This window comes from Marinobacter lacisalsi (assembly GCF_042651045.1).
Lineage (GTDB): Bacteria > Pseudomonadota > Gammaproteobacteria > Pseudomonadales > Oleiphilaceae > Marinobacter > Marinobacter lacisalsi.
The window spans coordinates 396,972-452,755 of the sequence record NZ_JBHSDI010000001.1 but is presented as its reverse complement, the minus strand read 5'-3'; the positions used below and the strand labels follow the sequence as shown (position 1 = coordinate 452,755).

The following is a 55,784-nucleotide window of genomic DNA, read 5'->3' as shown; positions in this document are numbered from 1 at the left end:
CTTTCTCGGCAAAGGGTGATCCGGCGTAGTGGTGGAGGATAATCTCGCTCATGGGGGCTCCTGTTCATTGGTATTATTTGGTTGCGTAACGAAACCAGCTTAACCGGATAGTCTTACAACTGCCAGCGCCCGGGGGTGTGCCCGACCCGGGGAAACCCCGGCAGGCTCAGGTCCATTTGCTTTGCGGCGGCTGGTAGTTCTGCAGGGCGTTCAGGAGGGCCTGTGGCTCACTTTGCACGACCAGCATCCGGCGGTGGTGGGGTTTCATGAAGCCAGAGTCCGCCATGGAGTCCAGAAACGACAACAACGAGTCGTAGTAGCCAAAGGCGTTGTAGATAGCACAGGGTTTGTCATGGTAACCAAGCTGGGCCCAGGTCCAGGCCTCGAACAGTTCGTCCATGGTCCCGGGGCCTCCGGGCAGGGCCACAAAGGCGTCAGCCTGGGCGGCCATTAACGCCTTGCGTTCATGCATCCCGGAAACCACCTTCAGGTCGGTCAGCCCCGGGTGGGCCAGCTCGCGGTCCCGTAGCGACTCGGGAATCACCCCGAAAACCTGGCCTCCGCCGGAAAGCACGGCGTCGGCCACCTCGCCCATGAGGCCTACCTTGCCGCCGCCAAACACCAGATCTATGCCCTGACTGGCCATATAACCGCCGAGATCCCGCGCACACTGGGCAAACTTCGGATCATTGCCATAGCTGGAGCCACAGAATACTGCAATTTTCATAGCGCTCTCAGGCCTCCCCCCGTCTGAATTGATAGCACCACGCACGCCCGGAATTATCTTGCAGGTGAGGCGCCATTATCAGTCTCGACGGAACAATCGGCAACGGCACCATAACCAGGCAGGGCGGAGTCACGGCTCGGGAAGCCCCTCTCCCGGCGGCCCGCCAGTTCCCCCAGGGTACGGATAGACTCTTCGATCCTGGGTGTCCAGGGGTTGGCAGCATTCAGCCTCAGGCAATTATCAAACTTGCCGGTGGTGGAGAACATGACGCCCGGGGCAATGTTGATGCCCCGCTCCCGCGCCAGTCGGTAGACGGTGGTACCTGAGCAGCCGTCGGGCAGTTGTACCCAGACCACGAAACCGCCACTGGGCCGGCTGACCGCGGTATCTTCCGGAAAATGCCGGGCCACCGCCGAACGCATCCGGGCGACGGATTCCTGATACACCCGCCGGACACCCCGCAGGTGGCGGTCATACCCGCCCTGTTCCAGGAAATGGGCCACGGCCATCTGGGGCAGGCTCGCGGTCGCCAGGTTGGTGAAGTACTTCTGCTGGCGAACCGCCGTGAAATGCCGGCCCGGGGCAATCCAGCCCAGCCGCAGCCCCGGGGAGATGGTCTTGGAGAAGGAGCTGCAATAGATCACGTTGCCGGTGCGATCAAAGCTTCGGGCGGGTCGCGGGCGCTCACCGGAATGGGCCAGATCGCCGTAGATATCGTCCTCGATCAGGGGTATGCCAGCCTCTTCCAGCAGCTCCACCAGCTTGCGCTTGTGATCGTCGGACAGGCGCATGCCCATGGGGTTGCTGTGATTGGTCACCGCCACGCAGGCCTTGATGGGCCATTGCTCCATGGCCAGCTGCAGCCCTTCGAGGCTGAGGCCTTCCGAAGGGTGGGCGGGAATCTCGATCACCTTCAGGCCCACCACTTCCAGTGCCTGCAGGATGCCCGGAAAGGAAGGCGACTCCACCGCCACGATATCCCCGGGCTCGGTAACCGCACGCAGGGCCAGGATAATGGCTTCCTGGGCACCATTGGTGGCCAGGATCTCGTCCGGCGATACCGCCACGCCCAGGGCCGCCATGCGCTGGGCAATCTGGCGGCGAAAGGCGCTCTTGCCGGGAAAGGCATAGTCCAGGGTTTCCAGACCGTGGCGTGCCGCCCAGATCGACGCCTGCTGGATCTGACGGATGGGCAGGTAGTCCGGGTGGGGCACTGCGGTGGCCAACGGAACCATACGACGCTCCTCATCGGAGCACAGGTCCATGGTCATCTCCCGGGCGCTGACCGGTGACGGGCGGGCATCGTGGGTGGACATGGCCGGTTCCGGCGCATCCACCGGCGGCACCCTCACGAAGTAGCCGCTGCGTTCCCGGGGTTCCAGCAGCCCCCGCCCCTCCAGGGTCTGGTGGGCCTGCAGCACTGTCGCAATGCTGACCCCCAGCTGGCGGCTGAGTACGCGAACCCCGGGCAGCCGTTCGCCATCCCGGTAAACGCCGTCGCGGATCAGGGCTTCCACCCGGTCCGCCAACTGATGATAGAGAGTGTCCATAACGCTATCTTTCCACACCCGTGGATCCAGGACGCAGTACAGTTACTGGCCCGAACAACCAGTACAGTCGGGACAGAGCGTCATCCTGTACCGGTTCAAAAGCATATTAGCTGATTCTGTTATGGCGGGCACCGGAGTAGGAGACTGATAGCTCAACAATCGGGAAAGGAGGTTCCCATGAGATCGTTTCAGACAGGGTCTACCGCAACCCGGGGAGACCTGCTACAGGTACAGTCCGGATCCAATGTTGTGCCCGCGCACCCCGACGTCATGCTGGAGAGGATGGGTTTCCGGGTGGCACAGCTGGCAAGGGACCACTGGATTGTTACCGGTGTTGACCCGCTGCCCGAGTTTCACTTCTATACCCGTCTCGAACTTGGACGGTTCGCCCTTAATCAGGCGAGTCAATATCAGGAATGGCTGAACTGGAGACAGCACCATGACAAGACTGCCCATCTATCAGGTTGATGCTTTCACCAATGAGGTGTTCCGGGGCAACCCTGCCGCTGTTATGCCGCTGGACCAGTGGCTGCCGGACAGCCTCCTGCAGGCACTGGCCCGGGAGAACAACCTGTCGGAAACGGCATTCCTGGTGCCAGAGCCGGAAGATAGCGAAACGGACTACCACATCCGCTGGCTGACCCCGACGGCGGAGGTACCCCTGTGCGGCCACGCGACCCTGGCCAGCGCCTGGGTGCTGTTCAACAAAACAGGCTGGCAGGGAGATCAGGTCCGGTTCCGTTCCCTTAGTGGACCACTGGGCGTAAACCGGGGAAAAGAAGGCTGGCTGGAACTGGACTTTCCAGCCCTTGGTATCCGGCCGTTGGCTGTGCCGGACCTGTTACGAAAAGCCCTGCCAGAAACCCGGAACCTGGTATTCGAAGTGCCTGGCGATACCAACTATCTGGTCGTACTGGACGATGCCGAGTCGGTTCGCCAGGCCTGCCCGGACCTGCGGCTACTCGCTCAGTTGGGCAGCCAGGGTGTGATCATCACCGCCCCGGGGGAGAACTGCGATTTTGTCAGCCGCTACTTCGCCCCGGGGGTGGGCATAGACGAAGACCCGGTCACCGGCTCCATCCATAGCGCCCTGACCCCCTATTGGGCCGAGCGGCTGGGCAAACAGCAATTGCTGGCCCGCCAGCTGTCCGCCCGGGGTGGTGAACTGCGGTGCGAGTTAACCGGCGATCGCGTGCGGATCGCCGGACAGGCAGCGTTCTATATGGAAGGCATGGTGGTTCTGCCCTAGGGCAGAACCACCAGATGGTTAGGCAACTGGTTGCGTTCGTGGGTGGCCGGGACCTGTTCTTTCAGGTGCTTGCCACAGGCTTCGATGCAGTCTAGGAAGCCCTGGCAGGTATTTCCCTCACGGACCTGCCGGGTGAAGTGCTCCACAATGTCTTCCCAGACCTTGTTGTCCACCTTGGCCGAAATGCCCTGGTCCACCAGGATTTCCACGTAGCGCTCCGCCTCTGAAACGAAGATCAGCACACCGGTGCTGTCCTTCGTGTGGTGCAGGTTCTGCTCCAGGAAATGGCGGCGGGCGAGGTTGGCGGCGCGCCAGTAGCGCACATGACGGGGGATCAACACAGTGTTGATCGTCGGGATACGGAACAGGACGCCCAGCACCAGAAAGACGCCCCACTGCACCAGCAGCAGCGTGTGGACGCCAAACCACTCCGTGAAATAGTTGATCAGCCCCGGTAACAGCAGCGCCACAATTCCGGCCCATACCAGAGGAATGTAGGCGTAATTGTCCGCCTGGCGGGCCAGCACGGTGACCAGCTCGGCGTCGGTCTCCTGTTCGACCGCGTTGATTGCGGCGGCTACCTGGTCCTGTTCAGTTTTCGTTAACAGCGTCATAGGGCGCTCTTGCTCTCAAGGGAATGTGTAAGCACTGACTACCAGCCACCGGAAGCACCGCCGCCACCAAAGCCGCCGCCTCCGCCGCCGAAACCACCGCCACCGAAGCCACCACCACGGCCACCGCCCATGCCGGCCCCCAGCAGTGCACCAGCCACAAGGGCACCTCTGCCGCGACCACCACGGCCGCCGCCTCCACCGACGAGGGAAATGAACGAAACGATAATGACAAAGAAAAAGATCACCGCCAGCAGGTTTGGCTTTTCAGCAGGACCCTGCCCGGTCTGACCCTTGGGTACGGCCAGTGGTTCGCCGCCCAGCACCTGGATCATGGCTTCGGCACCGGCGACAATGCCCTGGGAGAACTCACCCTGGCGAAAGGCCGGGGTGATGATCCGGTTGATAATGGTGGACGAGGCGGCGTCGGTTAGCTGGCCTTCAAGGCCATACCCCACTTCTATACGGATAGCACGTTCTTTCTCCGCAACAATCAGCAACGCGCCATTATCCTCGCCCTCCTGGCCAATGCCCCAGTGGCGGCCAAGCTGGTACCCGAAATCTTCAATGGGATAGCCCTGCAGGTCCGGCAAGGTAACGACCACCACCTGATTGGTGGTGGCTTCCTCGTGAGCCGCCAGCATGTTGGTCAGTCTGGACTCGGCATCCCCGGACAGCATCCCGGCCTGATCCACCACACGCCCGGTCAGCTCCGGAAAGTCCGGCGTGGACTGCCCCCAGGCCGGAGCCTGAAGTAACAGTAGCGCGACGAACGCAATGCAGGGGCGCAACAAAACCAACATCAGAACTCAACCTGTGGCGCGTCTTCGGCGTTTTCGGTGGTGGCTTCAAAGTTCTCCCGCAGCTCCATGTCATCATAGAGCAGGCTGTGCCAGATCCGGCCCGGGAAGGTGCGGATCTCGGTGTTGTACTGCTCGACCGCCTGGATAAAGTCACGACGGGCAACGGCAATACGGTTCTCGGTGCCCTCCAGCTGTGACTGCAACGCCAGGAAGTTCTGGTTGGATTTCAGCTCGGGGTAACGTTCGGAGACCGCCATCAACCGGCTCAAGGCACTGGTCAGCTGGCTCTGAGCCTGCTGGAACTGCTGAAGCTTCTGGGGGTCGTTCAGGATGCTATCATCCACCTGGATGGAGGTGGCCTTTGACCGTGCCTCGATCACGGCCGTGAGAGTCTCCTGTTCCTGGGCCGCAAAGCCCTTGACGGTTTCCACCAGGTTCGGCACCAGGTCGGCACGACGCTGGTACTGATTTTCCACCTGGGACCACGCCGCTTTGACCTGTTCATCATAGGTGGGAATGTTATTGATTCCGCAACCGGTCAGCAGTGACACAAGGGCCACCAGCAACGTCAGTTGCCAGAAGCTCCATGATTCGGAACGCTTTTTCAGGGTTAGCATGGTTCAACGCATCCTGTTGATAACGTAGAGAGGGCCGGCCTCAGCCAGCCTGCTCTAGCGTGGAGAGAAGATCACAGTAACACCCCGGCCTCAAACCGTCGGCCAGGATTATCTTTGCCGATAATCCGGATCTGTCCAGCACAGGGGCAGGGCTTCGCCGGAGGGAAAGGCGAGTTCGGTCTTGGCAATGGGCTCCGGGTCCTGCGCTTCTTCACCATAATGCACACTGCCGGTGACGCTCGACTCGTTAGGGTCGAACAGGGTCTTGATATCGCTGATCTCCACCAGATGACCGGTGGACTTTTCCGCCAGCAGCATAGTTGACTCCTTGTGAGAGATGTCGGTAGACGCTGTTACTAAATGTGGTCATCAGGCACCGGTTCTGCAACCCCATCGGGCACAGCACGCTATCCTCGAAGCGGAGCTGGCCGTTTTTGCCGGGTTGACGCCTACCGGGCATTAAGCAGCTGTAACCCGGTGTCCGGTTTAAACGGCTCGTTCCCGCCGCCATCTCAAACAGGTAATCAATTCCATAATCCGGCGGCTCCCCAGGAGGTCCAGACATGAGCACAGCACTGAAGGGCAAGAAAATCGCGTTCCTCGCCACCGACGGTGTCGAGCAGGTAGAACTGACCGCCCCCCGCGAGGCGCTGGAAAAGGCCGGGGCGGACATCGACCTGTTGTCGATCAAGGAAGGCAGCATCGATGGCTACCACCATCTGGACAAGGGCGATCCGTTCAAGGTGGACAAGCTGGTCAGCGATGCCGAGTCCGGCGACTACGACGCCCTGGTACTCCCCGGCGGCGTGGCCAATCCGGATGCCCTCCGTCAGGACCATGCAGCCGTGGCCTTTGTCCGCGACTTTGTGGACGCCGGCAAGCCGGTCGCGGCCATCTGCCACGCCCCGTGGCTGCTGGTAGAGGCCAATGTGGTTCGTGGCCATACCCTGACGTCCTTCCCCAGCGTGAAAACCGACATTGTCAATGCCGGTGGCCACTGGGTGGATGAGCAGGTCTGCCATGACGGGCCGCTGATCACCAGCCGTAATCCGGGTGATCTGGACGCCTTCTCAAACAGGATTATCGAGGTGGTGGGGCGCTAGTATCAACCGGGCCGGCTTCGTCAACCGGCACCCCCGGGTAACGCTTTTTCGCCCGGGCCATGCGAACGATGGTGATCACATTGGTCACGAAAACCATGCCTTCGGCCAGTGTGCCACCGATGGACCCGATCAGCAGGTTGTTCAGCATCCAGGACAGGGCCGCCAGACCAAGCATGATTCGCATGGGAATGCCCCGTAACAGGAACATGGCGATGGTGCCCAGGGTAGCTGCCGTCAGGGGAAATATGTCGACCCAGTCCCGCCAGGTGAGCGCTGCCGCTACCAGGTTGGCCACCAGCACCGCCCACATCACCCACTGGCTGCCTACGTAGTGACGGGCCAGCACAATCCGGGCAATCACCAGCACGGTCAATGCCGCAGCCGTCCAGCTGCTGAAAAACGCAAACTGCAGTGCAAAGGCTACGTTGGCGGAAATCAGCAGTACCAGCAGCCGGTCATCATTCTTGCTGGCGAAGGCCACCAGACAGATGGCCAGCGCGACCAGGCCAAAGAACTGGCCGGCCAGCACGCTAGTGGAGAGGTTGTCCAGTCCGGGCATGGTATTTCCTGCTCATAAGGGAGCCACGCTGGCCCGACTGTGCGGTCTGAACCCGCGGGTCAGCGGTTCTCCCTGAACTCGTGAGGCGACGCTGCCAGCGCCAGCCCGATCGTATCGGGGCCAACGTAGATGCCAGTGGTGATACCGCCCCGACAGCGTAGCAGCGTAACATCACTCTCTTCAGAGGCCGAATCCACAATCAGTCCGACACACATTAAGCACTTCCTCTGGCGTAAATGATTGTGCGCAGACAATGGCCCTGTGAAATAGAAGCTCTGTAACCCATTCACGGAAAAGAGTGTATTTACGGCATTTGACAGGGCGGCGCCTACCACCTCCCCGAAGGTTTCCGGCTTCATTGCACAACTGTCATGGTTTGGCAGGACGATGTCGGGTCGATTGCTGCTACGCTTTTCGCCAACCGGGCAAGGTTTGGGGGTAGTAAACCCGAGTGTTGCCATGACCACCGGAAACCCGTTACACAAGGAGACCGCGCATGCGTTCCCGTGTTATTTCCCTTCTGCTGTTCGGTGCCCTCATCACCGGTTGCGCCAGTGACCCGGGCACCAAACCCGAAGAGGAACGTGAAGCCGCCTATAGTGCCGTTCGATCCGCTGACGATGCCGGGGCAATGGACGTTGAACCCTCCATCATGAACACGGCCCGTGAAAAACTTGAGGCAGCGCGGAAGCTCACCGAGGAGCAGCGTTACACCGAAGCCCGGCACCTGCTGGAAGAAGCCACCCTGGACGCCAGGCTGGCGGAATCCCGTACCCAGACACAGCAGGTGCGCAACGAGCTGGGCGATCTGCAGGCCAGTATTGATTCGCTGCGCAGAAACCTTGAGAACCAGCAGTAACCGCTCCGGATTCTGACCCACAGGGAGACGACATGAACAAGCAATGGTTTACCGCAGGCTCCGTAATCACCCTGACGGCACTGTTGTCCGCCTGCGCCAGCGCACCAAAACAGCACGAAGGGTTGCAGGAAACCCGGGCAGCCTATGATGCCGCCGTCGACAACCCGGACGTTGCCCGCAATGGCCTGTCCCATCTCAGGGACGCCGACCAGGCCCTCGACCGCGCAGAGACGTTGCTTCAGGAAGAAGCCGACACTGACCTGATCGACCACCAGGTGTATCTGGCCAACCGCCACATTGAGATCGCCCGGGAAAATGCCCTCAGGGCCGGGCTGCAAGAGGAAGTGGCCGAAGCCGAGCGTCAGCGCGATGATCTGCGTATCCGCATCGGGGAGCGACGGGCCCAGGTCGCCGAGATGGAAGCCCGCATGCTAAGGGAGCAGATGGACCGGTTGCAGGCGGAGCAGACCGAAAGGGGCATGGTCATGACCCTGGGGGATGTGCTGTTCGATATCGACGAGGCAGAACTCAAGCCCGGTGGTAAACGGACCGTGGACAAGCTGTCCGAGTTCATGGAAGAGTTCGAGAACTATCGCGTGCGTGTGGAAGGCTACACCGACAGCATCGGCGAGGCCGCCTACAACAAGAGACTGTCCCTGAAACGGGCGGAATCCGTCCGGCAGGAATTGCTGGCCGATGGTATCGCCCCGGACCGGATCCTGGTCCAGGGTTTCGGCGAAGAGTACCCCAAGGCCAGCAACAATACCTCGGCGGGACGTCAGGAAAATCGCCGGGTTGAGATCGTTATTTCCGACAGGGACGGCAATATCGGCTCCCGCTGATCCTGTACGTTGGGCCCGGCACAAAAAAACCCCGCAGCCAGTCAAGGCGCGGGGTTTTCTCATCAGGAGTCGTGGACTCAGGCCGCAGCTTCTTCTTCGCTTTCCGGCACTTCGTGACGGATGAGGAAGTCGAAGGCGCTCAGAGCAGCCTTGGACCCGTCGCCCATAGAGATGACGATCTGCTTGTAAGGCACCGTGGTGGCGTCGCCAGCAGCGAAGACACCGGGGATGGACGTTTCACCGCGCTCGTCGACAATGATTTCGCCATGCCGACTCAGGTCAATGTCACCCTGGAGCCACTCGGTATTCGGCACCAGCCCGATCTGTACGAACACACCTTCCAGGGCCACATGGTGCTGCTCACCGCTGTTGCGATCCTTGTAGGTCAGACCATTCACCTTGCCGCCCTCACCGGTAATCTCGGTGGTCTGGGCAGAAGTGAGGATCTCCACGTTCTTCAGGCTGCGAAGCTTCTTCTGCAGCACATCATCGGCTTTCAGTTCATCGGCAAATTCCAGCAGGGTCACATGACCCACAATGCCAGCCAGGTCGATGGCCGCTTCGACACCGGAGTTACCACCACCGATCACCGCCACACGCTTGCCCTTGAACAGGGGGCCGTCACAGTGCGGGCAGTAGGCAACACCCTTGTTGCGATACTCTTCCTCACCCGGCACACCAATATGGCGCCAGCGGGCACCGGTAGACAGCACCAGGCTACGGGCCTTCAGCGACGCGCCGTTTTCCAGCCGGATCTCATGGTAGCCCCCGGTCTCTGAAGCCGGAATCAGCTTCTCGGCACGCTGCAGGTTCATGATGTCCACGTCGTATTCCTTGACGTGCTGCTCCATGGCGGCGACCAGTTTCGGGCCCTCGGTGTAGGGCACGGAAATCAGGTTCTCGATACCCATGGTGTCGGCCACCTGGCCACCGAAACGCTCAGCGGCGATACCGGTGCGGATACCCTTGCGAGCCGCATAGATAGCAGCGGACGAACCGGCCGGGCCACCACCGATAACCAGCACCTCGAAGGCTTCCTTCTGGTTAATCTTTTCGGCTTCCTTCTCACTGGCCTTGGAATCCAGGCGGGACACAATCTCTTCCAGGGTCATGCGGCCCTGGCCCCAGGGTTCGCCGTTCAGCCATACCGCCGGCACCGCCATGATTTCCTTCTGCTCGACCTCGTCCTGGAACAGCGCGCCATCAATGGAGGTATGACGGATCTTCGGGTTGATGATGCTCAGCAGGTTCAGCGCCTGCACCACGTCCGGACAGTTCTGGCAGGACAGGGAGAAAAAGGTTTCAAACTCAAGCTCTTCATCCAGGGACTGAATCTGCTCAATCACTTCCTGGGATGCCTTGGACGGGTGCCCCCCAACCTGCAGCAGGGCCAGCACCAGAGAGGTGAACTCATGGCCCATCGGAATACCGGCAAAGCGTACGCCGACGTCCGAGTTGACGCGATTGATGGCAAATGACGGACGACGGACGCTCTGGTCATCGTCGGTACGCAACGCAATCTTGTCAGACAGCGGCTCGATCTCTTCCAGCAGCTCTTTCAGCTCATGGGACTTCTTGCTGTCGTTGTAGGCGGCCACCAGCTCGATAGGCTCGCGGACGTTTTCCAGGTAAGCCTTGAGCTGGTCCTTGAGATTGGCATCCAACATGTTTTGTTTCCCCTCTGGACAAATGTGTGAACTGACACCGTAACCGGTCAATCAGTCAGTTGATCAGGATATGAGTCAAGATAAGGTCACAAGCCAACAAGCTCAAATTAATTGACCTTAAGCGTTTAATAGGCGCCTGCTATGAACAATGTGAGGCTGACAATCTACGGACCGGCCAGATACAACAAACCCCGGCCTGGCCGGGGTCTGTAGAAAGCGCAGGACCTGCTTTGGCAGGCCCCAATCGATCCGGGCTGGTTCAGATCTTGCCAACCAGGTCCAGGGACGGAGACAGGGTCTCTTCGCCTTCTTTCCACTTAGCGGGGCAGACTTCACCCGGGTGGTTACGAACGTACTGGGCAGCCTTGACCTTGCGCAGCAGGTCGTCAGCGTCACGGCCAATGCCTTCGGCAGTGATTTCCATGGCCTGGATAACGCCATCCGGATCCACCAGGAAGGTGGCGCGGTCTGCCAGGCCCTGGCCTTCACGCATCACACCAAAGTTGTTGGTGATGGTGCCAGTCTGGTCACCCACCATGTAGTACTGGATCTTGCCGATGGTCTCGGAGCTGTCGTGCCAGGCCTTGTGGGTGAAGTGGGTGTCGGTGGACACGGAGAATACTTCAACGCCCAGCTTCTGCAGCTCGTCGTACTTGTCCGCCACATCGCCCAGCTCAGTCGGGCAAACAAAGGTGAAGTCGGCCGGATAGAAGAAGAAGATGGACCACTTGCCCTTTACATCAGCGTCGGAAACTTCAACGAATTCGCCCTGTTTGAAAGCAGTTGCGTTGAACGGTTTAATCTCGGTGTTGACCAGAGTCGTCATTGATTTTCTCTCCTTCAAGTTGATTGAGGTGGCCAAGATAGACCGTCTATCCTGATTCCTCAAATTGATTGCCTTTAACTGACCCATAGGCCCTATCTATAAGGCGCATTCTCCGGGCATCCCGTCACTGGTACCCGGCGTGACATATACGTTTACTGCCTGTGTAACGCGGGGTGAGTGCCGGGGGATTTCAATGCGGCCGGATTAACAGACTGTCAGGTCGCCCCATATCACCATCCCCTGATTCCCAGTCGCCTTCATATTCGCTAACCTGTGTGACTGTTCTGAGTCACCCCCGGGAGCTGTCTGACCATGCACGAATTCCCTATTCACTACGTTGAACCCGTGTTTCGCCCACCCAGCGAGGCCAACTCGCTGATTCTGCCGGTAACCAACGGCTGCTCCTGGAACAAGTGCACCTTCTGCGAGATGTACACCGACCCGCAGAAAAAATTCCGGGCCCGGGATGAAGACGAGGTACTGGAGGAAATCCGCAAGTGTGGCGAACGGCTGATCGTTCAGCGGGTGTTCCTTGCCGATGGTGATGCAATGATCCTGCCTACCAAGCGCCTGCTGCGGATTCTGGAGGCCATCCGCGAACATCTGCCGGATGTTCATAGGGTTACCTCCTATTGTCTGCCCCGTAACCTGAAGCGCAAGTCGGTGGCGGAACTGAAGGAACTGCACGATGCCGGGCTGCACATGCTCTACGTTGGTGCGGAATCCGGCGATGATGAGGTACTGCGTCGGGTCAACAAGGGCGAAACCTACGAGTCTACCAAGGACGCCCTGCTGAAAATCGGCGAAGCCGGCATCAAGCGCTCGGTGATGATCCTCAACGGCCTGGGCGGCAAAAGCCTGAGCGACCAGCACGCCATCAACTCGGCGAAGCTGATGAACGACACCCAGCCGGAATTCCTCTCCACCCTCGTGGTCAGCTTCCCCCAGGGCATGGAACGCTACAGGGAGCAGTTCCCGGACTTCGAGCCCCTGGACCAGCATGAGCTGTTCCTGGAGGCGCAAAAGCTGCTGGAAAACCTGGAGCTCGACCACACCATCTTCCGCAGCGACCACGCCTCCAACTACCTGGTGCTCAAGGGCACCCTGGGACGAGACAAGGAACGCATGCTGGAGCAGGTGCGCACTGCCATCAACACTCCGGAGCGGGCCCGCCTGAGGCCGGAGTGGATGCGGGGGTTGTGACCCCCGCCCGATGGCTACGGCATGCCGCCGAATCCTACGTACAAACTCGTTATGTACTTCATTCCTGACAGGTAACCCGGATAATTTGCGACAGTTATCTGTCCCTCCACATTAGTAGACTCGCGAATATTGATAACATCCGGAACAGACTGGGAGACTGGATTCTCAGCATCAAGAGGCATCGAGGAAAGGGCTTCAAATAATATAGGAGCTATAGGCTCATCATTCGACTCTAAGGCAGAATGCCCATTAAACAAATCGGCCAGCCTTTGGGAAATTTCAGCTGCCTGACCCGGCGCTTCCGACCATGTGACCGTAATACTAACCTCATACATGTAACAGTACTGGTGCTCAATCAGGACAACATCACCATTGTCATACACAATACGCATTGCTTGCTGGTGTCCGCCCCTAGCCGAATAATCAGGCTCAAGCCAGCTAGCGCTGACAACACCCTCATCCGTAACAATACGCCTTCCATCCACAAAACCAGATTCGTAATCGCAGTCCGAGGCCAGACTCGATGCGCAATAAACGAGGGCGATCAGCACCCCAAAGATCCGTCTAATCATTGAATAGCTCCCTCAAGCATAGGCCATATTGCTGGATTTAAGCACCCTATCCCAAAGGTGATCAACATTTCTCACTTCCACCTTTATCTCAACATGCCAGCAGTTGTTAGACTTGGTTCTTTCATCTATCAAACCTGCGATCAATCCCTTCTCTTTGTAGGACTTCAGAGCACTATTAAAAGCGCTCGCATCAAAATTGGGGTTTACGGCCCTATTAGAGTTCACACCAAGATCAAAAACGTTGTAGTTAACATAGCTTTCCGGCGACACACAATGCTTGCTGACATAATCACCAGAAGCATGTAATTCTCTGATCTTATCGACCATCAGAACCACTATCTCCTGATCACTTAAGCCTTTGTTTTTATCATATATATCCAGCACAGCATCACCATGCCCACCATACAACCTATATTGCTTATCAAGATCTACCTTGGCATTACGCAACATAATCGTAGCCTGCTGCTGATAGGTCCTGAAGGTACTCGTAATCACGGCGCGGCTCATGCCGGATTCCAAGGCTGCCGCTGCTACTATCCGTTTGCTGTACTCTGAAACCAGCCTCGCACTGGCCGGGACAGACTCATGATAAACAACCACCTCGTTCAGCTTTTGCGCTGTTGCCCGGAACCGTCTTTGATCGATTTCAGGTGCCTTTATTCTCGCTCCGGGGTGCGCAACCATTAGCTTGATTTGTTCTGATTCAGTAGCAGTTAAATTTGCAGTGAGCGCCCGGAGTGTCCGGCCACCCGGATCCACCCTTCCATCCGGCCTCATCATACCTACGACCGCTGATTGGAAGCTTGATATTGCACGCTCGGTCTTTGGCCCGGATAGCCCATCAACAACCAACTTGGCATCAAACTGAGGCAGGGAAATCGTGTTAATGAGGGCCTGGACCAGCTTGACATCACCAGAACGGTTGATGCCTTTTTTACCGACAGAATTTTCAATTCTCAGTGTCATCCTTGGTTTCTCCTTAACCAATCAAAATACGATCCGTTATTTAGTGACTACACGGTGGATGGGTCGAGAACAGGAAAGTAGGGGGAACAGTCGCCGACTCCGTGGCACCAGAACACTGGCCTGGATAATACCAGCCACCGTTGAGAATCACTACTGTTCACTAGTATCCCGTCTGGGTAAGGCTGCGAACCGCAGCATTCACCCCGGTCGAAAAATCACCAGCCATGGTATAAAGTGTTCCCATAAGCCCGTATTCGTAAACACAGACCGGGTCACGGACGAACTGCCGGGAGATCAGAGCAACATGAAGGTATTCAGACTGTTTTCCAACAATGAGGAATCGGCCTACCAGGCGCGCCTCCGTAAGGCGGTGGAGCAGCATGGGGACCATTTCCGCATTGATGACAACGGCGCCGTCAGTGTTGACCTGAACAGCGAGAGCTTCTGCCGCTCGCTGTACGCCGAGAACGCCAACGACCTTGGCGAACCGATGGAGGAGTCCCCGAAAGCCGCTGCGGAGTAGCGCCGCTGTGGGCTTTCTCTACATCTTCTTCATTTTGGTGTGCGGCTTTATTGTCGCCAACTATCACTTGCCCACCCGTTTCCGCCAGGGCCGCTCCACCGGCTGGGACTACTATTTCCGCATCGGTTTATTGGGCCTATGGTGCGTGGTTTTCGGCTTTCTCGTCACCGTTGTTCTTGATGTCCTGAACCTGCCCACCTACCTGTTCAATCTTATCGGCTACCCCCTGGCACAGGTGAGAGAGTCCTGGCTGAGTTTTGGCCTGGAGGAAATCACCTCCCATCAGATTTCCGTGGCTACCTTCGCGCTGATCGGTTCGGTGCTGTTCGCGATTTACAGCCATATCCGGGCCCGGAACAAGGTGTTCCGGGTATCGAAGCTGGCGTATGAATGCAGTGGACACCACCTGGAGAAGCTGCTGCTGGATGCCACCGTGTTCAACATGTCGGTGTCGGTCACCCTCAAGTCCCGCAAGTGGTATGCCGGCAAGGTGGTGGACTTCACCCCGGAAACCGGCGGCGTGCGCACCTTTGCCCTGTTGCCCATGAAAAGCGGCTATCGCCGCGAAGCCGACCTGCAGCTGGTGGACACCCAAGACTACGAAGCCTACTACCGCTTCATGGGCATGAAGGGTGACCACACCGGTCGCCTGGACCTGGAACACTTCCGGGTGGTGATTCCGGTGGAACACATCAGCCACATCGCCATGTTCGACCAGGAAACCTACGAGATCTTCACTTTCACCCGACCGCCGGCTCCGGAGGTCACCACACTGCCGGAGCCCCACTGCTGACGGCACAGGGAGCTCCGGAAACCATTCAGTGCTCTCAGACTATCTTATCCAGTACTTGCCCCAATGGGTCTTCTCGAACTGAACCGACTGCAGCATTTGCGCGCCCTCCGGTTCGGTGGGCTGATCATCCGCCAGTTTGCGGGTCGAGCGTGACAGCAGGCCGGTGACATAGGCCATGGCGTCGGCGTTGATCTCCAGGGCCCGCGAGTCGGTGTTGGTCAGGTCATCACAACCCTGGTGGTAGCACGGATCAAAGGCAACGCCTGCCTCACCGCCATAAAGCTCAGCCTGGGCTTCGGTCTTCTCCACTTCCGCTCCGGTAAATAAACCGCCGAAGGGAATACCCTCCTCGAAGAACTGGGCGTAATCGGAACGGAAACTGATCTCCGTGCCTTCCGAGGGCAGCCCGCGAAGCTGGAAGTACTGCTCGAACAGGGCCTCCGTGGCCGCGGACCCCGGCGGGCCGGCCAGGTCAAAATCGGAACCGTCACCGTCATAGACGAAGTAGCCAAAGTTGGGGGAGGCGATCATATCGAAATTCAGATAGACAGCGATCCGCTCTTTCTCTTCTTCGCTCAGGTTCTGCACATACCAGGTCGATCCTACCAGGCCGGATTCCTCGGCACCCCACCAAGCGAAGCGCACCTTGTTACGGGGTTTGGCCTTCGCCATCTGCAGGGCCAGTTCCAGTACCGCGGCGCTGCCAGAACCGTTGTCGTTGATACCAGCCCCCTCGAACACCGAATCCAGGTGGGCGCCAACCACCACGACATTGTTATCGCGGCCACGGCGGGTTTCAGCCAATACGTTCTGGGTTTCGGTCTGCTCCCGCACCACATTCGCCACCATACGAATCTCGGCGCCGGCCTGCTCCGCCAGGGCGATGCCCAGGTCGTAGGTAGTGAAAAACACCGGTATGCCACCGTTGTAATCTTCGCCCAGGGTGGCGTTGATCAGACCGGTACGGTCCTCGGTGTCACCCTGATTGAAAATCAGCACCCCGGCAGCGCCGGCATCAGCGGCATTGCCAGCCTTGGCTCCGAACGTACAGCTGCCCCGCTGCACCAGGGCGATGGCACCGGCCGGGAAGTCCGCAAAATCCTCCGCTTCACAACCACTGGTGGATGTATTGCCGGGGCCGGGCTGTATATCCACGGCAACCACGGAACCGGACACATCGCCGTCGTCAGTGTGGGACAGATAGGTGAACTGCTCGTCCCAGGCATAGTCCTCCGGCGTTGGCGCCAGCTGTTGCAATTCCCCCTCGGCGACCGGATAAAACGCGGTAAATGGAAAGGACTGCAGCGTCACCTCATAGCCGGCGCTCTCAAGGGTTTCCCGAATATAGTCCACCGACGCGCTGTAGCCGGGGAGGCCGGCGGCGCGATTGCCGTCATTGGCGTCAGCAATGGCGGAGAACATATCCAGATGGTACTGGATGTTACTCGCCTGCATACATCGGGGCAGACCCAGCGGCGAGTTGTTCAGGATACCGAGCCGACATTCGAAGGGAGAGAGGCTTTCCGGGCTCCAGAACTCGTTGACAAGGTCTTCCACTGAGGGAAGGTTCTCCGCCTGGGCGGTAGACAGGGCCAGCAGCAAACTGCCAGCAACAGCGATACGACCTTTGGTGTTGCTCATTTTGACCTCCGGTACAGGACACAATTAACCGGCCCGTTCCCATAACGGACCGGTATCAGGAGGCACCACGGCGGACTTCGGTGCGCTGCCAGATGGCAATGCAATAGTCGGTGGCCCTTGGTGAGTGGGCCAGAGCAGGCTTGAAGATGACTAAAACTGGCCGAGATGGTCCTCAGCACGACGAATGACCCATGACGACACCGCACGCTGTTTCATGGTGTCCACAGCAGCTTGCCTTACCCCCCGCGCACCCTGCTGATCGCCATGCCGGTATAGGGCGTCGGCCAGATCTTCCAGCGCCCGGAAATAGGCAATGTGGCCGAAGGTATCAGCGGCCCGTCCGGCGGAACTCAGTAGCGTGTCTCGCTGCAGGACCGCAACATCCCCCAATCGGGCCCGATGGCATCGCACCCGAAAACGGTCCGCGCCCTCGTCATCCAACACTTTGTAATCACGCAGGTCCGGGGCGGAAAAGGCCAGGGCCGCGTGCAAAGCCGCCGGGTTTTCCGGGCAGCGGGCAGCCAATTCCCTGAGCAACGACATGGCCCCGGGCAGCGCCGGAACGCCATGAAACACCAGGGCGCGGGCAACGTCCTCGCTGAAGTAGTCTGGCGCCAGACGATTCTCTTCCGGCTGTGCGGGCGGCGCCACATAAAGACGCTGGATGTTGGACACCAGGATGCGGCCATCCACCTCCAGCGCTGCCTGCACCTTGTAGAACCCGGGCTCATCAATCAGCCAGCCACCGGTTGAACAACTGATGTTATGGCAACCGTAAATGGATTCCCCGCGAGCCAGGCGCATGGTCGTGGCTCGATAGCAGCGGGTGGTCATGTTCCGCCAGCGGCGCAATGGCGCCCCGTCCCGCTGGACAAACAGCATGACGTCGTTGCCGAAAGCAAGGAGATCCGGGTCGACGGATCGGTCCCCCGGGCTCAGATTGGTGAGTTTCAGCTCCATCACCACCGGCTCCAGGAACGCATAAGCGTTCACTTCCCGATTGGGCCGGAGCTGCAACTGCCACGGGCTTCCACCCTCGGTATCCCCGGGCGCCTCAAAGCCATGGTTCTGAAACCAGTCGGAATGGCCCATCTGCACAAAGCGCCGGGGGGCGTGGCGCATGAACAACCGCTCCTCGTCGGTAAACCGGAAGCGGAAATCGGAAAAAAAGGCGTCTTCGCCACCCTCAACATTGAACGGGTAGTTCATAAAACTGCGAGGCTCGATCCGGTTCGTCAGGGGCATCCAGGGGTCGCCCAGGGCCTTTTGCCAGGAATGGGCCAGATTGAAGGCGTGCCCCATTTCATGGATGGCGGTCCAGAACTGCATGCGCTCCCGCCAGGCTTGCGGCGCCGGATCATCCAGAGGAGGGTTATTGATGAAACTTTCGGTAAAGACAGCCGTGCCCTGGCGATGGTGTGGGCCAATGTCATCAAACATGACTCCACCAAGCATCTCACCCTGTTCGTGCAGGCTCGCATAGAGAACCCACAGGGCCCACTGGGGCCGGTCCGCGAAACGGGACCAATAGGTCACCATGGCGTTGTGCATTTCACTGTCGGACCAGGCACCGTCGGCCCCCGCCTCAACCAGTGGTATGGGGCCTGAGTCCGCCGAAACGCCGGTGCTGAAGCCCGCCTGCTCATAGACGTTCGCCAGGGTCAGCGTGTTTGCAGGAAGATCAGAGGGACGGTTGGGGTGAGCATCGGTACGGTATTGATGAACCACCGGGCCGGCATTCTCGACCCGGTCCACCTCGAATTCAATCGGATCGAAGTAGCGGGACCGGAACCACAGCGGGTAGCTGCCCAGGCCCCGGCGGTCGGCAAAGCTCAGGGTAAAGGTGGGCTGGCCACCTGCCTGCAGGCCGCTGGCCTCAAACACCAGGCGACGCCCCGGCAGCAGATTGGCATCGCCATCCAGATAGTACAGATCCGCTTCCAGGATCCTGTCACGGTCCCGCGCCCGGTCAGCGGTCACCCGGGCCACCCCATGGGCAGTCACCGCTGGAAAACGGCGAACCACCTCCACCGAGAGATGATCCAGGGCCTCGGGGCCGTCCACGTCTACCCTTACGACAACCCTTAACGACGCTTCGGAAGACTGCTCCGGGTCCATCCCCGGCGTGAAGTGGTAACGACCACTGACAACCGGGGGCAGGGTATCGTCGTGCATGGGGCGCCTCCTTTCGGGAACCAGTTCGCATCCTTATCAACGCTGAGCTTAGACCACCCTGGCCAGGCGTGCTATGCCACTGTTGTGAGCATGTCGCCTATCCATTATTCGCACCCGGCCAAACGGGATAAGCCCATCCGGATTGCTAGTAAATAATCAGCCGCACCAGGATTGCCGCCACCATGACCAGGGTCAGCCACTTGATCCATTGAGCGCCCTTCCGACCCATATTGACCCGCACCGCCACCATGGCGCCGGCCATGTTACCGAGGGCGAGCACCAGGCCGGTGGCCCACAGCACCTGGCCCTTGAAGGCAAAGATGGCCAGGGCCGGCAGGGTGTAGATCAGGATGATGAATACCTTGATCACGTTGACCTGGGGCAGGTCGATCTTCAGCATCCGGTAGAGCACCACCACAAACAGCGCGCCTACGCCTACCTGGATGAAGCCGCCGTACAACCCGATCAGGAACAGGGCGAGGTACTCCACCACGCCCAGGCGGTTCGGGGTCAGCGGGCGGGTATCCAGCTTTGGCTGGGGCAATAGCATGAAGACCGAGGCACCGATCATGGCGGCGATCAGTGCACCCTCGAAGATGGCCTGGGGAATCCAGGTAGCGGTCCAGGCCCCCAGCAGGGAGCCGGCCACCGCGGGAATGGCCAGGCGGATACTCACTGCCAGGTTGCTGTGCCCGGCCCGGAAGAAGCTGCCCACGGCGGTGATGCTCTGCAGGGTGATGGCGACCCGGTTGGTACCGTTGGCCACCTGCGCCGGCAGGCCCAGGAACATCAGCATGGGCAGCGTCAGCATGGAGCCACCGGCGGACAGCACATTGATGAACCCGGCGACGCCGCCAATGGCCACCAGGGCCACCATTTCCCAAAGGGTGAGGGAGAAGGTCACGACACCGTTCTCAGGCCGCTGTGGCCGGAACAGGCCCGGCCTTCCAACGGGCACTCCATACCAGCAGCGCAACAAAGATCACCAGCCCCGCCAGATCGATCCAGATCATGCCATGGGGCCACAGCATCAGCGCACCCACCGGGAACATCACCACCCGCAGCCACCATTTCAGCGGATGTTCCAGATAGCCCTCCAGGCCGGCGATGATGGCGTACATGCCGAACAGGGCAAACAGGAACACCTTTAGCATCTCCAGCGGCGTGCCCGAAATCAGCGGCGAGTAGGCAAACAGCAGCGGCACAATGTACAGGCCCTTGGCGATCTTCCAGGCGGTCAGCCCGGTGCGCATGGCCGGGGTGCCTGCAATGGCCGCTGCCGCAAACGCGGTCAGGCAGACCGGCGGCGTGACGTTGGAATCCTGTGACAGCCAGAAGATGATCATATGGGCGGCCACCAGGGCCATGGTAAGGGCATGGGGTGACAGCGCCTGCTCCAGCAACTGCCCGCTGAAGTTTGCCGGCACCTCCGCCAGCATCGCCACCGCCTGTGCCCGTTCCATGGGCGCGCTGAGCAGTTCCGTGGCTTCCGGCGAGGTCAGCATGAAGATCGCCCTGGCCTGCTCCGGCAGGTTGCCGCTGGCCATCAATTCGATCAGCTGGCTCTGGGCGATCAACTGGTAGATAGCGGGTGCTGACAGGGTGGCCAGTACGATGTAAGCCGCCGTGACCGGCAGCCCCATGCCCAGGATCAGCGACGCCAGCGCCACCAGTACGATGGTAATCAGCAGGCTGCCACCGGCCCACTCGGTAATCATCAGCGAGAAGGTGTTACCGATACCGGTGGTGGAAATCACCATCACAATCAGGCCCACCGTTATCAACAGGATCGCCGTGGTCATGATATTGCGGGTGCCCTGGGCCAGGGCCTCGAGGATATCGGTGAGAGTCATGGGCTTGCGGGCAATCCACGACGCCACCACCACCGACACGATGGCGATGCCGGCGGCATAGGTGGGGGTGAAGCCGTAGATTAGCGACGCCACCAGCACCAACAGCGGCAGCAGGTAATGCCAGCCGCCCTTGAGTACCTGGCCGAAGGTTTCTGCGTTCTCGTCCTCCAGCTTGACCGCGTGGCTGCGCTTCGCCTCGATGCGCACGAACATGGCCACCGACAGGAAGTACAACAACGCAGGCAGCGCCGCGACCCCGATGATGGTGACGTAGGAAACCTGGGTGTAAGAGGCCATGATAAAGGCCCCTGCCCCCATCACCGGCGGCATCAGCTGGCCACCGGTGGACGCGGCTGCCTCGACACCCGCGGCAAACCGGGCCGGAAACCCGGCCTTGCGCATCAGCGGAATCGTGATAACGCCGGTGGATACGGTATTGGCCACACTGGAGCCGGACACCGAGCCCATCAGCCCGGAGGAAAACACCGCCACAAACCCGGGCCCGCCGATAAAGCGGCCGGCGGCACAGCGAGCCAGATCGATGATGAAGTCCCCCGCCCCGGACTTCACCAGGAAGGCGCCGAACAGGATGAACATGAACACGTAGGTCCAGGAGATGCGGGCGATGGAGCCCAGCATGCCCTGCCCCCCGATGAAGGAGCGGAAGAGTACGGTTTCCCAGGTCAGCCCCGGGAAATTGAACATTCCCTCCACATATTGCCCCCACCAGGCCACATAGGTAAGTGCGACAATGCACAGGCAGGGAATGAACCAGCCAGTGGTGCGGCGGGCGAACTCCAGCACCAGGACCACGGCGGTGATCGACACCACCCAGTCTGCCGTGGAGAAAGTGACGCCTCGATCATAGAGCGCGTCCTCGAAACCCATTAGGTACAGCGCACAGCCAAGGGCCGCGAGTCCTAGCACCAGGTCAACCCAGAACACCGCCCGTTGCACGCCAGATCTTTCACTGCGGATCAGAGGCATGGCGAGGGCACAGAGCAGGCCGAACAGGCCGAAGTGCAGCGCTGATGTCCACAGCTCTGACAGGGTGGAGAAGGTGTTGAACCAGAGGTGCAGCAGGGCAATACCGATGGCCAGCACAAAGATCACCCGGCCGATCACCGGGTGATCCAGGCGCTCCGGCGCCTCCTTCGGGCTTTCCTCACGGATCTTGTCCAGCCGGGCGTCCACCCCGGCATCATCACTGCGCGGTTCCGTCACTTACGACTTCCTTTCATGCCCGCAGGCTTGCTTCGCTATTCAACCTTTATCGGCTTTCAGGCGGTCCGGAATCTCGATGCCCTGCTCCTCATAGAAACGCTGGGCCCCCGGGTGCAGTGGCATGGGCAGACCCACAATGGCCTTTTCCAGAGCCATGGCCTTGGTGGCGGCATGGATATTGTTCAGGAACGGCAGGTTCTCGTAGATGGTTTTGGTGATCTGGTAAACGTCTTCCTCGGATACATCATCCCGCACCGCCAGGATGTTGGGCTGGGCGATGGTATTGATGACCTCGTCCTGGTTCGGGTAGGTACCGGCTGGAATTTCGTAGGCGGACCAGAGGTCGAAGTTACTGTTCACCTTCGCCAGCTGTTCCCCGGTGAAATTGAGGGTGACGATGTCGTCGCCCATATTGGCGTAGGCCCGGGTAACCGCCGAAGCCGGCACACCGGCGGGGATGTTCATGCCATCAATGCTGCCGTTCTGCAGGGCATCCGCGCTGGGGCCGTAGCCCATGTGAGCCATATCCATCTGGTCCAGGTCAATGCCGACATTACCCAGGATGAAGCGGCCGGAGCCCTCGGTACCGGAGTTGCGGGCCCCGATGGAGAAGCTCTCTCCGTACAGGTTCTTCATGTCGGCGATGGTGCCGGAGTCCGCCATCTCACTGCGGATCACGAAGTGTTCCACGTTCTGCCACAGCATGGAGACCGACCGCATGTTCTTGTAGGCCTTGGGCACCGGGCCGCTGCCATCCCATGCCCAGGCGCCATAGAGCCCTTGCAGGATGCCGAACTGGGCCTGATCCTCATCCATCAGCTTGAGGTTCTCGCCGGACCCGGCGGAGCTGATGGCGGACACGGAGATGTTCTCGGTGGGCTCCAGCTTGACCTTGATGAGCGTGGAGATGGCCACGCCCACGGGGTAATAGGTGCCACCGGTGGTGGCGGTGCCCATAATGTACTGGCCTTCCGCCTGTGCTGAGAGCGAGATGCCCAGACAGTAGGAAACAAGCAGGCTGGTGGAAAACTTCAGGAGGGAGCGCTTTCGCATGGGAATGTCCTTATTGTTGGTCTGACCGGTATTTTTTGAATGCTGTGATCCGGATAAATCTAGACCAGACAGATTCGGACTGCCAACGCAGGACCTTAGACTTTAGATGGATATCAAGAGGAAAGCGGTAAGGGGAAGGCCGGAAGCGCCCCTCAGGACGCTTCCGTAGCAGGGGCAGGTATCCTTGGATCAGTTGGTGGCTTCTTCGATGTCGTCGCCCATTTCCTCGGCACCTTTGCGGATGTTGTACCAGGCTGACGATGTGGCCTGCTTGGTATTCTCCCAGGCACTTTCACTGATGTCCTTGGTGTTCTCCCAGGCCTGCTGCAGGCTCGCGCTGGTCTGGTTCCACCAGCTTTCATCGTATTCGGGCAATGCCTTGATGTCCTCGTTGCCTGTCTCCATATGAACTTGATAGTCCTGATCATCGAAGGCATCGTCTCCGTCGTCATCCTGCTCCAGGCGCACGGTAAAGCTGCCGCGCTCGGCGACCACGTCGCGGCCACCCAGGCCCAATACGTCACCGGTCCTGATAATCAGCGAATGGACCGACATGCCGTCATCCATAAGGATGTCTTCCACCTCACCGACTTCCTCGCCGTTGCTGTTGTAAACCTCCGCGTCCATCAGATCGTCGGCTGAGTAGAGTCCCTCGGCGGCGTTCGCCGTCAGGCCGTATGCCATGGAACCGGCTACCAGCGAAATGCCCATTGCCCGAACCAAACGTGTGCGCATCATAGTGAACTCCTGTATTCCATTAACTCCTGTGGACTGGCCCGCTGCCCTTAGCCGCGGAACCATCGGACGTGATGTGACACAGATCACGTTACACCCAAAGCTAGCAAGGCTCCCTGAGGCTACCAAGTGACGGTTTGGCAATAGATTCGTAAGTGGAATAGTCCAACAGAAGCCCAATGGAGCCATGGTTATTGCCTGGCAACCTGTCAGCCACAAAGTGTGGATCGGTATCAGAAAACGTACATTCGCAATGGCATCCAGATCCCCATGCCCATCATGATCAGGTTCTCGGTCAGCGAAACGAAGCCGAGGGGGACATTGCTGTTACCGCCCACACAGGCACACTTGAGTTCCCGCCGGTCGATGTACACGGCCTTGAAAACGGAAACCGCACCCACGGTGCCAATGAAAAGGGCCACCGGCGCCGCCAGCCAGATCAGTGCACCCGCAAGCATCAGAATGCCGGCAAAGGTTTCGCCGAAGGGGTAGAAGTAGCCGTAGCCCACCTGCTTCTGGGCCAGCAGGTCGTAATTGAGGAACATGGTGCTGAAGCTTTCCACGTCCTGAAGCTTCTGCAGCCCCAACAGGATCATGGCAATGGCCACAAACTTCTCGACAGTTATCAGTGAGACCACCGCACTGTTGAAGAACCACATGACGGCAATGGCCATCAGCAGGGCGGTGCCGAAAATGGCGACCACAGGCTGGTAGCTGGTCTCATCTTCCGGGTCATCGAGCCCGAAATGTTCCCTTAGCTCATCGTAACCCCCGATACGCTGGCCATCGATAAAGGTCTGGGGTGTGGTGTCTACATTGTGGTCTTCCTGGAAGGCGTCGGTTTCCTCCCGGGTGGTCAGGTGGTGATCCTCTACCCGGTAGCCCTTGCGTTTAAGCAGGAATTTGCTCTTCAGGCCAAACGGGCACAGGTGTTCCGACATGACCATCCGATAGAGCTGCGCGGTCTTGCCCTGATCGCTGTCCGCCATCGTGCTGCCCTCCTTTCCTCCTTAAGGGTGTTCCCAGAGACTAGCAGCTGCAGGAGGGCTTCAACGGCCACGGGCGTTACACTGCGGTAATGCGATGTACGTGGGAAACCACTACGTCTTCGGCCTGCCGGACGGTGTTGGGGTCGAACTGGTCCGAGGCCCCCAGCCGCCGCAGCAGTGGCACCCGCCCCACCAGGAAAAACACGATCTGGCCCACCAGGGTGTGGGCTTCGAGGATCACCCGCTGATCTGATGGCTCCATCGTCATCAATACACCTACCAGGGTGGTTACCGTGACATGGGCCTTTTCGAAAGCATCCCGATACAGGATATCGAACGCCTCGGAGGGGTTGGCCTGCTCCCGCATGACCAGCATCAGCCAGCGGCGGGCTTCCGGTTTCTGCATGAACAGCCGGACCATGCGGCGGACCAGCTGTTCCAGCAGCTGACGGGCCTGTTCCCGGTCAAGGGTGCGGGCGTGGTCATGGGTAACGCCCATCGTTTCCAGCTGCAGCTCTTCCCGCAGCCGGGTGGAAATGTGCCGGGCCGCCGCCAGGTACAGGCCATGCTTGTTGCCGAAGTAATAGGCGATGGAGCCGATATTGGCACCGGCCGCCGTGGCAATCATACGGGTGGTGGTGCTGCGGAACCCGTGTTCGCCAAACAGGTCGATGCCCGCCAGGATCAGATTGTCCGCGGTCTGGTTGTCGGCATTCACGGGATTATTCAACTCATTCACTCCTTCCGGCGATCTCAGTGGGTGCCAGTCTGCCGGATTCACGCCCGAAGAAATACGTGTACAGCACCGGCACCATGCCCAGGCTCATCACCGTACCAAGCGCGAGGCCAAAGGCCATGGCGCTGGCCATGCCGTAGAACAGCGGATCACGTCCGATGATCAGCGGCAGGAAGCCGAGGATGGTGGTGATGGTTGCCATCAGGATGGGCCGCAGCCGTCGCACCGACGCCTCCACCACGGCTTCCGTGATCGGCATGTCCGGTTCCTCCTGCCGGTTCAGGTCGATGCGGTCGATCAGCACGATGGCGTTATTGATGATAATCCCCGCCAGGCTGTAGATCCCCAGCAGCACCATGAACCCGAAATTGGCCCGCAATACCAGCAGCCCCACCGCCACGCCGAGGATCACCAGCGGAATCGTCGCCACGATCAGCAGGGGCCGGCGGAAGGAATTGAACTGCGCCACCAGCAACACCATGACCAGCCCCAGGCACAGGGGCAGGTTCGCCTGCAGGGCGGCACGGCCTTCGGCGGACTGCTTCACCACCCCGTCAAATTCCACCACATAGCCAGGCGGCAGGCTGGCCTCCAGCTCCCGCAGCGCCGGTTTCACCCGGGGTACCATCTCCTCCGCGGTGTAGCGCCTGTTGCGGGCCTCTACGGTGATCACCCGCTTCAGGTCCTCCCGGTCGATGCGATAGTAGCCATTGGACAGGGTGATCTCCGCCACCTGGTTCAGGGCCACGCCCTCGCCGGGAGCATCCACCGGGTAGACCGTAAGCGAGCGCAGCCGTTCCAGGCTCTCGCGACCGGCTTCCTGATATCGCAGCATGACCGGGATATGGCGGTCGCCTTCGCGGAAATCCGTGATGCGGTAGCCGTCGATGGCACCCTTGAGGGAGCGCGCGATATCGGCGGAGCTGACACCGGCACGGCGGGCCCGGGCCTGGTCCACCTCGATATGCAGTGACGGGATACGTGCCTCCCAGCTCTGACGCACATCCAGGGAAGCGGGCAGATCCGCAAGGATTTGCTCCACTTTAGCCGCTGATTCGAACAAGACCTCACGATCCGGCCCCTTGACCTGCACCTCCAGCAGATTGCTGTCCGACGGCCCCAGGAACATGCGGGTGACCTGGGCGGACACGGAAGGGTGGCGGGTCATCAGCAGCTGTCGGGTGTTATCCAGGACGCCATCCATCTGGTCGGCGTCACTCACGTTCAGCACCAGGAAGCCCTTGTTGGGCGCCGGATCGATGGGGGTCAGTGACAGTACAAAACGGGGGCCACCAAACCCCAGGTAGGCGGCAACGCTACTCACATGGGGGTTGTCGTCGCCGGAGAGCAGATCACTGATCTGCCGGATCCTGTCGTCCGCCACACTGGGCGCAATGTCCGAGGGAAAGTCCACGTAGACCAGCACCTGGCTGCGATCGGAATCCGGAAAGAATTTCTTCGGCACCACCTGCATCAGCCCCACACCGATGACAAACGCCACCAGCATCAACATCAGGAAGCTCTTACGGTGGTGCAGGACAGCTCGTAAAAGACGCTCATAAACAGCGGCCAGGCGACGGAAAAGGCGGTCTGACAGCCCGGGGGATGGCGTTGCTGTCTCGCCCTGGCCGGAACCCTTTGCAGGTAATTTCAGGAAGCGATAGCAGAGAATCGGCGTTACCGTCAGGGACAGCAGCCAGGATGCCAGCAGAGTAATGGCGATAACAATGGAGATGGACCGGGTGTACTCCCCGGCCACGTGCTCCGCCAGCATCAGCGGCAGGAAGACCAGGATGGTGGTCAGGCTCGATGACAGCAGCGGCATCGCCAGTTCGCTGCCGGTCTGCTGCAGAGCATGGTTGCGGCTTGCCCCGGCCTCCAGGCGGGTCTTGAAGTCTTCGGCCACCACGATGGCATTGTCCACCAGCAGCCCCAGGGCGATGACCAGGGTCGCCAGGCTCATGCGTTCCAGGGTCATGTCCATCATGCCCATCACCGCCAGGGTAACCAGCATCACCCCGGGGATGATCGAACCCACAATGAGGCCGGTGCGTACGCCCAGGAACAGCACCACTACCGCCAGCACAATGGCCAGGGTCTGCAGCATGCTGGCGGTAACACCATAAACGGCATTGGCCACCTGTTCCGCCTGGAAGGTCATGATCTGCAGGTCATACCCCGCCGGTAGTGTGGGCCGGACAGCCTCGATGGCATTCTTCACCGCCTGGCCGAAATCCAGCACGCTGTGGCCTTCCAGCATCGACACCGCCAGCACGATGGCCCGCTCACCGTTGAAATAGGCGGGGCGCTGCACCGGGTCCACATAGCCCTGGCTCACCTCGCCCAGGTCCTGCAGCCGCAGCGTGCCCCCTTCCGGCAACTGGATCTCCGCCTGGCGCAGGGCTTCCAGGCTGTGGAAGCCGCCACTGACCTGCAGGGCAAACCGCTGCTCACCGGATTCGATCACCCCGCCGGGCGGCAGGATATTGCGTTTCTCCAGCTGGTCGGCCAGGGCCTGGGGCGACAGGCCCAGCTCGGCCATGCGCTCCACCGGCAACTCCACGAAGATACGCTCGGGCTGGACACCGATCAGCTCGATCTTGCGAATGCCGTCGATACCGTAGAGTTCAGCCCGGATATGCTCCGCCATCTGCAGCTGTTCCGCCTGGGTAAAGTCGTCGGAGGTCAGGGCGGCGGTGACCACGGCCACATCGCCGAAGTCGTCGTTCAGGTGGGGTGCGCCGGCACCCTGGGGCAGGTCGCCACGGGCCGCATCAATCCGTTCCCGCACCTCATCCCAGATCTGGTCCAGATTGAAGTAACGGTCGTGGATGACCACGTGGATGATGGACCGGCCCCGCATCGAGGTGGAGCGGATGTCCTCAACCTCCCCCACCATGCGTACGCTGGCTTCCAGGGGCTTGGTGATCATCTGCTCCACTTCCTCGGCGGACAGGCCCGGGTATTCCGTGGTGATCACCCCCTCACGGACCAGCACTTCGGGGTCTTCGCGGGTGGGCAGCGAAAAATAGCTGAAGGCGCCGTAGACCACGGCCAGGAGGGTGGTCAGCACGACAACGGGACGATATCGGAACGCCAGCTGGGACAGGTTCATGGGCACCTCAGTGGAACCGTTCCGGGCCAGCGCCCAGTATTGACACGCGGTCACCTGCCGCCACGAATTCCGGGCCACGGGCGACAATCCGCTCGCCGGTGTCCAGTGGCCCGGCCACCACGGCCTGGTTACCGACAGTGGATAGCACCTCTACCTCCACTCGCTCCAATGTCTGCTGTAGCCCGACCCTCAGCAAGTGCGCCTGTTTGTTGCCGTCATGGACCAGGGCCGTCAGCGGAACCAGGAAACCGCCAGCGGCGTCACCATCCTTCGGCTGTGTCAGGGACAGATGCACCTGGGCCGTCATGCCAGAACGCAGCCCCGGCACCGACTCCTCCAGGATAAGGGTAAGAGGATAGTTATTGGCAGACCGGGGCTGGGAGCCGATCTGATGGATGGTCGCCGGTATGCGGCCCACACCCAGTGCGGGCATACTCACCTGTTGCCCGGACCCGACCGCCAGATGGCCGACCAGGGTTTCCGGCACACTGGTCTCGACCTCGTAGCCTTCCCTGTCGGAAATCACTGCCAGCACCGGCTGGCCTGCCGTCACCCGCTCCGCCGGTTCCGCCAGGCGTTCGCTGACGGTGCCCTCGAAGGGAGCCTTGAGCTCCGTCTGCGCCAGATCCCTTTCAGCTATCCGTCGTGAGGCCACCGCCGCCTGATGCCGGTAGCGGGCACTGTCCAGGGCCGCCGTGGCGCTATCCACCCGGGACGGGCTGCCGTACCCGCGGTCCGCCAGATCCGACTGGCGCTGATAATCAAGGCGCGCCTCCTTGAGCGCGGCCGCGGCTTCCCGCTCCGATGCCAGCGCCTGCTCATGGCCAAGTTCATAGCGCCTCTTGTCCAGAACGGCCAGCACCTGCCCCTTGGCTACCGTATCGCCCACATCCACCGTTAGTGAACGAACCTCGCCACCCACCTCGAAACTCAGCCGGGTGTGCTCGCTGGCACGCACCTGGCCGGAAAGAATGACCTGTTCCGGGCCGTTAGCGGGAGCCACCAGGGCCGTGTCCACAACCCTCGGGGCGCTGGTCTGCGTCGCCGGATCCTCCGGCGACAGACAGCCGGCCAGGCCCGACGCCAGTATCGTTACAACTGACAGGAAAATAGGACGCCCGAACGGGCCTGTGTGCACACTCATGGAGATTTTTCCGGGTTTTAATCAAATGATCAAACAGCATATAATCATTTGATTAAATTTCAACCCCACAGAAAAAGCTTGCGCCACGGCCACTGATCAGGTTAGGTTTTAGTCAGTCAAATTCAGTCAGTGAATCCGAACGCAATGAATCTGAACGCCGTTATTGTCATCGTAAAGCTAGTCCTGGTGGTCGTGGTGCCATCCGGGGGCGTTTGCGTGGACAAGCGGTTGACTGACTGACAGACCGAAGAGACACCAGAAGCCCCCGGCACCGAAAGGTCCCGGGGGCTTTTTTTTGCCGCCAGAAAAACCAGAGGGAAACACCATGAACGGCGCACAACACATCCTGGAGGCGTTTCGCCGCCACCACATCGACACCGTATTCGGCTACCCCGGCGGCTGTATCATGCCGCTATACGATGCCCTGGTGGACGCTGTGGGTGTGGAGCATGTGCTGTGCCGCCACGAACAGGCCTGCGCCCTGGCAGCCGATGGTTACGCCCGGGCCAGCGGTAAAACCGGTGTCTGCATAGCCACCTCCGGCCCCGGTGCCACCAACCTGATTACGGGGGTTGCCAACGCCCACCGGGATTCCGTCCCCATGCTGGTCATTACCGGCCAGGTGCCCTCCGCCCTGATCGGCACCGATGCGTTTCAGGAAACCGACGTACTGGGCATGACCCTGGGCATCGTCAAGCACAGTTACCTGGTCGACCGGGCCGATGACCTTCCGGGCATCATGGAGGAGGCGTTCCAACTGGCCGCAAGCGGTCGACCCGGCCCGGTATGGATCGACATCCCCAAGGATATCCAGCTGGCCGATATCATCGCCACTGCACTTCCGGAACCGGCGCAGGCAGCAGAGTCGCCGGCGGATATCACCGCTGCCCTGAGCCAGCTCCGCAAGGCCCAAAGGCCCCTGCTGTACAGCGGCGGCGGCATTTCCCTTGCCAATGCCGAGGCAGCCTTCCGGACGTTCGCCCAGGCCTCCGGCCTGCCGGCAGTAGCCACCCTGAAAGGACTGGGCAACACCGGCCGCAACCATCCGACGGACCTTGGGATGCTGGGCATGCACGGCTCCCGGGCCGCCAACCGGGCCGTGAATGAGTGCGACCTGCTGCTGGTTATCGGCGCCCGGCTGGATGACCGCGCCACTGGAAGACTGGAGGGGTTCGCCCCCAATGCCCGCATGATCCACATCGACGCCGATGCCGCCGAACTCAACAAGCTGCGACCGGCTGATATCGCCATCCGGGGTGAACTCAATGGCATTCTGGACGCTTTCACCCGTTCGCTTGAAGACCAACCACTGGCCATCGAGGAATGGCAGCGCCAGTGCCGCACCTGGCACACCACCGGCGGGTTCCACGCTGCGGATAACGAAGACCCCTACGCGCCCATCATCGGCCCGGCGTTTATCCGCCAGCTGTCCCGGATCACCCCGGACGACACGGTGATCTCATGCGACGTTGGCCAGCACCAGATGTGGGTGGCCCAGCATTATCACTTCGCCAGCCCCCGCCATCACCTGACCAGCGGTGGCCTGGGCACCATGGGGTTCGGCCTGCCGGCGGCCATTGGTGCGCAGTTCGCTGATCGCACCAGCACGGTTATCAATGTCACCGGCGACGGCTCCTTCATGATGAACGCCCAGGAGCTGGCCACCATCCGCCGCTACAACCTGCCGGTCAAGCTGATCATCCTCGACAACCAGTGCCTGGGCATGGTCCGCCAGCAGCAGGAGCTGTTCTACGGCAACCGGGAAAGCCAGATCGACCTGGACGATAACCCGGACTTCCTCACCATGGCGAAGGCGTTCGACATCCACGCCCTGCACATCAACCGCACCGACCAGATCCGCCGGGGCATCGAAACCCTGCTCGCCTACCAGGGCCCGATGCTGCTGCACGTGGCCATCGCCCGGGAGGAAAACGTCTGGCCCATCGTCAAACCCGGCGCCAGCAACACCGACATCATTGATGAATCACAACGCAAACGAAGCACAAACAAGGAGCACGTGGCATGAACGCCAACACACAGGACACACCCAGCTACCAGATACACTGCCGCATGACCCAAGAGGCTGCCGCCCTGGAACGCCTGTGCCAGGTAGTGCGCATCCGCGGCTTCCGGATTGCGAAGATGGCCATGGAAAGCAGCGGCGACGCGCTGGACATTGCCCTCACCCTGGAGGGCACCCGGCCTATTGGAATGCTGCAGAGTCAGTTGGAGAAGTTGCAGACGGTGATGGGGGTGGAGTTGGCGACGGGGGCAGAAGCAAGGGTCAGTCAATCGGCTTAGGGTTCTCGAATCCAGCACATCTGCCTCAGGGGCTTGCCGGGCAAGAGGAAGCAGTACCCGGCAAGGTATATTCAACCTCAAACAACTATTGGGTTGGCCTTTCATGCCTGGCGTTACCCCGTCGTATTCTTACCGAACCATCCGACAAAATATCAGCGGGAATTCTTCCACTGGCGACACCAGGATCCAGAAAGCGGCTCTTGAGTCTCGCCCAGTTTTCTCCCTGCCTGGCAGCTTTTATCGAACTGAGCGCTGCGGGAAAGACAGGGGCTTCCGATTCCGAAGGCGCATACTGAGTCGGAAACAGAACCGGTGTCGTCGTCCTGTTCTTGTGTTCGGAAAAGCCATTGGGAGTATGCTCATCCCAAATTCGGTAGCTCTCATCCACAGACACCTCACCACACAATGTTCTCATCCGATCCTGGGATATGGCTCGGGCAGCGCTATAGAAACCAATCACATTGGAAACCAGATCCTCGGTACTAAAACTACTCCCACCGGCCACGAGTGAGAATGGGAAGGTTCCCTGCAGATTCTCGAAATCGAACGACGCGCTCAGATAAATGGCAAGACCGACACTTTCGAGCTGAGCCTGACTTAACCCCTTCTGGACCACCCAGTGACGACGAGCAGAAACCCGGATTCCCAAAGCGCCCATTTCCTGGCCATATCCGATCACAAAGGCTGGCTTGCCGTTCAACGTGACATCCGCAGAGTTAAGCAAATCATTGTCAGCCTTCTGACTCTTCAATTTGGACAGCAGGCCAAGAGCTCCGTCCGGCAATGCATGGCCCCAATCAACCCATCCACAATGATAGGTGTAGCTTAAACGTCGCCAGCCTCTGGGTTGGGTGGGTTCAATATCGGCTCGATCGGTCATTCTGAAACTCCTTTTCGGAACACGGTTAAGTTAAATCACCCTGACAGATAACTGCACTTCACAGTTTGAGTCCGAGCAGCTCGGCGAAAAAATCACCGAATATCGGCGTTTACCCTGCTTCACGCATAGCAGCTCCGGATCCATGGACTGGAGCCTTTCATCAGGGAACTGGAAGTCGTTCCTCTGACACAGTTCTTGATAGTGGGACTTTATCTCTGGCAATTCATCTTCATCGGCAACCAGAAACCGCAGCGTTGCTATCTCAGGCATGGTTCCCTCCGGCCCAACGACCTCAATATCACCGACTCTGCTGTAGGGCTGTGGAATTGGAAAGGTTTCCAGTGCGTCTTCTGCTGGCGAGCCGGATGAGAAGTCAATGGTGTAGGAGCTGAAAGTAAAGGCAGGCCCAAACGTCATGAAAAGTGCGATAGCGATCACCAACACGGCGACGCACCCGTATATAATTTTTTTCATGTCCTTATGATTTCCATATCCTGATTCGAAATAAATAACTCAACAATGCAACATTATCAGAGAGAAACCCGAAAACCTATTAACTCACCGCAATCAGGAAGCTCCAAAAATCCGCACTGGCAGTCCAATTCTTGACGACAGGTTGAGCTAACTCTCCAAGATGAGCATCCTGCTATCCAGAGGTCCAAGTCACCTGTTCGCCATAAAATTCAGCACCGGTTTTATAGCTTCCAGATAGCAAGGATCAATTGACCGGCTGCACCTCGCGGGCATCCATATAGCCTGTCAGTTCTTTTCCGGATTGCTCATCCTGGTACCGAACCTTCACCCATCCACTCTGAACTGGCTCCAGGCGGGTAATTGTATGCGTGCCGGCCGGAATGTCGGTCAGCCTGGCGCCTCCGGGCTGCTGATAGAGAGCCGTTGCGTCCGGTGCCTGTAAACGATAGTCCCATGGGCGGGCGAGATAGTCGCCCGATTGCGCATCCTGAATCAGCGCCAATGCGTAATCCTCCAACGACAGCGACTTCACGGAAGTCACCTGACCAAAAGTAAACAGATGCCCACCTTCAACAAATGACGCAAGACCTGACAGGGTGATGGTTACCGGTTGTACCGCCTTTCCCTCTTGATTCTCAAGAAAGCCCGGGGGCAAATCCTGAAAAGCATCGAGCAGCTGTCTAGCCTCTGGATCGGACTGGTCAAACTCGCTGAAAAACTCATCCAGCATGCTGTCCTGGGAGCGAGTATGATAGATAAAGATACGGTCCAATGGGGACTGCTCATTGCGGCTGGTATAAGCGATTGACGGCAGAGCCTGCCTGCTATCAGGACCGGGGTAAAACCTGAACTTCAGGTTGCGCAGCGGCTCACTGTCCTCCAAAGGCCCGGTCTCCATATACAGGAGTTCCCAATAGGCCAGGAGTACCCCGGTTTGCTCCACCTCACCACTGAAATCGATGAAATCCGGATTGGCTTCTTTCCGATCATATGTAAGTTCACTTTCTTCCGGAACACTGACTTCCAACTGGCTTTGCTGCCCAGCTGTCGCAGCCTGCATGGGGGCCATTCCGACTGCCATTGCGAGAAAGGCTAAAACCTGGATAAAAAGTGGTTGAACCTGATTCATCTTCATATGTGAACCGCTCCTGTATTTCTGATCACTCATAGTCGGAGGTGATCTTTAATCGAACCGTGTCGATACCAACCCGGTCGAGATATTTCTTGAACGCCCGGAGCGCATCGACACTGCGGCCCACAAAATCCTCGGAGTGCGTATAACCTATCAGCAGGCAACCATCGGTATTATCGGGATAGTTCCCGTTATGGACATAGATGAACCGATTTGCGGGTACCTTGTCGTTGAATAACCAGGGCAGTGGAAGGTGGGGCCTGACACCAGGGAGGCTGGTTCGGGTTTGCCATTTCAGTTGATAGGTACCTTCAGGAATCCTTAGACGAAGGCCCGACTCCGTAGTATCCGGACCCGGTCGTTCGAGGAAGTATCCTTCGCGCAGTTCACCATCTTTAGCATCAGGAATAACAAAATGGCTGATCGTGGAATGGTCGGTTTGCCACTTACGTGTGACAGTTACCATGACAGACATGGCTGAAACTCCTTTTCAGTGGACTAATCTTCCGTATGATTTTCAGTATACGGTGAGGGTAACGGGCCCTCAACGAGGTCAATCAGGGACCGACGCCGTCTGTAGATCCCGTCCCACCATCAAATTGTTCACAATACTTTAGCGTAATCCGCCTGGGAGAGAAGTGCACACGGAATTCGCATGTTGTCTGGCTCAGCCCGATCAGACCACCATACATAAGCATCATTCTTCCCAGGCCAAAGAATTATCTGTATCTATTTCTTCGCCATGGACTCCAGCATCCGGTTGACCGCTTCCAGATGCTCCGGCTCGTTGTGGCACATACCCTGGAACACCGCACAAACGTCGAGGAAGTCCTTCAACTCCATGCGCTGGGCCATTTTCATCAGGCGCTTGGTGAGGCGGGTGGCCTTGGGGGGCTGGGCGGCGATGCGAGTGGCCAGTTTCATGGTGTTGGGCAGCAGTTCGTCTGCCGGCACCACTTCCATGACGATGCCCAGTTCCTTCGCTTCGCTGGCTTCCACAATGCGACCGGACAGGGTCAGCTCGAAGGCGCGCTGGTAGCCAATCAGGCGCTGCATGAACCAGGCACCGCCGTCGCCGGGGATGATGCCCAGGTTCAGGAAGGTCTCGCCGAACTTGGCCTTTTCGGAGGCGATACGGATATCCGCCATATTGGCCAGGTCAAAGCCCGCACCGATGGCCGGGCCGTTGACCGCGGCGATGATGGGCACTTCCACACCCTGCAGGGCCAGCGGGATACGCTGGATGCCCTTGCGGTAACGCTCTGCACACTCGGCCACGTCACCGGCAAAGTCGCCACCCCGCTCCGCCATATCGCGAACGTTGCCGCCGGCGCTGAACGCGGAACCCGCGCCGGTGATCACCAGTACGGAGACATCCTCGCAGTGGTTGACCCAGTCGGCGGTGGTGACGATATCGTCGATCAGGGCCGAGCCGGTCAGGGCGTTGCGCAGGTCGTGGCGGTTCAGGGTCAGGGTGGCGACCCGGTTTTCCAGGGTCAGCAGGGCATCGGTCAGCTGGGGGACGTTGGTCATTGGGGGCTCCTTGTTTGGCGCTTTGTTCTTGCCCGGGCGTACCGGGACACTATGGGTGGGACAAGGATAAACCACACGTTGCCGATTATCCTTTCTTTAAGCGCGCGGCTTCTGCATCCATCCGTCGCAACTCCATGAGCGCAACTGCCGATAGCGAGAACACGGCCAGATTGACCGTGGTGGCGTTGAAGGCAGAGAGCAGGAACTGGCTGGCCATCACCACCGTGAACAGATACAGCCCGGCAATGAAAACCGCCGATACGGCATAGGGCCAGCGGTGTTGATGCCAAACCAGAATGGCAAGTCCCAGCAGTAGCTCAACCGTACCCGCGATATAGGAAATCACCGGTGCCTGGATGGGCGTGAATCCCGCCAGCACATTCATGGCCAACTCGTCCGTATGGGGCCCCAGCCACTTGGGCACAACGCCCTGATAGATCCAGACAAACCCCAGGGAAAACCGGCATATCGACAGAACGGGCGAGGCCTTATTCATCCAGAAAACGACTCCTGTGGTCCGGCGTCAGTATCAGGCAGCTGTCGTACCTGCCGAACAACCGGTAGCGATTACGGGCAATACGGACGTAGAGCCAGTCTCGTATCAGGCGCGGGATAACCCGGCCAACCAGGCCCAACCGCCAGGGCATGGGCAAGCCACCCAGGATACTGAGGATGGCGTCGGAGCGCACATGGGCCCGGCCCTCGCTGATCAGCACCAGGGTTTCGTAGTGGTCGGTGGGCATGCCACACCACTCCAGCAAAGCCTGTCCCTGGGGTGACTGCACCGACGCCAGCCGGAATCGCCGCTGATGGTCGTGGCGGATCAGGAACTTTGCCCAGCCGTTGCAGAGTTTGCAGACGCCGTCGAACAGTACGACCTGATCGTGCGGGCCAATATACGGTGGTGTATCCGTTTGCGTCATTGATCAATCCTCCCTGGGTGGGGTCCAGATGGGAACATCCTCCCGGCTGGGCTCATCCCAGTCGCTCTGCATCACACCGCTCAGGGTTTCCTCGAGTTTCATGAACAGTTCACCGTAGCGGGAGCTGAAATGGATACCGGATTCAATGTCCTTCCAGGCTTCGTAGAGGTCGTCATCGTGGGCCTCCTCGTTCTGCTGGAACGCCCAGGTCATCTGCCGTGAACGCAGCGGGTGCACCCCGAGGGCCGTCATGGCGTGGCCGCCCATTTCCAGGGCGGAATGGTAGGTCTCCCGGACCACATCATCCGCGCCGGCCTGCCGCAGCCGGTAACCGTGCCCCCGGTCGAAGGCCCGGGCCAGGACCCAGACTCCGGGATAGAACTGCTTGACGTGCTCTACCATCCTGACCGAGCGTTCGCGGTCATCGATGGCCACCACCAGCAAACGGGCCTGGGCGATGCCCGCCGTCTCCAGCAAGTCTGTCCGGCTGGCATCGCCAAAATAGCTGCGGATGCCAATCCGCCGGACATTCTCGATCTGTTCGATTTCATGGTCCAGCACCACGGCGGCAATGTTATTGGCCCGCAATAGGCGGCAGACAATCTGACCGAAGCGGCCCACCCCAGCGACGATCACCGGCGCGTGTTCGTCGATGGCGTCCGCCTCACGCTCGTCATTGGTGGTACGACGATACCGGGGCAGCACCACCCGCTCGTAAAGGATAAACAATACCGGGGTCAGGAACATGGATAACGCCACCACCAGGGACAGGATCTTGGCCAGGTCCGGTGGCACCACTGAGTTCTGTACGCTGTAGGTCAGCAACACGAAACCGAATTCACCGGCCTGGGCCAGACCCAGGGTGAACAGCCAGCCATTGCTGCCGCGAATGCGGAACAGCAGCGCCAGTATCAACAGAACCAGGGCTTTCACCGCGATGACCGCCGCCCCCAGCGCGAGCACCAGCCCCCACTGTTCCGACAGCACGGCAAAGTCGATACCGGCCCCAACCGTGATAAAAAACAACCCCAGCAACAGCCCCTTGAAGGGCTCGATATTGGCTTCCAGCTCATGGCGGAACTCGCTGTTGGCCAGCACCAGGCCAGCGAGGAACGCCCCCAGCGCCGGCGACAGGTTCACCAGGCTCATCAGTGCGGCGATGCCGATCACCAGCATCAGGGCCGTAGCGGTGAATACCTCCCGCAATCTTGACTGCAACACATAGCGGAACAGGGGCCGGCTGAGGTAGTAGCCGCCCACAATCACCCCGACGATCGCCGCAATAACCACCAGCCCGTGGGCCCAGGCCGGCAGATGAGCCACTAGGCTGACATTGCTCCCGTGCGCCTCCGTCCCGGCCCCGGTACCGACCAGCTCCGGTAACGCCAGCAACGGTATCAGGGCAAGGATCGGGATCACGGCCACATCCTGGAACAGCAGCACCGAGAAGGCACTGCGACCGCCCTCGGATCGGGCCAGGCCCTTTTCATTAAGGGTCTGCAACACGATAGCCGTGGACGACAGCGCGAAGATGAACCCCACCGCCAGGGCCGTCTGCCAGACCAGACCGGCCCACAACCCGATGGCCATCCCGGCAGCGGCGGTCAGGCCCACCTGCAGACCACCCAACCCCAACAGCTTGCTCTTTTCTGCCCACAGCGCCTTCGGGTCCAGTTCCATGCCCACCAGGAACAGCATCATCACCACGCCAAACTCGGCGAAATGCTGGATGGTGGTGGTCTCCTGCCCCACCAGCCCCATCACCGGCCCGATGGCGACGCCGGCCACCAGATAGCCGAGCACCGACCCCAGCCCGAAGCGGGTCGCCAGGGGCACGGCGATAACGGCGGCAATCAGGTAGATAAAGGCCTGGATGAAGTAGGCGGTCATGGGTGCTCCTGCTATCGATCACATGTCGATGGTGGCCCGTTGCTTTCTGGCGGCCAATGGCGAACTGAACTCTGTGTCGATACTATACATTGTCTTCGGAGATGAACTTCTGCTGTCCGGTTTCCGTCCTCCATTCCCAACCAATGGTCGTTCCAATGGCTCTCGACCCTGAAGACCCCATCGCTCAAAGCTGGACCACCAATGCCGACGCCTGGACTCAGGCTGTACGCGACGGATCCATCGAGAGCCGGGAGCGGGTGACGAACCAGGCCATTGTCGATTCGGTGCTGCAGCACAACCCTGCAACGGTTCTTGACCTGGGTTGCGGCGAAGGCTGGCTGGTGCGGGCGTTGGCGGGGCAAGGCGTTCGCGCTACCGGGGTGGATGGTTCTCCAGGGCTGGTGGATGCGGCACGGGCGGCCGGGGGCGGCGATTTTGTAGAGGGCAGCTATCAGGATCTGGTGGACTGTACGGGGCTTGTGGGCGGCCCATTCGACGTGATCGTGGCTAACTTTGCCCTGCTGCAGGAGCACCTTTCGACCCTGCTGAACGCCCTGCACGACCTGTTAAAGCCGCAGGGCCGGTTGATCATTCAGACGGTAAACCCCGCCGGTGTGGACCGACCGGACCAGGAAGGCTGGCGCGAGGAGGACTTCCGCAACTTTCCGGGGAGCTGGCAGGCCATGCCCTGGTACTACCGGTCATTGGACGGGTGGCGACGACTGCTCGGTGACTGTGGATACCGGGTGGCGAACATCCACGCACCGGTACACCCGGACAGCCGGCAGCCACTTTCTCTGATCCTGACTGCCCAGGCGCGGGAGCACGGATCAGACCCGCTCAGGGGATAGCGGGCACAACCCACCCGGCACCGCCATCACCCAGTCCCGGACGGCTCGAATAATGGGATCGTCCTGGCGGCTCTCCGGGTACACCAGATAGAAGGGTTTGCCCGCCAGTTCCGGCCCGAACGGCTGTACCAGCCGGCCCTCATTCAACTCATCCTCAAGCAGCTCGCGACCCAGTAACGCCACCCCCTGGCCACCGACCGCGGCCGAAACAGCGTGGGTCTCATCCGAGAACACCAGCCCTGCAGTCACGTCCAGCCCTGGCACCCTGGCCTGCTTCTGCCAGCTGGACCAGTCCAGTGGTGTGAGCGGTATGTCTTGTGGGCGGAAGTGAATCAGCGTGTGATTGGGTAGATCAGCCACATCCGTCAGGTTCAGGTGCGGGCTGCAAACGGGCACGAAGGTATTGTCGATCAGCTTCTCCGCCACCAGTCCGGGCCAACGGCCGTCGCCATAGCGGATGGCCAGGTCTGCTGTTATGCCATCCAGCGCCACCGACTCGTGAGTGGCGTGAATACGCAGGTCAATCTCCGGATTCTTGTCCCGCAGCATACACACCCATGGAAGCAGCCAGCGCACGGCAATGGCCGGCGTGGTGGATAAGGTGACGCTGTTACGTCGGGGGGCGGTGGTCAGTCTGTCGACGGCGTTGGCGATATTGTCGAAGGCCGCCCCCAGCACTTCCTGCAATTCCCGGCCCTGGGACGTGAGTTCCAGTTGTCGGGGCTTACGCACGAACAGGGCAAGGCCCAAAGCCTCTTCCAGCCCCCGGATCTGGTGACTGATGGCCGTGGCGGTCACTGACAGCTCCTGGGCCGCCTGTTTGGCGCTTTCATGGCGGGCGGCGGCTTCGAAGGAACGAAGTGCGGAAAGCGAGGGGAGTCGGCGCGGGCTCATGGATGAATCCAGTTCATGCTAATGGGAAAGAAATGATCGTTTGTCGCTCCATGAAGTATGGCGATACGCTGAATTCGCTGTCAATCACAGATGAATTCAAGTTACCAGAAGGAGCCTGACATGACCCATATCCTGCGACTGGACGCCAGCGCCCGCCCCGGCCTTGCCGACAAAGACGAGCATGGCTCCCACAGCCGTGCCCTCACCCATCAATTTGTGACCCAATGGCGTTACCACCGCCCGGAGGACACGGTTACCCACCGGGACATCGGCCTGACGCCACCGACTTTCGTCAGCCATAACTGGATTGCCTCGGCTTTCACCCCGCCGGAGCATCAGGAACCCTGGATGACGGAGTTCCTTGAGGAGAGCGACCAGCTCATCGATGAACTGGTGGCTGCCGATATCCTGGTGTTTGGTGCGCCGCTTTATAACTTTGGCATGCCTGCGGCCCTGAAGGCCTGGGTGGACCAGGTAGTGCGCCTGGGCCGGACCGTGGACTACGACCCCACCACGCCGGAGGACCCATTCACACCGCTGCTGGCAGACCGGCCCCGTCACGCGGTGATTCTCTCATCCAGGGGCGGGGCGGGTTTCGGGCCCGGCGGCGAGCTGGCCCACCTGAATCACCTGGAGCCGGGGCTGGCCACGGTGCTGGAGTTTATTGGCGTCACCAATATCCATTACATCGCCATCGAAAACCAGGAAGCCGGCGGGGAATTGCTGGCGGCCTCAGTGGCGGAAGCGGAACGGCAGGTGAACTCACTGGTGGAGGAACTACAGGCAAGTTTGCGGACCACGCGAACAGCAGAACCGGCCTGACGACAGTGCCGGGCGCCGGTTGATTCCCGGTGCCCGGTCTTTTGCCTCCTTTCAGCCGTTAGCCGTCAACAGGCTTCCAACAACTGTCGCGCATGCTTGCGCAGTGCGTCCTTCATGCCATCAGGTGCCAGAATGGTAAACCGGAATGGCAACTGCGACAGCCACCAGGCAAACCACTCGAAGCTGTCGGTGTGGGTCTGCATCAGCAAGCCGTCATCATGGGTATCGAATGAACCGGCGCATTCGGGCATGAATGTGCCGAGGTCGGCCAGGGTCTTTCGGTCGGTGTGCAGCAGTATCTTTACCTCATGGGTCTGGCCCCAGGAGGACAGGCTATCCTGAAGGAACTCGGCCGGATCGAACCCCGCTGGTCGCTGGAAGGTCTCCGTCTGCGCACGCACGCCATCAATCCGGTCCAGCCGAAAGGAGCGCATGGCCTGGCGCAGGTGACAGAACCCGATGACATACCAACGCCCCTGCCGGAAGACCACGCCATAGGTATCGATGTTCCGAGCTATTACGCCGCGCTCCGGTGAATGATAGTTGAAGGTCACACGGAGGCTGTCCTCCGCCGCACTGGTCAGGGTCAGCAGGGCGTGGTCGTCCAGGCTGGGCTCGCCCCGGGGCAGGATCACCCGGGTGGTATCACGAACCCCGCGCACCCGGCGCTTGAGGTTGTCCGGCATCACCCGCTCCAGCTTGGCCTCCACCCCGGCAATGGCGGGTGCATAGGCGGCCAGCCCCAGTTGCCGGGCCGCCAGCAGCCCGAGGGCGATGGCCAGAGTTTCCTCATCGGTGAACATCATCGGCGGCAGTTTGAAACCGGCCACCAGCCGGTAGCCACCGTAGCGCCCCTGCTCGGTGGTGACGGGAATGCCCAGCTCCTCCAGCACCGAGATATAGCGCCGTACCGTGCGCCGATCCACCTGCAGGCGTTCGGCCAGCTCTGCCCCGCTGATCTGCCGGCGGGACTGCAGCAGCTCCAGCGCGGCCAATACACGCGTCGTAGGTCCCGACATGATCAGCTTCCTTTTGCGGGCCAATGATGAATTTTTCATGATCCCATTTATCTAGGACCGATTCTCTCCTATTGCCAATCTAATCTGGTTCTGCAAGCAGTAACAACCATCACCAAGGAAGAGGAAAACGTCATGTCAGAACTAACCTTTTACACCAACCCCATGTCCCGCGGTCGTGTGGTTCGCTGGATGCTCGAAGAACTGGGCATTCCCTATGACACCCGGATCCTGGATTTTGAAGGCGCCATGAAGACACCCGAATACCTCGCCATCAACCCCATGGGTAAGGTGCCGGCCATCAAGCACGGCGATACCGTGGTCACCGAGGTGGCCGCCATCTGCACCTATCTGGCCGACCAGTTCCCGGAAAAGGGCCTGGCACCGCCGGTCGATAGCCGGGAACGGGGCACTTACCACCGCTGGCTGTTCTTTATGGCAGGGCCCTATGAGATGGCCACTAGCGCCAAGGCCTATGACTGGCGCATCGATGACGACAACGTGCAGGCCGTGGGCTGTGGCCGCCTGGAAGACGTGATCCGGACGCTGGAACAGGCGCTTCAGAAAGCCCCCTACATCTGCGGTGAGCAGTTCACCGCCGCCGATGTTCTGGTGAGCAGCTACCTGTGGTGGGAAATGATGCAGAAGAACCTGCCACCCAACGAGGTGTTCCAGGACTACGTCAGCCGCATGGAGAGTCGTCCTGCTGCCAGGAAAGCGAACCAGCTGGATGATGAGTTGGTGGAACAGATGGAAATAGAGACAGCCTGATCCTCAATCCCCGGGCCCACGGTCTGCACGTTCGCCGACCGTGGGCTTAATCAGACAGAATGAAACTTATTTGTTGCCTTACTCTAAAAAAGCAACTAGTGTGTTTCTATAGCCTAAAAAGACAACACATAAGTTTCTTATGCCCTCATTACTGGAACAACTTAAACATCGACGCTTGGCATTGGGCCTGAAACAGCATGACATGATGCTGAGGGTCGGCATGTCCCGCCAGCAATATCAACGCCTGGAATCCAGGGGTAATCCACGGCTGGATACCCTGGAACTGGTCGCTGAGGGATTGAACAGCGACCTCATGCTCATCCCCCGGGAAAAACGGTCGGAGGTAATGGCAATTCTTGATGACAGGTCGCCAGCTACCGGCGACACCGCTTCATCACGTCCGGAAGAGAAGCCACTGTCGGATGATCCATGGCACGGGTTGCTTGGGGACACGGATGAGTAAGACCAACACAGTAACTACCGATGGACGAGTCCCATAAACAGACCCTCACGGTTCATTGGAGTATGCTGCACAAAGACTTTTCGTTATGAGCGATCACCCATGCACCTGCCCTTCTGGCTGACCACCGCCGGCCTCTCGCCCCTGCTGATCTACCAGGGACGAAACGCCCGTCGGAACACCATTCGGCTTCCCGAGGCCGGCGGCAATCCTTTCGGGCAATACGGTGAGGGAACGCCGGACCGGCGGGTGCTGGTGATTGGCGAATCCACCGCTGCTGGCGTTGGCGTTCAAGGCCACGACCAGGGCCTGGCCAGCCAGCTCGCCCGCCTGCTGCACGAACGCACCGGACAGACCATTGCCTGGCACACCTTCGGCATCAACGGCGCCACCCTGGCCGAACTGAACGACAAGCTGCCGCTGGAAAGCCTGCCAGACGCTGATGTGGTCCTGCTCAGCATGGGCGTCAATGACACCACCGGTTTTACACCCCGTAGCCGGTTTCGCGAGCAGCTACTGGTATTGAGACAAGCCCTGAAACACGGTTACCCGGTCCCCATACAATTGCTCAGCGTGCCACCCATGCACCTGTTTTCCGCGTTACCCTCACCACTGCGCCAGATGATGGGCTGGCGGGCACGGCAGCTGGATGGGGTGTATCAATCACTGGCCAGGCAACAGCCTGACGAATTTCTTTACCTGCGCTATGAAACAGTGACAGACACTTCACTGCTGGCGGAAGATGGCTACCACCCCGGAGAGGGCGGCTATCGGCTGATGGCAACATCCATCTTCGCTCAACTCAACGGTACTCAGCCAACTGACTCCTGATCTGTCATCAGGAAGGACAGTTGCTCCCCGCGGAAAGATTGGAGACGATCAGTTCGTCATCTGATCAAAAAGGGAGCGAACGATGATAAGAGCATTGGCCAGCAAACGGCTGGACGCCGCCGAGCGGGAACTGGGCGAATCCCATGACTATATGCGTCATATCCTCAACACCTCACTGCGGGCCTTCCTCCGGTTTGCAAAGATCTTCCCCATTTCCGATTATCGTCGCGGCCTGCCCGCGGATGCCTACCACGTTGCCCGCATCGTGGCCGCCCGTGACGAGGATTGCGGTACCTGCGTGCAGGTGGAGGTGAACCTGGGGGTTCGCGACAATGTCGCACCCGAGATATTGCAGGCGGTCATTGATCGCAGGCCGGATCAGCTTCCGGCCAACCTTCAGATTGTCTATGAGTTCGTTGGGGCACTGGTGGGTAAAACCGGCAATGACGAAGAGCTGAGGCAGGCGATCAGACGCGACTATGGCGAGGAAGGGTTGGTGGAGCTGGCCCTGGCGATCGGCGCGAGCCGATTCCTGCCCTCAGTCAAGAGAACGCTGGGTTACGGCAAGGCCTGTTCTCTGGTAGAGGTAAGGTTACCCGAACATCGCTGATAACCGTTCTGGGCCCTCTACAAGAGTAACAATGCTCTGCTTCACCTATGGCTCCAATATGTCCCGCGCGCGGCTCCAGGCCCGGGTGCCCTCGGCGCGGTTCATGGGGGTCGCGACCCTGGCAAAGCACCGGCTTCGCTTTCATAAGAAGGCCAATGATGGCTCAGCCAAGTGCGATGCCGAGGAAACCGGCAACCCGCAGGATCAGGTCATCGGTGTGATCTACGAGATCGCCGACGATGAGAAACCCGACCTGGACCGGCACGAGGCCCTGGGCCTTGGCTACGAGCAAAAGATGGTGGAACTGGAAACGGCCTGGGGCCATGCCCAGGCCTGGATGTACTACGCCACTCGTCTTACCGGAACACTCAAGCCCTATCACTGGTACAAGCAGCATGTGCTTGTCGGTGCCCGGGAAAACGGGCTACCCCCGGACTACATCGCCACCATCGAGGCGACGGAATCAATTGCCGATCCCGACCGGCAACGCCATGAACGAGAACTGTCCATCTACCGCGGGTAGTCCAGCCCCATTGCTCAAACCGCCAGCTTGTCCCGAATCGCATAATACCAGGCACCGATAGCGGTAAACGGCACCCGGAACAGGCGCCCGCCGGGGAACGGATAGTGGGGCAGGCTGGCAAAGGCGTCGAACCGGTCCGCCTGGCCCTGGATCGCCAGCGCCAGGGCCTTGCCCGCCACATGGGTGAAGGTGACGCCATGACCGGAACAGCCCTGGGAGTAGAACACATTGTCGTGCAGGCGGCCCATCTGGGGCAGCCGCGACAGGGTCAGCAGGAAGTTGCCGGTCCAGGCATAGTCCGCCTTCACATTGGCCAACTCCGGGAAAGTCTTGAGCATATTGGGCCGGAGCAGCCGTTCGATATTGGCCGGATCACGGGCGCCGTAGACCACCCCACCGCCATAGATCAGGCGCTTGTCGCCGGACAGGCGGAAGTAGTCCAGCAGGTAGTTGCAGTCCTCAACGCAGTTGTCCCGGGGCAACAGTCGTTGAGCGACCGCTTCATCCAGGGGCTCGGTGGCAATGATCTGGGAGCCGCAGGGCATGGACTTGGCACCCAGCTCCGGCACCAGACCGCCCAGGTAGGCGTTACCTGCCAGCACCACGAAACGGGCACTGACCTCACCCTCTGCGGTTTTAACGATGGCAGGCTGGCCGGGGTGCACCGCGGTGACCTCTGAATACTCATGGATCACCCCACCCAGGGACTCCAGGGCCGCCGCTTCACCCAATGCCAGGTTCAGCGGATGGATATGTCCGCCGCTGTGGTCGATGGCACCGCAAATGTACCGCTCGGTGCCGACCCGCGCGCGGATGCCGTCGCGGTCCAGCAGTTCCAGCTGGTCATGACCGAACCGGCGCCACAGGGCCTGCTGGGATTCCAGGTGTTTTTGCTGCCCTTGGTTGAGGGCGGCAAAGATTCCGCCTTCCTTGAGGTCGCACTGGATGTCGTAGTCCTGCACCCGCTGGCGGATGATCTGGCCGCCTTCAAAGGCCATGCCCGCCAGCAGGCGCAGGTGATCCGGCGTGGTCTGGCGCTCGATGGCATCCAGGTCGCGGCTGAAACTGTTGACGATCTGGCCGCCATTGCGCCCGGAGGCACCCCAGCCCACGGTGGCCGCTTCCAGCACCACGACCTTAAACCCCGCCTCGGCCAGGAACAGGGCGGTGGACAGACCGGTATAGCCAGCGCCCACCACACAGACATCGGCTTCGCAGTGACCCTGCAGCGACGGTCGCACCGGCGCGGGATTGGCGGAAGCGGCATAGTAGGAAGGAACCGGGGGATACTGGGTCATGGATAGCGCCATCAAGGTCAGGAGGTGCAGCTGCAGGCGCGGCTGTCAGGCCAGTCTATGTCAGCGCCCGCGTCCCGGGAAGACACGTTCTTTTACCTATAGCGGGCCACCCCGGGAAAGCTGATAGTGCGCTGTTATTGGCCGATTCCATTGCCTGCGAGGCATCCATGTCCGAACTTCCCACGCTTTCCACACCAATCAGCATCGCTACACCGACCTCTCAGGCGGAGTGGCAATCCCTGGCCGATCAACTTTCCATTGAAGGCCGGGCCTATATCAACGGCGTTTACCAGTGGGCCGGTGAAGGCGAGACCTTCCCTTGTGTCAGCCCGGTGGATGGTCGTGAACTGCTCCAGGTGGCCAGTTGTGGACCGGCCGACGCCGACCAGGCCGTCATCGCCGCCCGCAGTGCCTTTGAGCAGGGGATCTGGAGCCGGTTACCGCCCACCAAGCGCAAGCGTGTGCTGATCCGCTTCGCCGAACTGATGGAGAAACATGGCGACGAACTGGCCCTGCTGGAAACCCTGGACATGGGCAAGCCCATCAACCACGCCCGCACCATCGATGTGCCTGCCACGGCCCGGGCCATCCGCTGGACCGCCGAAGCCATCGACAAGGTCTACGGTGAGCTGGCGGCCACCCCCCATGACCAGATCGGCATGATCTCCCGGGAGCCCATGGGGGTGGTGGCCGCTATCGTGCCCTGGAACTTCCCCATGATCATGGCGTCCTGGAAGATTGCGCCGGCCCTGGCCACCGGCAACTCGGTGATCCTCAAGCCGTCGGAGAAATCGCCCCTGACCGCCATACGTCTCGCGGCATTGGCGGAAGAGGCTGGTATTCCGCCGGGCGTGTTCAACGTGTTGCCCGGGTACGGCCACACTGTGGGCAAGGCCCTGGCGCTGCATATGGACGTGGACTGCCTGGTATTCACCGGCTCCACCAACGTGGCCAAGCAACTGATGATCTATGCCGGCCAGTCCAACATGAAGCGGGTGTGGCTGGAGGCCGGTGGCAAGAGCCCGAACATTGTCTTCGCCGACGCCCCGGACCTGAAGAAAGCCGCCGCCGAGGCGGCGGGCGCCATTGCCTTCAACCAGGGTGAGGTATGCACCGCTGGCAGCCGCCTGCTGGTGGAGGAGAGCGTACGCAGCGAGTTCATTGCTCTGGTCTGCGACGCCCTGACAACCTGGCGCCCGGGCCACCCGCTGGATCCGGCCACCACCTGCGGTGCCATCGTTGACCAGGCCCAGCTGGACCGCATCATCGACTACATCAACATCGGCCAGGCCGAGGGCGCAAGGCTGGTACAGGGCGGCAAGCGCTTGATGGAAGACACCGGTGGCCTGTTTGTCGAGCCTACGGTCTTTGACGGCGTGCTGAACCCCATGCGCATTGCCACGGAGGAGATCTTCGGGCCGGTGCTGTCGGTGATCGGCTTCCATACCGCCGACGAAGCCATCGCCATTGCCAACGACTCCATCTATGGGCTGGCGGCTGCGGTATGGACGGCCAACCTCAATACCGCCCACAAGGTGGCCAAAGCCCTGCGGGCGGGCAGCGTGTGGATCAACCATTACGACGGCGGCGATATGACCGCGCCCTTTGGCGGCTTCAAGCAGTCCGGCAACGGTCGTGACAAGTCCCTGCACGCCTTTGATAAGTACACCGAACTCAAGGCGACCTGGATCGCTTTGGACTAACCTCCGGTGGATACAAAAACGGCGCCCTCGTGGCGCCGTTTTTCTTTATGGTGTAACTTTCGTCAGACCGTGTGAAGGTACCAGAGATATTCCAGGTCCGAGATGGTCATCTCGAACTCAGTCAACTCATGTTCCTTGCAGGCCACAAACACGTCCAGGAAGTCGCGGCCCAGGTACTCTTCCATCACCGGCGACTGCCCCAGCTCCCGCAGCGCATCCCGCAGGTTGTTCACCAGGCTGGCCTCGTGCTGCTCATGGGCGTTGCCCACGGTCATGGGCGGTGGCTCGATGCGGTTGGTGATGCCGTAGTGGATGCCCGCCAGTACCGCCGCCATCAGCAGGTAGGGGTTGGCGTCGGCGCCGGCCACCCGGTGCTCAATGCGCAGGGCCTCCGGGTCGCCACCGGGCAGACGCAGGGAAGCGGTGCGGTTGTCCACGCCCCAGGTCGGCGCGCTGGGCACGTAGTATTCCGGGCTGAACCGGCGATAGGAGTTGATGTTGGGGCAGAACAGGGCCATGGCATCGTTCATTGTCGCCACCAGCCCGCCAACGGCCCACCGCAGCATGTCGTTGGGCTGCTCGGCATCCCCCGCAAAGACGTTGTGACCGTCCTTGTCCACCAGGCTCACGTGCAGGTGCATGCCGCTGCCGGCCTGGTTGTGGTAGGGCTTGGCCATGAAGGTGGTGTCCATCTCATGGTCGTAGGCCACGTTCTTGATCAGGCGCTTGAGCAGGGTGGCGTGGTCGCAGGCCCGCACCGCGTCATTGACGTAATGCAGGTTCACCTCGAACTGGCCGGGGGCGGATTCGGCCACCAGCGCGTCGGCGGGCAATTCCTGCTCATGGGCCGCATCCAGCACGTCCGCCAGCAGCTCCGCGTACTCGTCCAGGTCATCGATGGAATAGGCCTGGGTGCCCGCCGGGCGCTTGCCGGAAATGGGCGACTTGGGCGGCTGGGGCCGGCCCGCCAGGTTCTCCTGGTCAATCAGGTAGAACTCCATCTCATAGGCGGCCACCGGGGTCAGGCCCAGGTCGGCGAAGCGCTTGACGATGTTCTGCAGAACGACTCTCGGATCGGCGAAAAAGGGCGTCTCCCGGTCCAGCTCGAACATGGTCAGCAACAGCTGCGCCGTGGGCCGCTTTTGCCAGGGTTCCATGGTGAGGGTGGCATCGATAGGCAGGCAGACCCGGTCGGCCTCGCCAATGTCGAGGCCCAGGCCGGTTTCCTCCACCGTGGTGCCCTGGATATTCAGGGCAAAGATCGACGCCGGCAGGGCAATGCCCCGCTCAAATACCTTGGTAAGGGTCGATGGATCCACCCGTTTGCCGCGAACAATACCGTTGATATCCGGAATCAGCAGGTCGACAAACTGCAGCTCGGGGTGCGCCTGAAGGAAGGCGTCGACGCTCGCAAAACCAGAACCCATAGGAAAGCCTTTCGGAACTTACACTCAACCCGTGCAGAAGGACCGGCACAGGCGTGTCTCAGCGTCCTTTATCCTGTTTTCCGGGTGCATTTGCAAGATACGCACATGCCGTAGCGGCGGGCAATTGAAATCGCTGGCGCGGAGGGTCGCCCCATGCTAGAAATTGCGCAATTCCTGACCAGGCCGGGCGGCGCTGGCAATTTGCCTCAAGGAGGCACCGATTGAACACAACGAACTCCCCTGACACCCCCTGCTATCCGCTGATTGGCATCAGCGCCTGTAGCCAGCACAGCGATGGTGAGCACCCGATTTTTACCTTCGGTGAGAAGTACAGCCGTGCCGTGAGCGAGGGCGCCGGCGGGCTGCCGGTGGCCATCCCGGCCCTGGGGGCGGGGCTACCGCTGCAACAGCTGGTGGAACGGCTGGACGGCCTCCTGCTCACTGGATCACCCTCCAATATCGAGCCCCACCATTACCGGGACGAAGGCAGTGAACCGGGCACAGCCCACGACCCCAAACGGGACGCCACCACCCTGCCCCTGATCCGCGCGGCGGTGGCTGCCGGTGTGCCCGTGCTGGGCATCTGCCGCGGGTTCCAGGAAATGAACGTGGCCATGGGGGGCACCCTCTACCAGAAGCTGCACACCACCGGTCGCTTCCGGGAGCACCGGGAAGACAAGACCACGACACTGGATCAGCGATATACGACAGGCCATGACATCCGCATCCAGCCGGGCGGTCGTCTGGCACAAATCTGGCCCCAGTCGGAGACGGTCTACGTCAACTCCCTGCACGAGCAGGGTGTCCGCGACCTGGCACCGGGCCTGCGGGTGGAGGCGGTTGCCGAGGATGGCCTGGTGGAGGCGTTTTCACTCATCGACGCACCGGCCTTTACCCTGGCCGTACAATGGCACCCGGAGTGGCAGTGGCACCCCTGTCACGATGTGGGGGATTTTCCGTTCTATCGGGCGTTGCTCGGGGCGTTCGGGGAGGCCTGTGCCCAGAGGGCCCGGGCCCGTGGAGTGTCACGGCAGGCGAACGGCATGGCCTCTCCGCAGTGAGCCCGGTTGCCTGAGACCTTTCAGGCCAGCCCGAGCAGTTTAACCAGACTGTCCCTGAAAGCCTCACCGGCGGGGCGCCCGACCAGTCCCTCGGCAAGACGGATGGTCTTGCCGCCATCCTCGAAAGCCAGTGCGAAATACTCCGTGGTTCGTCCACCCTGGCTTTGACTGACCCCGCTCTTCAATACCAGCTGATCGGCCGAGATCAGCTCACCCTGGCGTTTCCACAAATCCAGGCCAAGCCAGTGCCGGATCATCGTGACCCGGGTGCCCTCGATGCGAGCGGTCAGCCCGCGCCCGGCCATGAACACGCCCCCGATGGTTAATGGCACCCCGAACAGCAGAAACAGGCCGCCCATCAGATAGAGCATCGCCCCTTCCGTGGCGGCCAGATACCACAGACCCGCGCCCACGCTGGCGAAAATCAGTCCGAACACCGTGATCGACAGCTTCATACCCAGATGACGTCCGGCCCGGCTGTGTATGACCCAACCCAGGCCCATGCGCTGCATGTCCACCTGCTCCACGGCCTCTGTCAGGGCCTGTCGGCGGCCCTGCTGTTCATGATGCTGAACATGGGCCTCACTCAGCGTGACACCGGACCGCTGGCGGCCCTGGACCACAGGCAGGTCGTAGGAACGCTCCAGCGGCACTGGTTCAGTGGGGCCAATGAGCAACACCCGCCAGACCACCTGGTGCCGGCCATCACCATCCGATTCGGGAAGATCGGCAGGCGGCGTGAAGCAGAAGCTCAGCTCGGTGCCATGAGCCCGGTGGTGGGCTTCCGGTACCTGGTCCTGCTGCCACACCAGGGTTTCGTGACGACTGCTGTTCTTGCCGCTACTGATGCGGACCCGCAGGCATTGCAAGGTAACAGCCCACCCCGCATCGGCGTCCAGGCGTCGGGTGAAAGCAATGCGACCGCCAATGTCCCCGCCCAGCTGCCCGGGAGCAGGATCCATCACCAGCGGTGCCGGCCCGTAATAGCGCCAGTTCCGCCAGTTTTTCCAGGCCATATAGCCAAGCCACAGGCCAGCCAGCGGGAACAGCAACACGGCCAGGATCGGCCAGTTGCCCTTCGACAACTCGTCAGGGAGCATCAGGACCACCGGCAGACTTATCCCCAGGAAGGCGAAGGCCATGAAACCGAACAACCAGTGCCCGTATTGTGCGGACGACGAAATCGGTTGATCCCCTGTCGGCGAAGGGGCGCCTCGCCTCATTGCCAGCCACATCACGAACACACCAGCACCGGCAAACACCAGGCCGAACACGGTCATGAACAGCATCTTCCGCCAGCGCAGCTCCCGCACCAGCAGGCTTTCCGAGGGTTGTCCGGGGTTGACCCACACCTGCACGGCATTGTTGCGCCGCTGCTGCTCAAGGTGCCGCATCACCCGATGGTGGAAGTCCCCGATGTTGTCGCTACCCCGGTCATACCCGACCCGGGTTCCTTGGTACTGACGGCCACCGTACTCATACCGGTAACTGGCCCGCACGGCGTAGGTGGTGGTGCCTTCCGAATGCCGCTGTCGATCGACCCGGATCTCATCGAGAGTAGCTGGCACCTGGTCCCAGCTCGCAGTCATCCCGTGCTCAAGCAACCGGTGCGCGGGGCCGAACAGAAGCATGCCCACCCCGGGCAGGAAGAACACAAGACCAAACAGGACGGGTACTAACCGGGATTTCGGGCGGGTTCTGTTCCGGGGCACGGCGACAACTCCTCTGCCGGGATAATGATACGCACAGGTACGGATCAGAATTATGTCGCACCAGAGCCCCTGGCGCCCGGGGCTGCCTCACAACATCACACTTCAGCCGGCGTGCACCTGTTCAGCGAATACCGCCTCACCGTCGCCCTTCCTGTAGAGCGAGCGTGGCTTGATTATTCGCTTGAACTGGACGGGATCAAGCCAGCCACTTCTGCTTCCGGCCAGAAATGGTTTCCGCCATTTGCTGCCGTAACCAGGGCACCTTTTGCGATAGGGTGAGTGACAGGTCCCGTAACGGGGCCGCGCCCTTCAGGTTGGACTGGAACATGGGTGTCAGCCACCAGCTCATGCGCTGATAGAAGCGGATGGAGCCCCGGCGCTGGTCATCGAAATGCTGCCAGACGTCATCCCAGGTCCGGCTGCCGTCAACCGCCCGTGCCATGGCAACGGCATCCAGCAGGGCCATATTGGCACCCTGGCCCAGTTGGGGGCTCATGGCGTGCGCGGCGTCACCAATGACACCGATTCGCCCCCGCCCCCAGTGGGACAGCACCACATCCCGATAGGTAGCGGGCAAAAGGTCACCGGCGGAAGCGATAGACTCGATAAGCGGACCAATTTCCGGCCAGAGGTTGGTGGCCTCGCGTTTCCAGTCCTCCAGGGGAAGCTCCTCGTCCTGCCAGCGGACCATGTCGGCCACCGGCAGACTCCAGAAGAAGCTGACCATGGGCTGTCCGCCAATGCCGGGAACCGTTCCCGTCGGCAACATGCCCATCATCCGTTGGGAGCCCTGGTAGCGTTGCTGCAGCAGCGGTTTTGCAAAAGCGGCCAGCCCGTCGGTCAGTGGTCGCATCAGCCACATGGCGCCCCAGGGGTACTGGCGATCATAACGAACCAGGGATTTCGGCCTCAGGTCGCTGGCGCTGCCATTGGCCACCAGCACGCCGTCAAAGCGTTCCTGTCTGGTCTGGCCATCGCTGCGGAAGGCCACCATGGTGCCGGTTGCCGCCGACGTTACCGAAAGCACCTCGCAGCCAAAGCGTCGTTCATGTTCCAGATCTGCCAGAGCTTCATCCAACACGTGACACAGGGCAGCCCGGTGTACCCCCAGACCGGACACCGGTTCATCCAGGCCCAGATCGCGGTAGGACACATCCATGATGGCGCGTCCATCCGTGGTGCAGCCATACAGGGCATCGATGCGCTCGCCATACTGACGGATCGATTCCAGGCAACCAAGCTCCGCCATTGCGTCCAGTCCGGCGGGCTGCAACAGCAACCCGGCGCCAACAGGTGCGAGGGCGTCAGCTCGTTCGAATACCGTGATGTGATGGCCCCGACGGGCGAGGAGGATGGCCGAGGCAAGTCCGGCGGTGCCGGCGCCGATAATGGCAACGCGTTGGTGTTTCAACGGAAGTTCCTTTTTCCATAACGACATGTTTTTCTTGTAGGCAATTAAGCTACTGCAATCCGTGGCTGAAATAAACCAGCGCGATGCGCCGCCAAAGCGGCCGCTACTGGTTGTAGCTACCGGCAGATACCGAACCGACTGGTATCCAGATGGAAGTGATTTTCGTGGGGCTTATTATAATCGGGACCCAACACGGTGCCGAAATAGTCACACGCTGCGCTGTGGACTGCCTTCAGGAATTTACGCCGAGCCGGGTCTGCGTCGTTATCCCAATCCTCCAGTACGGAAATGCGCCGGCCATCTGCCAGGCGGAACCCTGCCAGGTCGAGTGCGGCGGCGCTGGCGTGTTCACTGCGCCGGGCATTCTCACGATGGTAGATATTGCGGCAGGCAAAGGTACCGTAATGATCAAGCCGCACCACCGGGCTGCCCAGGTGTTCCCGGGCCAGGGGTTGTAACTGCTGCTGTTCGAACATCACCCAGGCGGCGACCAGCGGGCAGGTTGCGGTAAAGGTCGAACTCAGCTCCGCGCTGGTTCGCGTGACGCGGACCACGTTGGTAAGCGGACAGCTCTCCACCGGGGTGTAATCCTCCAGCGGCAGGTGATCCAGCCAGTTGTCCGGTGCGGTTGCCAGCACATCGATGCACTCTGCCTGTTCATCCCGCAGGCTGTTGAGCTTCCAGCGGGTAACCGGGGTCATCCGATGATCCAGCGCCACGGGGGCAAACGGACTCCACTCAGGTGGCAGATATTGCCAGGCGCGGATGTAGTCCAACGCCGCCACCACCACGATCACCAGCAACCAGAACAACCACGCCTTTCTCGACAAGGGCCTTTCTCCGATATTGCCGCGTATTCGGCTGCCAAGCAGCTCCTTGCTGTTTCATCAGCGTGCCGAAACCACGCCAGAAATGGAAGCCGGACGAGACCCGCGGCTGGCGAAGTGGAAGGTGATGTGCCGGAAGAGTGAGAGCGCAGGGAGTGAATCAGCATTCCGGGCGGAGCCTTGCCGTGAACAGCAATACTCCGCTCCGGAAGAACGTCTACCGGGCGTCCAGTTTATCCTGCGTCTTCAGCTCGAAGTCGCTGGCATCGTGCCGCTCCGGCAGCTGGCCTGCGGGGTCG

General features: G+C 60.4%; 58 protein-coding genes (2 of these 58 cut by a window edge). 19 read left to right on the top strand and 39 right to left on the bottom strand.

The genetic code is table 11. The features are described 5' to 3' along the window. From ACFOZ5_RS02105 to ACFOZ5_RS02095, 3 genes are all read right to left on the bottom strand, one after another. On the bottom strand, nt 1–52 hold the 5' end (the start) of the coding sequence (locus ACFOZ5_RS02105) for a glutathione S-transferase family protein (protein ID WP_379885078.1). 890 nt of this gene lie to the left of the window's left edge; only the first 52 of its 942 coding nucleotides appear in the window; the start codon lies at nt 50–52; its stop codon lies off the left edge, out of view. A 114-nt stretch (nt 53–166) separates the two neighbouring features. Continuing rightward, entirely contained in the window at nt 167–727 is a 561-nt protein-coding gene (locus tag ACFOZ5_RS02100) for an LOG family protein (protein ID WP_379885077.1), read from the bottom strand. Between the two features lie 53 nt (nt 728–780). Beyond that, a complete protein-coding gene (locus ACFOZ5_RS02095) occupies nt 781–2,277 on the bottom strand; it encodes an aminotransferase-like domain-containing protein (protein WP_379885076.1) in 1,497 nt (498 codons plus the stop codon). A gap of 177 nt (nt 2,278–2,454) precedes the next feature. Between ACFOZ5_RS02095 and ACFOZ5_RS02090 the strand changes: the two genes are divergently transcribed. Together ACFOZ5_RS02090 and ACFOZ5_RS02085 are read left to right on the top strand one after the other, a co-directional pair. Beyond that, nucleotides 2,455–2,745: a hypothetical protein gene (locus ACFOZ5_RS02090; protein WP_379885075.1), complete on the top strand. Its 291-nt coding sequence runs from the start codon at nt 2,455–2,457 to the stop codon at nt 2,743–2,745. Continuing rightward, complete coding sequence (locus tag ACFOZ5_RS02085; protein ID WP_379885074.1) at nt 2,717–3,526, top strand: PhzF family phenazine biosynthesis protein; 810 nt, start codon at nt 2,717–2,719, stop codon at nt 3,524–3,526. The genes ACFOZ5_RS02090 and ACFOZ5_RS02085 overlap by 29 nt, the downstream gene beginning before the upstream one ends. Here ACFOZ5_RS02085 and ACFOZ5_RS02080 read toward each other — a convergent pair. From ACFOZ5_RS02080 to ACFOZ5_RS02065, 4 genes are all read right to left on the bottom strand, one after another. Further along, nucleotides 3,523–4,140: a TPM domain-containing protein gene (locus tag ACFOZ5_RS02080; RefSeq protein WP_379885073.1), complete on the bottom strand. Its 618-nt coding sequence runs from the start codon at nt 4,138–4,140 to the stop codon at nt 3,523–3,525. The genes ACFOZ5_RS02085 and ACFOZ5_RS02080 overlap by 4 nt on opposite strands. Nucleotides 4,141–4,178: 38 nt before the next feature. Next, nucleotides 4,179–4,940, bottom strand: coding sequence for a TPM domain-containing protein (locus ACFOZ5_RS02075; protein ID WP_379885072.1), 762 nt, complete (start codon nt 4,938–4,940; stop codon nt 4,179–4,181). Next, complete coding sequence (locus tag ACFOZ5_RS02070) at nt 4,940–5,557, bottom strand: LemA family protein (protein ID WP_379885071.1); 618 nt, start codon at nt 5,555–5,557, stop codon at nt 4,940–4,942. Before ACFOZ5_RS02070 ends, ACFOZ5_RS02075 begins: the two co-directional genes overlap by 1 nt. A gap of 108 nt (nt 5,558–5,665) precedes the next feature. Beyond that, entirely contained in the window at nt 5,666–5,875 is a 210-nt protein-coding gene (locus ACFOZ5_RS02065) for an acetyltransferase (RefSeq protein ID WP_379885070.1), read from the bottom strand. A 245-nt stretch (nt 5,876–6,120) separates the two neighbouring features. On the opposite strand from ACFOZ5_RS02065, the gene ACFOZ5_RS02060 reads away from it, so the two are divergent. Further along, entirely contained in the window at nt 6,121–6,660 is a 540-nt protein-coding gene (locus ACFOZ5_RS02060) for a type 1 glutamine amidotransferase domain-containing protein (RefSeq protein ID WP_379885069.1), read from the top strand. On the opposite strand, the gene ACFOZ5_RS02055 is transcribed toward ACFOZ5_RS02060, so the two are convergent. Together ACFOZ5_RS02055 and ACFOZ5_RS02050 are read right to left on the bottom strand one after the other, a co-directional pair. Then, nucleotides 6,638–7,219 (bottom strand): YgjV family protein, encoded by a 582-nt coding sequence (locus ACFOZ5_RS02055; protein WP_379885068.1) that lies wholly within the window; start codon nt 7,217–7,219, stop codon nt 6,638–6,640. The genes ACFOZ5_RS02060 and ACFOZ5_RS02055 overlap by 23 nt on opposite strands. A gap of 59 nt (nt 7,220–7,278) precedes the next feature. Further along, entirely contained in the window at nt 7,279–7,434 is a 156-nt protein-coding gene (locus tag ACFOZ5_RS02050) for a hypothetical protein (protein WP_379885067.1), read from the bottom strand. A gap of 281 nt (nt 7,435–7,715) precedes the next feature. Here ACFOZ5_RS02050 and ACFOZ5_RS02045 point away from each other — a divergent pair, with 281 nt between their 5' ends. Then, nucleotides 7,716–8,078, top strand: coding sequence for a DUF4398 domain-containing protein (locus ACFOZ5_RS02045; protein ID WP_379885066.1), 363 nt, complete (start codon nt 7,716–7,718; stop codon nt 8,076–8,078). 32 nt (nt 8,079–8,110) lie between these two features. Continuing rightward, nucleotides 8,111–8,920, top strand: a complete 810-nt coding sequence (locus tag ACFOZ5_RS02040) for an OmpA family protein (protein WP_379885064.1) — start codon at nt 8,111–8,113, stop codon at nt 8,918–8,920. 77 nt (nt 8,921–8,997) lie between these two features. On the opposite strand, the gene ahpF is transcribed toward ACFOZ5_RS02040, so the two are convergent. Both ahpF and ahpC read right to left on the bottom strand, forming a co-directional pair. Further along, the gene (gene ahpF / locus ACFOZ5_RS02035; RefSeq protein WP_379885063.1) at nt 8,998–10,587 is read right to left on the bottom strand and encodes an alkyl hydroperoxide reductase subunit F; all 1,590 of its coding nucleotides are present in this window, start codon (nt 10,585–10,587) and stop codon (nt 8,998–9,000) included. A gap of 259 nt (nt 10,588–10,846) precedes the next feature. Beyond that, a complete protein-coding gene (ahpC, locus tag ACFOZ5_RS02030) occupies nt 10,847–11,413 on the bottom strand; it encodes an alkyl hydroperoxide reductase subunit C (protein WP_379885062.1) in 567 nt (188 codons plus the stop codon). A gap of 306 nt (nt 11,414–11,719) precedes the next feature. Here ahpC and ACFOZ5_RS02025 point away from each other — a divergent pair, with 306 nt between their 5' ends. Then, nucleotides 11,720–12,616, top strand: coding sequence for a radical SAM protein (locus tag ACFOZ5_RS02025; RefSeq protein ID WP_379885418.1), 897 nt, complete (start codon nt 11,720–11,722; stop codon nt 12,614–12,616). A 14-nt stretch (nt 12,617–12,630) separates the two neighbouring features. On the opposite strand, the gene ACFOZ5_RS02020 is transcribed toward ACFOZ5_RS02025, so the two are convergent. Continuing rightward, nucleotides 12,631–13,188 (bottom strand): hypothetical protein, encoded by a 558-nt coding sequence (locus ACFOZ5_RS02020; RefSeq protein ID WP_379885061.1) that lies wholly within the window; start codon nt 13,186–13,188, stop codon nt 12,631–12,633. A 12-nt stretch (nt 13,189–13,200) separates the two neighbouring features. Beyond that, nucleotides 13,201–14,154: a peptidoglycan-binding domain-containing protein gene (locus ACFOZ5_RS02015; protein WP_379885060.1), complete on the bottom strand. Its 954-nt coding sequence runs from the start codon at nt 14,152–14,154 to the stop codon at nt 13,201–13,203. Between the two features lie 304 nt (nt 14,155–14,458). Between ACFOZ5_RS02015 and ACFOZ5_RS02010 the strand changes: the two genes are divergently transcribed. Continuing rightward, nucleotides 14,459–14,677, top strand: coding sequence for a hypothetical protein (locus tag ACFOZ5_RS02010; RefSeq protein ID WP_379885059.1), 219 nt, complete (start codon nt 14,459–14,461; stop codon nt 14,675–14,677). Nucleotides 14,678–14,684: 7 nt separating this feature from the next. After that, the gene (locus ACFOZ5_RS02005; RefSeq protein WP_379885058.1) at nt 14,685–15,470 is read left to right on the top strand and encodes a hypothetical protein; all 786 of its coding nucleotides are present in this window, start codon (nt 14,685–14,687) and stop codon (nt 15,468–15,470) included. A 39-nt stretch (nt 15,471–15,509) separates the two neighbouring features. On the opposite strand, the gene ACFOZ5_RS02000 is transcribed toward ACFOZ5_RS02005, so the two are convergent. The 10 genes from ACFOZ5_RS02000 to ACFOZ5_RS01955 form a co-directional block, all read right to left on the bottom strand. After that, nucleotides 15,510–17,111: a M28 family metallopeptidase gene (locus tag ACFOZ5_RS02000; RefSeq protein WP_379885057.1), complete on the bottom strand. Its 1,602-nt coding sequence runs from the start codon at nt 17,109–17,111 to the stop codon at nt 15,510–15,512. A gap of 150 nt (nt 17,112–17,261) precedes the next feature. Continuing rightward, nucleotides 17,262–19,286 carry a hypothetical protein gene (locus ACFOZ5_RS01995; protein ID WP_379885056.1) on the bottom strand — a complete coding sequence of 675 codons (2,025 nt, stop codon included), beginning with the start codon at nt 19,284–19,286 and terminating at the stop codon, nt 17,262–17,264. 145 nt (nt 19,287–19,431) lie between these two features. Beyond that, nucleotides 19,432–20,190, bottom strand: a complete 759-nt coding sequence (locus ACFOZ5_RS01990; protein WP_379885055.1) for a sulfite exporter TauE/SafE family protein — start codon at nt 20,188–20,190, stop codon at nt 19,432–19,434. A 10-nt stretch (nt 20,191–20,200) separates the two neighbouring features. After that, on the bottom strand, nt 20,201–22,363 hold the full coding sequence (locus ACFOZ5_RS01985) for a TRAP transporter permease (protein WP_379885054.1): 2,163 nt from the start codon (nt 22,361–22,363) through the stop codon (nt 20,201–20,203). Nucleotides 22,364–22,402: 39 nt separating this feature from the next. Beyond that, on the bottom strand, nt 22,403–23,416 hold the full coding sequence (locus ACFOZ5_RS01980) for a TAXI family TRAP transporter solute-binding subunit (protein ID WP_379885053.1): 1,014 nt from the start codon (nt 23,414–23,416) through the stop codon (nt 22,403–22,405). Between the two features lie 189 nt (nt 23,417–23,605). Next, complete coding sequence (locus ACFOZ5_RS01975) at nt 23,606–24,154, bottom strand: PRC-barrel domain-containing protein (RefSeq protein WP_379885052.1); 549 nt, start codon at nt 24,152–24,154, stop codon at nt 23,606–23,608. Nucleotides 24,155–24,384: 230 nt separating this feature from the next. After that, nucleotides 24,385–25,140, bottom strand: a complete 756-nt coding sequence (locus ACFOZ5_RS01970) for a MauE/DoxX family redox-associated membrane protein (protein WP_379885051.1) — start codon at nt 25,138–25,140, stop codon at nt 24,385–24,387. A 76-nt stretch (nt 25,141–25,216) separates the two neighbouring features. Further along, nucleotides 25,217–25,870, bottom strand: a complete 654-nt coding sequence (locus tag ACFOZ5_RS01965; RefSeq protein WP_379885050.1) for a CerR family C-terminal domain-containing protein — start codon at nt 25,868–25,870, stop codon at nt 25,217–25,219. A 1-nt stretch (nt 25,871) separates the two neighbouring features. Further along, nucleotides 25,872–28,991, bottom strand: a complete 3,120-nt coding sequence (locus tag ACFOZ5_RS01960) for an efflux RND transporter permease subunit (RefSeq protein WP_379885049.1) — start codon at nt 28,989–28,991, stop codon at nt 25,872–25,874. 7 nt (nt 28,992–28,998) lie between these two features. Then, nucleotides 28,999–30,135: an efflux RND transporter periplasmic adaptor subunit gene (locus ACFOZ5_RS01955; RefSeq protein WP_379885048.1), complete on the bottom strand. Its 1,137-nt coding sequence runs from the start codon at nt 30,133–30,135 to the stop codon at nt 28,999–29,001. Nucleotides 30,136–30,460: 325 nt separating this feature from the next. On the opposite strand from ACFOZ5_RS01955, the gene ilvG reads away from it, so the two are divergent. Next, nucleotides 30,461–32,161 (top strand): acetolactate synthase 2 catalytic subunit, encoded by a 1,701-nt coding sequence (ilvG, locus tag ACFOZ5_RS01950; protein ID WP_379885046.1) that lies wholly within the window; start codon nt 30,461–30,463, stop codon nt 32,159–32,161. Further along, a complete protein-coding gene (locus tag ACFOZ5_RS01945; RefSeq protein WP_379885045.1) occupies nt 32,158–32,436 on the top strand; it encodes an ACT domain-containing protein in 279 nt (92 codons plus the stop codon). Before ilvG ends, ACFOZ5_RS01945 begins: the two co-directional genes overlap by 4 nt. 85 nt (nt 32,437–32,521) lie before the next feature. Here ACFOZ5_RS01945 and ACFOZ5_RS01940 read toward each other — a convergent pair whose 3' ends face one another. The 8 genes from ACFOZ5_RS01940 to ACFOZ5_RS01905 form a co-directional block, all read right to left on the bottom strand. Continuing rightward, nucleotides 32,522–33,316, bottom strand: coding sequence for a hypothetical protein (locus ACFOZ5_RS01940; protein ID WP_379885044.1), 795 nt, complete (start codon nt 33,314–33,316; stop codon nt 32,522–32,524). A 30-nt stretch (nt 33,317–33,346) separates the two neighbouring features. Continuing rightward, nucleotides 33,347–33,790 carry a hypothetical protein gene (locus ACFOZ5_RS01935; protein ID WP_379885043.1) on the bottom strand — a complete coding sequence of 148 codons (444 nt, stop codon included), beginning with the start codon at nt 33,788–33,790 and terminating at the stop codon, nt 33,347–33,349. A gap of 244 nt (nt 33,791–34,034) precedes the next feature. Beyond that, entirely contained in the window at nt 34,035–34,925 is an 891-nt protein-coding gene (locus tag ACFOZ5_RS01930; protein WP_379885042.1) for a hypothetical protein, read from the bottom strand. A 25-nt stretch (nt 34,926–34,950) separates the two neighbouring features. Further along, nucleotides 34,951–35,397, bottom strand: coding sequence for a DUF5675 family protein (locus tag ACFOZ5_RS01925; RefSeq protein WP_379885040.1), 447 nt, complete (start codon nt 35,395–35,397; stop codon nt 34,951–34,953). A gap of 254 nt (nt 35,398–35,651) precedes the next feature. After that, the gene (locus ACFOZ5_RS01920; protein ID WP_379885038.1) at nt 35,652–36,455 is read right to left on the bottom strand and encodes an enoyl-CoA hydratase-related protein; all 804 of its coding nucleotides are present in this window, start codon (nt 36,453–36,455) and stop codon (nt 35,652–35,654) included. A gap of 85 nt (nt 36,456–36,540) precedes the next feature. Next, entirely contained in the window at nt 36,541–36,951 is a 411-nt protein-coding gene (locus ACFOZ5_RS01915) for a DoxX-like family protein (RefSeq protein WP_379885037.1), read from the bottom strand. Next, on the bottom strand, nt 36,944–37,378 hold the full coding sequence (locus ACFOZ5_RS01910; RefSeq protein WP_379885036.1) for a thiol-disulfide oxidoreductase DCC family protein: 435 nt from the start codon (nt 37,376–37,378) through the stop codon (nt 36,944–36,946). The genes ACFOZ5_RS01915 and ACFOZ5_RS01910 overlap by 8 nt, the downstream gene beginning before the upstream one ends. Before the next feature lie 3 nt (nt 37,379–37,381). Continuing rightward, a complete protein-coding gene (locus ACFOZ5_RS01905; RefSeq protein ID WP_379885034.1) occupies nt 37,382–39,268 on the bottom strand; it encodes a monovalent cation:proton antiporter-2 (CPA2) family protein in 1,887 nt (628 codons plus the stop codon). A gap of 155 nt (nt 39,269–39,423) precedes the next feature. On the opposite strand from ACFOZ5_RS01905, the gene ACFOZ5_RS01900 reads away from it, so the two are divergent. Then, entirely contained in the window at nt 39,424–40,119 is a 696-nt protein-coding gene (locus ACFOZ5_RS01900) for a class I SAM-dependent methyltransferase (RefSeq protein WP_379885033.1), read from the top strand. Here the strand turns inward: ACFOZ5_RS01900 and gcvA are convergent. After that, nucleotides 40,099–41,013, bottom strand: coding sequence for a transcriptional regulator GcvA (gene gcvA / locus ACFOZ5_RS01895; protein ID WP_379885032.1), 915 nt, complete (start codon nt 41,011–41,013; stop codon nt 40,099–40,101). The genes ACFOZ5_RS01900 and gcvA overlap by 21 nt on opposite strands. A gap of 120 nt (nt 41,014–41,133) precedes the next feature. Here gcvA and ACFOZ5_RS01890 point away from each other — a divergent pair, with 120 nt between their 5' ends. Beyond that, complete coding sequence (locus ACFOZ5_RS01890; protein ID WP_379885031.1) at nt 41,134–41,835, top strand: FMN-dependent NADH-azoreductase; 702 nt, start codon at nt 41,134–41,136, stop codon at nt 41,833–41,835. A gap of 65 nt (nt 41,836–41,900) precedes the next feature. On the opposite strand, the gene ACFOZ5_RS01885 is transcribed toward ACFOZ5_RS01890, so the two are convergent. Further along, nucleotides 41,901–42,854, bottom strand: coding sequence for a helix-turn-helix transcriptional regulator (locus tag ACFOZ5_RS01885; protein ID WP_379885030.1), 954 nt, complete (start codon nt 42,852–42,854; stop codon nt 41,901–41,903). 132 nt (nt 42,855–42,986) lie between these two features. Between ACFOZ5_RS01885 and ACFOZ5_RS01880 the strand changes: the two genes are divergently transcribed. From ACFOZ5_RS01880 to ACFOZ5_RS01860, 5 genes are all read left to right on the top strand, one after another. Then, entirely contained in the window at nt 42,987–43,622 is a 636-nt protein-coding gene (locus tag ACFOZ5_RS01880) for a glutathione S-transferase family protein (RefSeq protein WP_379885029.1), read from the top strand. A 139-nt stretch (nt 43,623–43,761) separates the two neighbouring features. Further along, on the top strand, nt 43,762–44,085 hold the full coding sequence (locus tag ACFOZ5_RS01875; protein WP_379885028.1) for a helix-turn-helix domain-containing protein: 324 nt from the start codon (nt 43,762–43,764) through the stop codon (nt 44,083–44,085). Between the two features lie 99 nt (nt 44,086–44,184). Further along, nucleotides 44,185–44,913: an SGNH/GDSL hydrolase family protein gene (locus ACFOZ5_RS01870; RefSeq protein ID WP_379885027.1), complete on the top strand. Its 729-nt coding sequence runs from the start codon at nt 44,185–44,187 to the stop codon at nt 44,911–44,913. An 82-nt stretch (nt 44,914–44,995) separates the two neighbouring features. Then, nucleotides 44,996–45,523, top strand: a complete 528-nt coding sequence (locus tag ACFOZ5_RS01865; RefSeq protein ID WP_379885026.1) for a hypothetical protein — start codon at nt 44,996–44,998, stop codon at nt 45,521–45,523. Nucleotides 45,524–45,554: 31 nt separating this feature from the next. After that, complete coding sequence (locus ACFOZ5_RS01860; protein ID WP_379885025.1) at nt 45,555–46,046, top strand: gamma-glutamylcyclotransferase family protein; 492 nt, start codon at nt 45,555–45,557, stop codon at nt 46,044–46,046. 14 nt (nt 46,047–46,060) lie between these two features. Here the strand turns inward: ACFOZ5_RS01860 and ACFOZ5_RS01855 are convergent, their stop codons facing one another. Next, a complete protein-coding gene (locus tag ACFOZ5_RS01855; protein ID WP_379885024.1) occupies nt 46,061–47,344 on the bottom strand; it encodes an NAD(P)/FAD-dependent oxidoreductase in 1,284 nt (427 codons plus the stop codon). Nucleotides 47,345–47,511: 167 nt separating this feature from the next. On the opposite strand from ACFOZ5_RS01855, the gene ACFOZ5_RS01850 reads away from it, so the two are divergent. Then, entirely contained in the window at nt 47,512–49,047 is a 1,536-nt protein-coding gene (locus ACFOZ5_RS01850) for an aldehyde dehydrogenase (protein ID WP_379885023.1), read from the top strand. A gap of 62 nt (nt 49,048–49,109) precedes the next feature. Here ACFOZ5_RS01850 and ACFOZ5_RS01845 read toward each other — a convergent pair whose 3' ends face one another. Further along, the gene (locus ACFOZ5_RS01845; protein WP_379885022.1) at nt 49,110–50,474 is read right to left on the bottom strand and encodes a glutamine synthetase family protein; all 1,365 of its coding nucleotides are present in this window, start codon (nt 50,472–50,474) and stop codon (nt 49,110–49,112) included. 221 nt (nt 50,475–50,695) lie between these two features. Here ACFOZ5_RS01845 and ACFOZ5_RS01840 point away from each other — a divergent pair, with 221 nt between their 5' ends. Continuing rightward, nucleotides 50,696–51,535, top strand: a complete 840-nt coding sequence (locus ACFOZ5_RS01840; protein WP_379885021.1) for a gamma-glutamyl-gamma-aminobutyrate hydrolase family protein — start codon at nt 50,696–50,698, stop codon at nt 51,533–51,535. A 20-nt stretch (nt 51,536–51,555) separates the two neighbouring features. Here the strand turns inward: ACFOZ5_RS01840 and ACFOZ5_RS01835 are convergent, their stop codons facing one another. The 4 genes from ACFOZ5_RS01835 to yghU form a co-directional block, all read right to left on the bottom strand. Beyond that, on the bottom strand, nt 51,556–53,247 hold the full coding sequence (locus tag ACFOZ5_RS01835) for a DUF3592 domain-containing protein (RefSeq protein WP_379885020.1): 1,692 nt from the start codon (nt 53,245–53,247) through the stop codon (nt 51,556–51,558). Nucleotides 53,248–53,443: 196 nt separating this feature from the next. Continuing rightward, on the bottom strand, nt 53,444–54,658 hold the full coding sequence (locus ACFOZ5_RS01830) for an FAD-dependent oxidoreductase (RefSeq protein WP_379885019.1): 1,215 nt from the start codon (nt 54,656–54,658) through the stop codon (nt 53,444–53,446). A gap of 116 nt (nt 54,659–54,774) precedes the next feature. Further along, nucleotides 54,775–55,488 carry an extensin-like domain-containing protein gene (locus ACFOZ5_RS01825; RefSeq protein WP_379885018.1) on the bottom strand — a complete coding sequence of 238 codons (714 nt, stop codon included), beginning with the start codon at nt 55,486–55,488 and terminating at the stop codon, nt 54,775–54,777. Nucleotides 55,489–55,702: 214 nt separating this feature from the next. After that, nucleotides 55,703–55,784, bottom strand: the 3' portion of a protein-coding gene (gene yghU / locus ACFOZ5_RS01820) for a glutathione-dependent disulfide-bond oxidoreductase (protein WP_379885017.1). 788 nt of this gene lie beyond the right edge of the window; 82 of the gene's 870 nt are visible here — the last part of the coding sequence; its start codon lies off the right edge, out of view; its stop codon occupies nt 55,703–55,705.

What these genes read in the sequence shown, in the direction of transcription:
- ACFOZ5_RS02100 (WP_379885077.1), bottom strand. Translation starts at nt 727, where the DNA reads ATGAAAATTGCAGTATTCTGTGGCTCCAGCTATGGCAATGATCCGAAG.
- ACFOZ5_RS01910 (WP_379885036.1), bottom strand. Translation starts at nt 37,378, where the DNA reads ATGACGCAAACGGATACACCACCGTATATTGGCCCGCACGATCAGGTC.
- ACFOZ5_RS01915 (WP_379885037.1), bottom strand. Translation starts at nt 36,951, where the DNA reads ATGAATAAGGCCTCGCCCGTTCTGTCGATATGCCGGTTTTCCCTGGGG.
- ACFOZ5_RS01925 (WP_379885040.1), bottom strand. Translation starts at nt 35,397, where the DNA reads ATGTCTGTCATGGTAACTGTCACACGTAAGTGGCAAACCGACCATTCC.
- ACFOZ5_RS01930 (WP_379885042.1), bottom strand. Translation starts at nt 34,925, where the DNA reads ATGAAGATGAATCAGGTTCAACCACTTTTTATCCAGGTTTTAGCCTTT.
- ACFOZ5_RS01870 (WP_379885027.1), top strand. Translation starts at nt 44,185, where the DNA reads ATGCACCTGCCCTTCTGGCTGACCACCGCCGGCCTCTCGCCCCTGCTG.
- ACFOZ5_RS02095 (WP_379885076.1), bottom strand. Translation starts at nt 2,277, where the DNA reads ATGGACACTCTCTATCATCAGTTGGCGGACCGGGTGGAAGCCCTGATC.
- ahpF (WP_379885063.1), bottom strand. Translation starts at nt 10,587, where the DNA reads ATGTTGGATGCCAATCTCAAGGACCAGCTCAAGGCTTACCTGGAAAAC.
- ACFOZ5_RS01920 (WP_379885038.1), bottom strand. Translation starts at nt 36,455, where the DNA reads ATGACCAACGTCCCCCAGCTGACCGATGCCCTGCTGACCCTGGAAAAC.
- ACFOZ5_RS01865 (WP_379885026.1), top strand. Translation starts at nt 44,996, where the DNA reads ATGATAAGAGCATTGGCCAGCAAACGGCTGGACGCCGCCGAGCGGGAA.
- ACFOZ5_RS02070 (WP_379885071.1), bottom strand. Translation starts at nt 5,557, where the DNA reads ATGCTAACCCTGAAAAAGCGTTCCGAATCATGGAGCTTCTGGCAACTG.
- ACFOZ5_RS01955 (WP_379885048.1), bottom strand. Translation starts at nt 30,135, where the DNA reads ATGAGTGTGCACACAGGCCCGTTCGGGCGTCCTATTTTCCTGTCAGTT.
- ACFOZ5_RS01905 (WP_379885034.1), bottom strand. Translation starts at nt 39,268, where the DNA reads ATGACCGCCTACTTCATCCAGGCCTTTATCTACCTGATTGCCGCCGTT.
- ACFOZ5_RS02085 (WP_379885074.1), top strand. Translation starts at nt 2,717, where the DNA reads ATGACAAGACTGCCCATCTATCAGGTTGATGCTTTCACCAATGAGGTG.
- ACFOZ5_RS01845 (WP_379885022.1), bottom strand. Translation starts at nt 50,474, where the DNA reads ATGGGTTCTGGTTTTGCGAGCGTCGACGCCTTCCTTCAGGCGCACCCC.
- ACFOZ5_RS02015 (WP_379885060.1), bottom strand. Translation starts at nt 14,154, where the DNA reads ATGACACTGAGAATTGAAAATTCTGTCGGTAAAAAAGGCATCAACCGT.
- ACFOZ5_RS01980 (WP_379885053.1), bottom strand. Translation starts at nt 23,416, where the DNA reads ATGCGAAAGCGCTCCCTCCTGAAGTTTTCCACCAGCCTGCTTGTTTCC.
- ACFOZ5_RS01890 (WP_379885031.1), top strand. Translation starts at nt 41,134, where the DNA reads ATGACCCATATCCTGCGACTGGACGCCAGCGCCCGCCCCGGCCTTGCC.
- ACFOZ5_RS01855 (WP_379885024.1), bottom strand. Translation starts at nt 47,344, where the DNA reads ATGACCCAGTATCCCCCGGTTCCTTCCTACTATGCCGCTTCCGCCAAT.
- ACFOZ5_RS02020 (WP_379885061.1), bottom strand. Translation starts at nt 13,188, where the DNA reads ATGATTAGACGGATCTTTGGGGTGCTGATCGCCCTCGTTTATTGCGCA.
- ACFOZ5_RS02075 (WP_379885072.1), bottom strand. Translation starts at nt 4,940, where the DNA reads ATGTTGGTTTTGTTGCGCCCCTGCATTGCGTTCGTCGCGCTACTGTTA.
- ACFOZ5_RS01935 (WP_379885043.1), bottom strand. Translation starts at nt 33,790, where the DNA reads ATGAAAAAAATTATATACGGGTGCGTCGCCGTGTTGGTGATCGCTATC.
- ACFOZ5_RS01860 (WP_379885025.1), top strand. Translation starts at nt 45,555, where the DNA reads ATGCTCTGCTTCACCTATGGCTCCAATATGTCCCGCGCGCGGCTCCAG.
- ACFOZ5_RS02040 (WP_379885064.1), top strand. Translation starts at nt 8,111, where the DNA reads ATGAACAAGCAATGGTTTACCGCAGGCTCCGTAATCACCCTGACGGCA.
- ACFOZ5_RS01900 (WP_379885033.1), top strand. Translation starts at nt 39,424, where the DNA reads ATGGCTCTCGACCCTGAAGACCCCATCGCTCAAAGCTGGACCACCAAT.
- ACFOZ5_RS01970 (WP_379885051.1), bottom strand. Translation starts at nt 25,140, where the DNA reads ATGGCGGACAGCGATCAGGGCAAGACCGCGCAGCTCTATCGGATGGTC.
- ACFOZ5_RS01880 (WP_379885029.1), top strand. Translation starts at nt 42,987, where the DNA reads ATGTCAGAACTAACCTTTTACACCAACCCCATGTCCCGCGGTCGTGTG.
- ACFOZ5_RS01850 (WP_379885023.1), top strand. Translation starts at nt 47,512, where the DNA reads ATGTCCGAACTTCCCACGCTTTCCACACCAATCAGCATCGCTACACCG.
- ahpC (WP_379885062.1), bottom strand. Translation starts at nt 11,413, where the DNA reads ATGACGACTCTGGTCAACACCGAGATTAAACCGTTCAACGCAACTGCT.
- ACFOZ5_RS02000 (WP_379885057.1), bottom strand. Translation starts at nt 17,111, where the DNA reads ATGAGCAACACCAAAGGTCGTATCGCTGTTGCTGGCAGTTTGCTGCTG.
- ACFOZ5_RS02045 (WP_379885066.1), top strand. Translation starts at nt 7,716, where the DNA reads ATGCGTTCCCGTGTTATTTCCCTTCTGCTGTTCGGTGCCCTCATCACC.
- ACFOZ5_RS01995 (WP_379885056.1), bottom strand. Translation starts at nt 19,286, where the DNA reads ATGCACGACGATACCCTGCCCCCGGTTGTCAGTGGTCGTTACCACTTC.
- ACFOZ5_RS02050 (WP_379885067.1), bottom strand. Translation starts at nt 7,434, where the DNA reads ATGTGTGTCGGACTGATTGTGGATTCGGCCTCTGAAGAGAGTGATGTT.
- ACFOZ5_RS02080 (WP_379885073.1), bottom strand. Translation starts at nt 4,140, where the DNA reads ATGACGCTGTTAACGAAAACTGAACAGGACCAGGTAGCCGCCGCAATC.
- ACFOZ5_RS01975 (WP_379885052.1), bottom strand. Translation starts at nt 24,154, where the DNA reads ATGATGCGCACACGTTTGGTTCGGGCAATGGGCATTTCGCTGGTAGCC.
- ACFOZ5_RS02010 (WP_379885059.1), top strand. Translation starts at nt 14,459, where the DNA reads ATGAAGGTATTCAGACTGTTTTCCAACAATGAGGAATCGGCCTACCAG.
- ACFOZ5_RS01875 (WP_379885028.1), top strand. Translation starts at nt 43,762, where the DNA reads ATGCCCTCATTACTGGAACAACTTAAACATCGACGCTTGGCATTGGGC.
- ACFOZ5_RS01940 (WP_379885044.1), bottom strand. Translation starts at nt 33,316, where the DNA reads ATGACCGATCGAGCCGATATTGAACCCACCCAACCCAGAGGCTGGCGA.
- ACFOZ5_RS02055 (WP_379885068.1), bottom strand. Translation starts at nt 7,219, where the DNA reads ATGCCCGGACTGGACAACCTCTCCACTAGCGTGCTGGCCGGCCAGTTC.
- ACFOZ5_RS02060 (WP_379885069.1), top strand. Translation starts at nt 6,121, where the DNA reads ATGAGCACAGCACTGAAGGGCAAGAAAATCGCGTTCCTCGCCACCGAC.
- ACFOZ5_RS02090 (WP_379885075.1), top strand. Translation starts at nt 2,455, where the DNA reads ATGAGATCGTTTCAGACAGGGTCTACCGCAACCCGGGGAGACCTGCTA.
- ACFOZ5_RS02065 (WP_379885070.1), bottom strand. Translation starts at nt 5,875, where the DNA reads ATGCTGCTGGCGGAAAAGTCCACCGGTCATCTGGTGGAGATCAGCGAT.
- ACFOZ5_RS01960 (WP_379885049.1), bottom strand. Translation starts at nt 28,991, where the DNA reads ATGAACCTGTCCCAGCTGGCGTTCCGATATCGTCCCGTTGTCGTGCTG.
- gcvA (WP_379885032.1), bottom strand. Translation starts at nt 41,013, where the DNA reads ATGAGCCCGCGCCGACTCCCCTCGCTTTCCGCACTTCGTTCCTTCGAA.
- ilvG (WP_379885046.1), top strand. Translation starts at nt 30,461, where the DNA reads ATGAACGGCGCACAACACATCCTGGAGGCGTTTCGCCGCCACCACATC.
- ACFOZ5_RS01945 (WP_379885045.1), top strand. Translation starts at nt 32,158, where the DNA reads ATGAACGCCAACACACAGGACACACCCAGCTACCAGATACACTGCCGC.
- ACFOZ5_RS01885 (WP_379885030.1), bottom strand. Translation starts at nt 42,854, where the DNA reads ATGTCGGGACCTACGACGCGTGTATTGGCCGCGCTGGAGCTGCTGCAG.